Annotated in this window: 48 protein-coding genes and 1 tRNA gene; 33 read left to right on the top strand and 16 right to left on the bottom strand. The window is 70.9% G+C overall.

The window, feature by feature from the left end:
• Window positions 1–4 precede the first annotated feature (4 nt).
• Complete coding sequence (locus tag ACWD12_RS31395; protein WP_358348413.1) at window positions 5–442, bottom strand: nuclear transport factor 2 family protein; 438 nt, start codon at window positions 440–442, stop codon at window positions 5–7.
• A gap of 478 nt (window positions 443–920) precedes the next feature.
• Between ACWD12_RS31395 and ACWD12_RS31390 the strand changes: the two genes are divergently transcribed.
• Complete coding sequence (locus tag ACWD12_RS31390; protein WP_450102381.1) at window positions 921–2,372, top strand: amidase; 1,452 nt, start codon at window positions 921–923, stop codon at window positions 2,370–2,372.
• 80 nt (window positions 2,373–2,452) lie between these two features.
• Here the strand turns inward: ACWD12_RS31390 and ACWD12_RS31385 are convergent, their stop codons facing one another.
• Window positions 2,453–3,685 carry an NAD(P)/FAD-dependent oxidoreductase gene (locus ACWD12_RS31385; protein WP_450102380.1) on the bottom strand — a complete coding sequence of 411 codons (1,233 nt, stop codon included), beginning with the start codon at window positions 3,683–3,685 and terminating at the stop codon, window positions 2,453–2,455.
• A gap of 213 nt (window positions 3,686–3,898) precedes the next feature.
• Here ACWD12_RS31385 and ACWD12_RS31380 point away from each other — a divergent pair, with 213 nt between their 5' ends.
• On the top strand, window positions 3,899–4,084 hold the full coding sequence (locus ACWD12_RS31380) for a DUF397 domain-containing protein (RefSeq protein ID WP_450102379.1): 186 nt from the start codon (window positions 3,899–3,901) through the stop codon (window positions 4,082–4,084).
• Here the strand turns inward: ACWD12_RS31380 and ACWD12_RS31375 are convergent.
• On the bottom strand, window positions 4,065–4,829 hold the full coding sequence (locus ACWD12_RS31375) for a class I SAM-dependent methyltransferase (protein WP_450102378.1): 765 nt from the start codon (window positions 4,827–4,829) through the stop codon (window positions 4,065–4,067). The two genes, ACWD12_RS31380 and ACWD12_RS31375, sit on opposite strands and share 20 nt — an antisense overlap.
• Window positions 4,830–4,841: 12 nt before the next feature.
• Window positions 4,842–5,654 carry an LLM class flavin-dependent oxidoreductase gene (locus ACWD12_RS31370; RefSeq protein WP_450102377.1) on the bottom strand — a complete coding sequence of 271 codons (813 nt, stop codon included), beginning with the start codon at window positions 5,652–5,654 and terminating at the stop codon, window positions 4,842–4,844.
• 197 nt (window positions 5,655–5,851) lie between these two features.
• Here ACWD12_RS31370 and ACWD12_RS31365 point away from each other — a divergent pair, with 197 nt between their 5' ends.
• Complete coding sequence (locus ACWD12_RS31365; protein ID WP_358348385.1) at window positions 5,852–6,775, top strand: LysR family transcriptional regulator; 924 nt, start codon at window positions 5,852–5,854, stop codon at window positions 6,773–6,775.
• 39 nt (window positions 6,776–6,814) lie between these two features.
• On the opposite strand, the gene ACWD12_RS31360 is transcribed toward ACWD12_RS31365, so the two are convergent.
• The 4 genes from ACWD12_RS31360 to ACWD12_RS31345 form a co-directional block, all read right to left on the bottom strand.
• Window positions 6,815–6,988 carry a DUF6506 family protein gene (locus ACWD12_RS31360; protein WP_450102468.1) on the bottom strand — a complete coding sequence of 58 codons (174 nt, stop codon included), beginning with the start codon at window positions 6,986–6,988 and terminating at the stop codon, window positions 6,815–6,817.
• Window positions 6,989–7,493: 505 nt separating this feature from the next.
• The gene (locus ACWD12_RS31355; protein ID WP_450102376.1) at window positions 7,494–8,312 is read right to left on the bottom strand and encodes a crotonase/enoyl-CoA hydratase family protein; all 819 of its coding nucleotides are present in this window, start codon (window positions 8,310–8,312) and stop codon (window positions 7,494–7,496) included.
• 38 nt (window positions 8,313–8,350) lie between these two features.
• A complete protein-coding gene (locus ACWD12_RS31350) occupies window positions 8,351–9,550 on the bottom strand; it encodes an acyl-CoA dehydrogenase family protein (RefSeq protein ID WP_450102375.1) in 1,200 nt (399 codons plus the stop codon).
• Between the two features lie 19 nt (window positions 9,551–9,569).
• The gene (locus ACWD12_RS31345; protein ID WP_450102374.1) at window positions 9,570–10,100 is read right to left on the bottom strand and encodes a MarR family winged helix-turn-helix transcriptional regulator; all 531 of its coding nucleotides are present in this window, start codon (window positions 10,098–10,100) and stop codon (window positions 9,570–9,572) included.
• A 221-nt stretch (window positions 10,101–10,321) separates the two neighbouring features.
• Between ACWD12_RS31345 and ACWD12_RS31340 the strand changes: the two genes are divergently transcribed.
• From ACWD12_RS31340 to ACWD12_RS31330, 3 genes are all read left to right on the top strand, one after another.
• Window positions 10,322–11,827: an aldehyde dehydrogenase family protein gene (locus ACWD12_RS31340; RefSeq protein ID WP_450102373.1), complete on the top strand. Its 1,506-nt coding sequence runs from the start codon at window positions 10,322–10,324 to the stop codon at window positions 11,825–11,827.
• Window positions 11,828–11,941: 114 nt separating this feature from the next.
• Window positions 11,942–12,964 (top strand): phosphotransferase family protein, encoded by a 1,023-nt coding sequence (locus ACWD12_RS31335; protein WP_450102372.1) that lies wholly within the window; start codon window positions 11,942–11,944, stop codon window positions 12,962–12,964.
• Window positions 12,965–13,145: 181 nt separating this feature from the next.
• Window positions 13,146–14,483 carry a pyridoxal phosphate-dependent aminotransferase gene (locus ACWD12_RS31330; RefSeq protein ID WP_450102371.1) on the top strand — a complete coding sequence of 446 codons (1,338 nt, stop codon included), beginning with the start codon at window positions 13,146–13,148 and terminating at the stop codon, window positions 14,481–14,483.
• Here the strand turns inward: ACWD12_RS31330 and ACWD12_RS31325 are convergent.
• Both ACWD12_RS31325 and ACWD12_RS31320 read right to left on the bottom strand, forming a co-directional pair.
• A complete protein-coding gene (locus tag ACWD12_RS31325; RefSeq protein WP_450102370.1) occupies window positions 14,461–16,866 on the bottom strand; it encodes a DUF3488 and transglutaminase-like domain-containing protein in 2,406 nt (801 codons plus the stop codon). The genes ACWD12_RS31330 and ACWD12_RS31325 overlap by 23 nt on opposite strands.
• Window positions 16,863–18,134, bottom strand: a complete 1,272-nt coding sequence (locus ACWD12_RS31320; protein ID WP_450102369.1) for a DUF58 domain-containing protein — start codon at window positions 18,132–18,134, stop codon at window positions 16,863–16,865. Before ACWD12_RS31320 ends, ACWD12_RS31325 begins: the two co-directional genes overlap by 4 nt.
• 400 nt (window positions 18,135–18,534) lie before the next feature.
• Between ACWD12_RS31320 and ACWD12_RS31315 the strand changes: the two genes are divergently transcribed.
• The 13 genes from ACWD12_RS31315 (at window position 18,535) to ACWD12_RS31255 (ending at window position 32,109) form a co-directional block, all read left to right on the top strand.
• Entirely contained in the window at window positions 18,535–20,070 is a 1,536-nt protein-coding gene (locus tag ACWD12_RS31315) for a helix-turn-helix domain-containing protein (RefSeq protein WP_450102368.1), read from the top strand.
• Between the two features lie 452 nt (window positions 20,071–20,522).
• Window positions 20,523–21,401: a hypothetical protein gene (locus tag ACWD12_RS31310; RefSeq protein WP_450102367.1), complete on the top strand. Its 879-nt coding sequence runs from the start codon at window positions 20,523–20,525 to the stop codon at window positions 21,399–21,401.
• A 166-nt stretch (window positions 21,402–21,567) separates the two neighbouring features.
• Window positions 21,568–21,795, top strand: a complete 228-nt coding sequence (locus ACWD12_RS31305) for a hypothetical protein (protein WP_358348357.1) — start codon at window positions 21,568–21,570, stop codon at window positions 21,793–21,795.
• A gap of 122 nt (window positions 21,796–21,917) precedes the next feature.
• Complete coding sequence (locus ACWD12_RS31300) at window positions 21,918–22,541, top strand: DUF6668 family protein (protein ID WP_450102366.1); 624 nt, start codon at window positions 21,918–21,920, stop codon at window positions 22,539–22,541.
• The gene (locus ACWD12_RS31295; protein ID WP_450102365.1) at window positions 22,538–22,807 is read left to right on the top strand and encodes a hypothetical protein; all 270 of its coding nucleotides are present in this window, start codon (window positions 22,538–22,540) and stop codon (window positions 22,805–22,807) included. The genes ACWD12_RS31300 and ACWD12_RS31295 overlap by 4 nt, the downstream gene beginning before the upstream one ends.
• Before the next feature lie 9 nt (window positions 22,808–22,816).
• The gene (locus ACWD12_RS31290; RefSeq protein WP_450102364.1) at window positions 22,817–23,653 is read left to right on the top strand and encodes a hypothetical protein; all 837 of its coding nucleotides are present in this window, start codon (window positions 22,817–22,819) and stop codon (window positions 23,651–23,653) included.
• Window positions 23,654–23,734: 81 nt separating this feature from the next.
• The gene (locus ACWD12_RS31285) at window positions 23,735–25,234 is read left to right on the top strand and encodes an SCO6880 family protein (protein ID WP_358348346.1); all 1,500 of its coding nucleotides are present in this window, start codon (window positions 23,735–23,737) and stop codon (window positions 25,232–25,234) included.
• Window positions 25,231–26,832: an ATP/GTP-binding protein gene (locus tag ACWD12_RS31280; protein WP_450102363.1), complete on the top strand. Its 1,602-nt coding sequence runs from the start codon at window positions 25,231–25,233 to the stop codon at window positions 26,830–26,832. The genes ACWD12_RS31285 and ACWD12_RS31280 overlap by 4 nt, the downstream gene beginning before the upstream one ends.
• Window positions 26,829–28,070 carry a hypothetical protein gene (locus ACWD12_RS31275; RefSeq protein ID WP_450102362.1) on the top strand — a complete coding sequence of 414 codons (1,242 nt, stop codon included), beginning with the start codon at window positions 26,829–26,831 and terminating at the stop codon, window positions 28,068–28,070. The genes ACWD12_RS31280 and ACWD12_RS31275 overlap by 4 nt, the downstream gene beginning before the upstream one ends.
• A gap of 42 nt (window positions 28,071–28,112) precedes the next feature.
• Complete coding sequence (locus ACWD12_RS31270; RefSeq protein ID WP_450102361.1) at window positions 28,113–29,915, top strand: type IV secretory system conjugative DNA transfer family protein; 1,803 nt, start codon at window positions 28,113–28,115, stop codon at window positions 29,913–29,915.
• Entirely contained in the window at window positions 29,912–30,463 is a 552-nt protein-coding gene (locus ACWD12_RS31265) for a DUF4913 domain-containing protein (RefSeq protein WP_450102360.1), read from the top strand. The genes ACWD12_RS31270 and ACWD12_RS31265 overlap by 4 nt, the downstream gene beginning before the upstream one ends.
• Window positions 30,460–31,257 carry a hypothetical protein gene (locus tag ACWD12_RS31260; RefSeq protein WP_450102359.1) on the top strand — a complete coding sequence of 266 codons (798 nt, stop codon included), beginning with the start codon at window positions 30,460–30,462 and terminating at the stop codon, window positions 31,255–31,257. The genes ACWD12_RS31265 and ACWD12_RS31260 overlap by 4 nt, the downstream gene beginning before the upstream one ends.
• A 6-nt stretch (window positions 31,258–31,263) precedes the next feature.
• Window positions 31,264–32,109, top strand: coding sequence for a hypothetical protein (locus ACWD12_RS31255; protein ID WP_450102358.1), 846 nt, complete (start codon window positions 31,264–31,266; stop codon window positions 32,107–32,109).
• Window positions 32,110–32,197: 88 nt separating this feature from the next.
• On the opposite strand, the gene ACWD12_RS31250 is transcribed toward ACWD12_RS31255, so the two are convergent.
• The 3 genes from ACWD12_RS31250 to ACWD12_RS31240 form a co-directional block, all read right to left on the bottom strand.
• Window positions 32,198–32,569, bottom strand: a complete 372-nt coding sequence (locus tag ACWD12_RS31250) for a hypothetical protein (RefSeq protein ID WP_358348328.1) — start codon at window positions 32,567–32,569, stop codon at window positions 32,198–32,200.
• Between the two features lie 722 nt (window positions 32,570–33,291).
• Complete coding sequence (locus ACWD12_RS31245) at window positions 33,292–34,440, bottom strand: CHAP domain-containing protein (protein ID WP_450102357.1); 1,149 nt, start codon at window positions 34,438–34,440, stop codon at window positions 33,292–33,294.
• Between the two features lie 110 nt (window positions 34,441–34,550).
• A complete protein-coding gene (locus ACWD12_RS31240) occupies window positions 34,551–35,564 on the bottom strand; it encodes an AraC family transcriptional regulator (RefSeq protein ID WP_358348322.1) in 1,014 nt (337 codons plus the stop codon).
• Window positions 35,565–36,079: 515 nt separating this feature from the next.
• Here ACWD12_RS31240 and ACWD12_RS31235 point away from each other — a divergent pair.
• The 12 genes from ACWD12_RS31235 to ACWD12_RS31180 all read left to right on the top strand — a co-directional run bounded on the left by ACWD12_RS31235 (window position 36,080) and on the right by ACWD12_RS31180 (window position 53,790).
• Window positions 36,080–38,737, top strand: a complete 2,658-nt coding sequence (locus tag ACWD12_RS31235) for a fibronectin type III domain-containing protein (RefSeq protein WP_450102356.1) — start codon at window positions 36,080–36,082, stop codon at window positions 38,735–38,737.
• Window positions 38,738–38,864: 127 nt separating this feature from the next.
• Complete coding sequence (locus ACWD12_RS31230; protein WP_450102355.1) at window positions 38,865–40,043, top strand: thiolase C-terminal domain-containing protein; 1,179 nt, start codon at window positions 38,865–38,867, stop codon at window positions 40,041–40,043.
• Window positions 40,040–40,471 (top strand): Zn-ribbon domain-containing OB-fold protein, encoded by a 432-nt coding sequence (locus tag ACWD12_RS31225; protein ID WP_358348314.1) that lies wholly within the window; start codon window positions 40,040–40,042, stop codon window positions 40,469–40,471. Before ACWD12_RS31230 ends, ACWD12_RS31225 begins: the two co-directional genes overlap by 4 nt.
• Before the next feature lie 118 nt (window positions 40,472–40,589).
• Window positions 40,590–41,765, top strand: a complete 1,176-nt coding sequence (locus ACWD12_RS31220; RefSeq protein WP_450102354.1) for an amidohydrolase family protein — start codon at window positions 40,590–40,592, stop codon at window positions 41,763–41,765.
• Window positions 41,765–42,979 (top strand): amidohydrolase family protein, encoded by a 1,215-nt coding sequence (locus tag ACWD12_RS31215; RefSeq protein ID WP_450102353.1) that lies wholly within the window; start codon window positions 41,765–41,767, stop codon window positions 42,977–42,979. Before ACWD12_RS31220 ends, ACWD12_RS31215 begins: the two co-directional genes overlap by 1 nt.
• A gap of 2 nt (window positions 42,980–42,981) precedes the next feature.
• Window positions 42,982–44,364: a phenylacetate--CoA ligase family protein gene (locus ACWD12_RS31210; protein WP_450102352.1), complete on the top strand. Its 1,383-nt coding sequence runs from the start codon at window positions 42,982–42,984 to the stop codon at window positions 44,362–44,364.
• Complete coding sequence (locus ACWD12_RS31205) at window positions 44,354–45,460, top strand: amidohydrolase family protein (RefSeq protein WP_450102351.1); 1,107 nt, start codon at window positions 44,354–44,356, stop codon at window positions 45,458–45,460. The genes ACWD12_RS31210 and ACWD12_RS31205 overlap by 11 nt, the downstream gene beginning before the upstream one ends.
• Complete coding sequence (locus tag ACWD12_RS31200) at window positions 45,457–46,017, top strand: DUF7700 domain-containing protein (protein WP_358348303.1); 561 nt, start codon at window positions 45,457–45,459, stop codon at window positions 46,015–46,017. The genes ACWD12_RS31205 and ACWD12_RS31200 overlap by 4 nt, the downstream gene beginning before the upstream one ends.
• Complete coding sequence (locus ACWD12_RS31195; protein WP_450102350.1) at window positions 46,014–48,524, top strand: acetate--CoA ligase family protein; 2,511 nt, start codon at window positions 46,014–46,016, stop codon at window positions 48,522–48,524. The genes ACWD12_RS31200 and ACWD12_RS31195 overlap by 4 nt, the downstream gene beginning before the upstream one ends.
• Before the next feature lie 52 nt (window positions 48,525–48,576).
• On the top strand, window positions 48,577–49,671 hold the full coding sequence (locus tag ACWD12_RS31190) for an alcohol dehydrogenase catalytic domain-containing protein (protein ID WP_450102349.1): 1,095 nt from the start codon (window positions 48,577–48,579) through the stop codon (window positions 49,669–49,671).
• 328 nt (window positions 49,672–49,999) lie between these two features.
• Entirely contained in the window at window positions 50,000–51,733 is a 1,734-nt protein-coding gene (locus tag ACWD12_RS31185; RefSeq protein WP_450102348.1) for an ABC transporter ATP-binding protein, read from the top strand.
• 242 nt (window positions 51,734–51,975) lie between these two features.
• Window positions 51,976–53,790, top strand: coding sequence for an ABC transporter ATP-binding protein (locus ACWD12_RS31180; protein WP_450102467.1), 1,815 nt, complete (start codon window positions 51,976–51,978; stop codon window positions 53,788–53,790).
• Window positions 53,791–53,995: 205 nt separating this feature from the next.
• Here ACWD12_RS31180 and ACWD12_RS31175 read toward each other — a convergent pair whose 3' ends face one another.
• On the bottom strand, window positions 53,996–54,121 hold the full coding sequence (locus ACWD12_RS31175) for a hypothetical protein (RefSeq protein WP_450102347.1): 126 nt from the start codon (window positions 54,119–54,121) through the stop codon (window positions 53,996–53,998).
• Window positions 54,122–54,649: 528 nt separating this feature from the next.
• Here ACWD12_RS31175 and ACWD12_RS31170 point away from each other — a divergent pair.
• Window positions 54,650–54,723, top strand: a tRNA-Pro gene (locus ACWD12_RS31170).
• Window positions 54,724–54,811: 88 nt separating this feature from the next.
• Here ACWD12_RS31170 and ACWD12_RS31165 read toward each other — a convergent pair.
• Window positions 54,812–56,170, bottom strand: a complete 1,359-nt coding sequence (locus ACWD12_RS31165; RefSeq protein WP_450102346.1) for a tyrosine-type recombinase/integrase — start codon at window positions 56,168–56,170, stop codon at window positions 54,812–54,814.
• A 163-nt stretch (window positions 56,171–56,333) separates the two neighbouring features.
• Window positions 56,334–56,609, bottom strand: coding sequence for a helix-turn-helix domain-containing protein (locus ACWD12_RS31160; RefSeq protein WP_450102345.1), 276 nt, complete (start codon window positions 56,607–56,609; stop codon window positions 56,334–56,336).
• A gap of 638 nt (window positions 56,610–57,247) precedes the next feature.
• On the opposite strand from ACWD12_RS31160, the gene ACWD12_RS31155 reads away from it, so the two are divergent.
• Window positions 57,248–57,586 carry a hypothetical protein gene (locus ACWD12_RS31155; protein WP_450102344.1) on the top strand — a complete coding sequence of 113 codons (339 nt, stop codon included), beginning with the start codon at window positions 57,248–57,250 and terminating at the stop codon, window positions 57,584–57,586.
• Window positions 57,587–57,671: the final 85 nt, after the last annotated feature.

The raw sequence follows: 57,671 nt of genomic DNA, 5'->3' as shown, positions 1-57,671 counted from the left end.
AGAACTACTGAGGCGCTTCCTGATCCACCTTCACGTCCGCATCCCCGCCGTCAGGAACCAGCACCGCGTGCGCCGCGATGATCTTCCAATCCCCTGACTCGCCACGGACCCAGGTCCGCGTATAACGCAGGCGGGCGACCATCGGCTGACCGCCGAACACACCTTCCAACACTCCGAGGAACCAGGTGACCCCCAGGTCCGATGTGGCCAGGACCCGCAGTTCCTCCTCATCGACGCGGCTCAACACCTGGTGACCGGATTTGTGTGCATCCAAGTCATCCTGTTTGGTGTAAATATTCCCATCCGGCCCGGTGAACCAGGCCGCGTCGTCGATCAACTCAGTCAGTTCTTGGACATTCGATGCCAGCTGGGCGGCTTGCAGCCGCCGCTCGGCGTTGCGCAGGCTTTCCGACAAATCAGGGCTCAAGTCATGGTTCGACATGGTCCAACTATGCCTACGAATGGGCTCGACGACCTTGTGTTCGCTCAGGGCCAATTCTGAGCCAACCATGCGCATAGGCGACCTGCCTCGCCGAAAACGCCGCCACCGGGCGCGACCTGCGGTCTTACGCGGCTGACTTGTACGCGTTGAGCAAGCCTACGAGGAGCCGGCGACGGTGAATCCGGTCGCTGCACTTGCTGCGGACTGAGGCGATCCAGCGTTCCGCGAAGGTTTTCGTCCGCGGCGCCTGCGGCGCGGTGACACCGAGCAGGTGCACCCGGCGGGTGGCAGTTCGTGCCGGCGAAGACCGTGGCGAACGTGAGGCGCGGCCGCTGGTGGTAGCGGTGGTGGTGGGTGTGCTCGGGGCCCGAACCTGGACTGGTACTGCGCCGTGATCCTGTCGGGCGACTGTTAGCGGGCGTTCGTTGCGGAAATTGCGGTTTTATGGCTCCTGAGGTGGTCAGTTAGCGTCCGATTCATGGATTGGAACTTTCGGTCCGCCGGGGAGATGGCGGCGGCATTGCGCGTTGGTGAGGTGTCCTCGGTGGAGTTGACCGAGGCGGCGATCGCTGGGATCGAGCGGGATGAGGGAGTGGTCAACGCGATCTGTGTGCCCGACTTCGATCGGGCCCGGGTGGCTGCGCGACTTGCCGACGAGGCGTTCGAGCGGGGCGAGGATCGGCCGCTTCTGGGGATTCCGGTGACCGTCAAGGAGTCCTACAACATGGCCGGGCTGCCCACGACCTGGGGCATGCCGCAGTACCGGGACTTCGTACCGGCCGAGGACGCGGTGCAGGTGTCGCGGCTCAAGGCCGCCGGCGCGGTGGTGCTCGGCAAGACCAATGTGCCGTTGGGGCTACAAGACATCCAGAGCTTCAACGACATCTACGGCACCACCAACAACCCGTGGGACCACGCTCGTACCGCGGGCGGGTCCTCCGGTGGATCGGCGGCGGCCCTGGCGTGCGGCTTCGGCGCATTGTCCATCGGCTCCGACCTCGCCGGTTCGCTGCGCACCCCCGCGCACTTCTGCGGTATCCACGCGCACAAGCCGACACTCGGACTGGCCGCGAACCGCGGCATGGTTCCGCCGTCGGACCCGGCGCTGCCGGTCGACCTCGATCTCGCCGTCGTCGGTCCGATGGCGCGCACCGCCAGCGACCTCACGCTCCTGCTCGACGTCATGGCAGGACCGGACCCGATGACGTCCGGGGTGGCGTACCGCGTGACGTTGCCGCCCGCGCGCCACGAACGGCTGAGCGATTTCCGGGTGTTGGTCCTCGACGAGCATCCGCTCATTCCGACCGGGGCCGCCGTGCGGGCCGGCGTGAACCGGGTGGCCGACGCGCTGGCCGACGGTGGCGCCCACGTCGAACGGTACAGTCCGCTGCTTCCCGACCTCGCCGAATCCGGCACGCTCTACACGCAGTTGCTGTTCTCGGGCTCCGTCGCACGTTTCCCCGTCGAAGCGTACGAGCAGCTCCGGACCCGCGCCGCCGGACTGAGCGCGGACGACCGGAGCCTCGACGCGGCGCGGCTGCGCGGGATGGTACTGACTCACCGCGACTGGATCGCGGTGAACACCCGTCGCGAACTCCACCGTCACGGCTGGCGGGAGCTGTTCGCCGAGTTCGACGCCGTTGTTTGTCCGATCACACCTACTCCCGCGTTCCCGCACGACCACAACCCCGATCTGCTGGAACGCCGGCTCGACATCGACGACGTCGAGTACCCGTACTTCGACCAGCTCGTCTGGGCCGGTCTGCCCACCATGTCGGGCCTGCCCGCCACCGCGATACCCGCGGGTCGGTCCCCCGAGGGTCTGCCGGTGGGAGTACAACTCATAGGACCGATGTACGAGGACCGCACCACACTGAGGTTGGCCGAACTGCTCGAACCGCGGATCGGCGGCTTCCAGCCACCGATGTAGCGCGTCGTGCGGGGTACCCGTCGAGGACGAAGGGCGGGGCCCCGTTGCGCAAGCGCACCAGGCGTCATGGCCTCGTACGTCTAGCCGTACACGCGTTCGTGCGGAGGCACTCCCGTGTCGTCGTAGAGGCGCTCGACAGCCTGCCGGGAGAAGATCTCGTGGTGCTCGACGCCGCCGGCGAACAGGCCGAACAGCTTCGTCGTCCACTCCGGGCTTCGGCGGATTGCACCGAACACCGCGCGGAGGCGCGGGGAGAGTTCGCCGAACGCGCTGAGCTTGGTGGTGAACTCGTAGTTGCTCGCGCTCGTTTCGTCGCGGAGCTTGTGGTACTCGGCGAGCGCGCTGTCCATCGGGCGTTCTCCGGACAGGGCTTGGTGCAGGCGCTCCACCAGGATCTCGCTGTGCATGAAGGCGTCGGTGATGCCGAACCCCGGGTACGGGTCCTTGTGGTAGCCGGCGTCGCCGACGAGGGCCCAGCCCGGCCCCCAGGGGTGGCGGTAGTAGTTGTCCGCGTGCGGCATCGCCACGAAGTCGCCCTCGCGCTTGCCCTGGTCCCGCAGTTGCGCGCCGAGTTCCGGATGGATCTCGTCGAACGTCGCCTGGAAGTTCGCCTCGACATCCTGGCGGAACTCCTTGAAGCGGCTCTTGCCGCAGATGACCGCGAGCACGGTGAGCCCGTCGTTCGTGGGCCAACCCCCGCACCAGATCTCGTTGAAGCCGACCCGGTGTTCCAGCGCCCAGTCCAAACCGCTGTGGTAGGCGTAGTAGTTGACCCCGGTAGCGGGCACCACCTTGTACGGCTCGGCCCGGGTCCGCTTCGCGACGATCGAACGGCAGCCGTCCGCCCCGATGACGATGTGGGCGCGGAACTCCCGTTCCGGACCACCGCGCTCGCGGCCGCGTACGCCGACCACACGTCCTTCGGAGAAGACCAGGTCGGAGACGCCGAACCCTTCGACGACCTCGGCACCGGCGCGTCGTGCGGCGTTCACCAGGATCTCGTCGAGCACCGCGCGACGCGGGGCGTACCCGGTGTCGATTCCGTCGACGGGATCCGCGAACCCGCTCAACTCGATGTCGCGGTAGGCGAAGTTGGCCCGGCGGATGGCGGGTGCGTTCGTGGCCGCCAACTCGCCCAGGAGCCCCCAGTCGCGGAGACGGGTGAGTCCGGATTGGTGGATGTAGTGGGTCGAGACGGTGTCGCTGGGGAACGACGCGCGGTCGAGCACGAGGACTCGGTGGCCCCGCCGGGCGAGGAGCATGGCGGTCGGCGACCCCGCGCAGCGGGCACCGACGACGATGACGTCGTACATGCGGCATCCTTCGCGTTTCGGTTGGCGCGAAAGCAACTGAAGGTCTGGCCCCGGGTAGAGCCAATCCCACCGCACTCACGAACGTTTTCCCACGTCCGTTCCTGTGTCTCGGCTGTGCCTAGAGCGCCTCCAGGCCCCGTGCGCGGCAGCATTGAGCCCGGCCGACACGTTGACGTTGCTGCGCGAAGCGGCTCGGGATGTTCTGGAGTGTTGATGGCGGCAGATAGGCGACGACGGTGGACGCGGAGCAGCCACTCTGACACCGGCGCGGCGACGTGCGTCGAGGCTGCGGAGGCTGCTGGGCGGGTGCTGGTAAGGGACTCCAAGCGCGTGTCGGGGCCGCAGCTTGCCCTCGGGCCCGATGCGTGGCGGCAGTTCCTTAGGCTCGGCGGGCGGTGACCAGCCAGGCCCTGGAGTCGAACCACACTCCGCTGCCGGTGTCGTGGGCGGCGAGGGTCGCGTCGAGGTGGTCGAGTGCCCGGTCGGTGGAGGCGGTGTCTTGGCCGGCCAGTAGCTCTTGTGCGACCAGTAGTTGGAGTACTGCGGCACGTGCCTCCGCGGCGTCCTTGCCGTAGTACACGGGCTCCCGTACATCGACGACGTCCACCGCGGTGAATCCCGCCGCGGTCAAGGTACCGGCGACCGACTCCGGATCGGCGAGGGTGAAGGCCGTGTCGGCCGACGGTGAGGGCGTGTGACTGCCGGAGAGCGCCGTACGGATTGCCGTGCTCCACTCCTGGTGCTCGCGGGCCTGCCAGACCAGCTGGACGAACGTCGCACCCGGGCGCAGGGCTTGCGCGATGTTGGCGAAGGCCGCGACGGGGTCGGCGAAGAACATCGTGCCGAACCGGCTGATGGCGACGGTGAATTGCTCGGCGGGGAAGGCATGGGTCTGAGCGTCAGCCTGGAGGAAGTCGACGTTGCCGAGCCCTTCGGCGACCGCCAGTCGGCGGGCCTGCTCCAGCATCGGGGCCGAGACGTCGATGCCGAGTGCAGACCCCCGTACCGCGGCCCGGGCCGCCGCTCGCGTGGTCTGTCCGGCGCCGCAGCCGATGTCGAGGACGTGGTCGTCCGGGCGGATGTCCGCGGCCGCCCACAGCCGTTCCTGGTAGCGAACGAGTTCCGCGTCGTAGTCGAAGGTCATCGCCCTATCCCCTCACGCCGCAGGGCCGTCGCGCAGCACGCCGCGCACGGTGTCGATCCGCACACCGGGGTCGAACTCCGCCAGCCACCACGTCGCTCCGGCCTTCGCGTACGGCTCGGGGTCGACGCCGGGCGCCAATCCGACGGCGATGTCGTACGAGGACATGTCACCGGCCCACAAGTCCGCCAGCGTGCCGACGACTTCCGCGAGTTGGTCCGGCTGCTCCAGGTTCGCCGGGAAGAACCCGTCGAGCCGGGCCGCCCGGCGGATCGGCTTGGCGTTGCCCGGGAACCCGGCCGCCCACACAGGTACGCCCGGACGCTGGACCGGCCGAGGGAGGAACGTGACGTCGTCGACCGTGTAGTGCTCGCCGCGGTGCCGCACCGGCTCGCCGGACCACGCGGCGCGCAGGACCTCCAACGACTCGTCGAGCATCCGCCCGCGCCGCCGGTCGTCCAACTCCTCACCAGTCTTAGACAGTTCACTACCAAACCGGTCACCGCCCAGACCGACCCCCAGAGTGAGGCGCCCACCGCTCAGGTGGTCCAGCGTCGCCGTCTCCCGCGCCACCTTGGCCGGCCGCCGCCGGGCGAGCGTCGTCACCATGGGCCCGAGGCGCAGCCGTTCCGTCGCGGTGGCGACAGCCGCCAGCGTGATCCACGGGTCGGCGACAAGTCGCACCGGCTCCCGCCAGCGCAGGTGGTCCCAGACGAAGCAGCCGTGCCAGCCCGCTTCCTCCGCCTCCGCGGCGAGGCGGGCGACCACCAGCGGGTCGGCGAGGTCGTCGAAGAGCGGTAGCCACAGTGCGGATCGCAGCCGGCTCACGGGCGTTCCCCTTCCACGGCCGGTCGTACGCAGGGCCTGGTACAGGACCCGACTTCCACGCTCCCGAGCCCTTGCTCACCGTGCAGTTGACGTGAGGTCATGACCGGAACGTTAGAGCCCTAATGCCCATCACGAAAAACGATGATTTCCGATCGGCTCAATCGCTTCTTCCAATGGACACCACTATGTTGAAGCTCGTGACCGACGTGGACCTGCGCCACCTGGCGGCAATGGTCGCCATAGCCGAAGAAGGCTCGTTCGGCCGGGCCGCCGCCCGTCTGGGCTACACGCAGTCGACGGTGAGCCAGCAGATCGCCGCGCTGGAGCGGGTGGTCGGCGGGCTGGTGTTCGACCGGCCGGGCGGCCCCAAGCCGGTACGCCTCACCCCGCTCGGCCGCGTGGTCCTCGACCACGGGCGCGAACTCCTCGCCAAGGCAGTCGCGTTCGGCGAGGCCGTGGACCGGTTCAACGCCGGACGCGGCCGGATCGACATCGGCACGTTCCAGAGCGTGTCCAACGTGATCCTGCCGTCGCTCGTACGCCGACTGCGCGACGAACACCCAGGCTGCGACATCCGGCTCTCCGAAGAGGAGCCGGACCAGCCGCAGATCGGCGACCTCGACCTGCTGTTCTACGACGGCCGCATCGACCCCCGCATCAGCGGCGGCCTCGAACACCTGAAGCTGCTCGACGACCCGTACCTGCTCGTGGCCGCCCCGGGCGCCTTCCCGGAAGGCCCGGTCTCGCTGGAGCGACTGGACGGCGCGCCCATGCTGGCCTGGCCGCTCAACTGCGACCAACCCCGCGTGGAACAGGCGATCGCCCGCAGCGGCGCCCGTCCGCAGATGGTGTTCCGTACCGCGGTCAACGACACGCTCCTGTCGATGGTGCGGGTCGGCATGGGGTCGGCGATCCTGCCATGGCTGGTCATCCTCGGCGGCGACGTGCTCTCCGACACCCGGCTCCGCGTCCACGAGTTGCGCCCGCGCATCCCACCCCGAGAGATCTACCTGCACTGGCGCGCCGGACGCACCCACTCGCCACTCGCCTGCCGCGCCCTGGAAATCGCCGTCGAGGTCGCCTCCGAGGTCGCTTCTGAAGTCGCGTACGAGGTCGCCTAGGCAGAAGCGCACCTGAGCCCGTTCGAACTGTCCGTCACGTCAGTCGAACTGAGCTTTGTACGCGGCAGCCTGGGGGACGGAGTCGATGGCGAAGTTGACCGTGCCGACGGGGATCCGTCCGGCCACGATCGCGACGATTCGGGCGGCATCGGCCACACCGAATGCACCGCAGAGCTCGATGAGTTGGACGCCTTCGCCGAGGACGCGCTCCAGGTACCACGTGGAGTGGTCCCAGCCCTCGCGCGAGTGCCGGGGCAGTTACCCGCCGCCGAGAGTGCTGACCAGCAGTGTGCGCTCGCTCGTGGGCAACGCGGCGTGCACGTCGAATGCCGGGCGTAACGGTGTAGCGGGTGGGGCGTCGCTGAGCCGGCTCACCGTCCACTGGACGCACCCAGGACGAAGCCGGGGATCAGATGACGACGGATGAGAACAAGTAGCTTGCGGGCTATGCACCAGGGCGGGACGCAGTATTGGCCGAGCGCCGGGTCCCAGGCGTTCAACTCGGCGCTGGTCAGCCTCATGCTGGCGCTGATCGCGTTCTTGATGCTCCAGTCACTTTGAACCGGCGCCGCGTTGTTCGAGGAGTTGGCGACGGGCCGTCCACGGAGGGGATTCGCGTGGACGGCCCGTGCTTGGTTCAACAAGTGGGGTGGGTGGGCGTGTTCCCCGGGGAGGGGCCGAATGCCCCCAGTGCGGGGCTGCCCGGGGCGGCCGGGTTTCAGCGGCCCTTGAACTCGGGGGTCTTCTTCTCGGCGAAGGCGCGGGGGCCGATGCGGGAGTCCTCGGAGAGGAAGACGCGCATGCCGATCTCGGACTCGATCTTGAAGGCCTCGTCCTCGGGGAGTTCGTCGGTTTCGCGGAGGACGCGGAGGACCGCTTGCACGGCCAACGGACCGTTGGCGGCGATGGTGTTGGCGATCTCCTTGGCCTTCTCGAGGGCGGTGCCGTCGGGGACCAGGTGGGAGATCAGGCCGAGTTCCTTCGCCTCCGGGGCGTAGAAGTGGCGGCCGGTCAGGAGGATGTCGGCGGCTGCGGTGTACGGGATCTGGCGGCGGAGGCGTACCGCCGAACCGCCCAGCGGGAACAGGCCCCACTTGACCTCGGAGACGCCGAAGCGGGCGGACTCGCCGGCGACGCGGATGTCGGTGGACTGGAGGATCTCGGTGCCGCCCGCGATGGCCGGGCCCTCGACGGCGGCGATCAGCGGCTTCTTGAGGGTGAAGCCCTTCAGGATCCACTTCATCACCGACATGTCGAGCGCGAGCTTCGTACCGTCTCCGTCGCCCTTGAACGCGTCTCCGGGAGCGCTCTTGCTCATGTTCTTGAGGTCGGCCCCGGCGCAGAACGCCCCGCCCGCGCCCGTCAGGATCGCGACGCGGATGTCCGGGTCCTCGTTGACCAGTTCCCACGTGTCTTCGAGGATCGCCATCATCTCGCTCGTCAGCGCGTTGCGCGCGTGCGGCCGGTTGAGGGTGATGACGAGGATGTGGCCGTCGCGCTCTACGAGGACCGGGGGAGTGGACTGTTCGTCGGTCATGGTGCGGAACTCCATGCGGTAGAGAGGCGGAGAGGGGGTCAGCGGGGCGGGCGGGGCATGCCGAGGCCGAACATGGCGATCATGTCGCGCTGGATCTCGTTGGTGCCGCCGCCGAAGGTGAGCATCAGGCAGATGCGGTACATGCGTTCGACGCGCGAGCGGATCTGGCCGCCGAGGTCGTCCTCCGCCGCGGCGCCGGTGAGGTAAGCCTCCTCGCCGAGGATGTCCATGAGCATCCGGTACGCCTCGACGTACAGCTCCGTCCCGAACACCTTCGTCGTCGACGCCTGCGCCGGACCGAACCTCGCCCCGTGGTCGGCCCCCCACGCCGCCTTCCAGTTGAGCAGCTTCAGGTACTCGGTCCGCGCGTGCAGCCGCCCGAGGTTGAGCCGCACCACGTCGCGGTCGATCAGCCGCGTCCCGTCCGGCAGCACCACCTGGCGCGCCCAGCGGTGCGTCTGGTTCACGAGCAGTTGCAGGCCGTACGCCGAACACAGCGCGACCCGCTCGTGGTTGAGCTGTCCGGTGATCAGCTTCCAGCCGTCGCCAGGCTCGCCGACCAGTGCGGAGTGCGGCACGCGGACGTTGTCGTACATCGTCGCGGTGGTCGTCTGACCGGTGAGCGTCGGCACCGGGCTCCACGAGAAGCCGGGGGTGTCCGTCGGCACGCAGAACACCGACAGGCCCTTGTGGCGCGGCTGTTCGGGGTCGGTACGGACCGCCAGCCAGATGTAGTCGGCCACGCTGGCGAGCGAAGTCCACATCTTCTGCCCGTTGATGACCCACTCGTCGCCCTCGCGTACCGCGCTGGTACGCAGCGCCGCGAGGTCCGTCCCGGCACCCGGCTCGCTGTAGCCGATCGCGAAGTGCAGCTCACCGGCGAGGATTTTGGGCAGGAAGAAGGACTTCTGCTCGTCCGACCCGAACTCCATGATGGCCGGGCCCACACTGTTGAGGGTGAGCAGCGGGATCGACGCCCCGGCGCCCATCGCCTCGTCGTGGAAGATGAGTTGCTCGATGTTGGTGAGCGCCTGGCCGCCGTACTCCTTCGGCCACCCGATGCCGAGCCAGCCGTCCTGGCCCATCTGCCGGATCACCTTGCAGTAGGCGCTGTCCCGGTCCATGGCCTCGCCCTCGGACGCGGCCTCGGCGCGCAACTCGGGCGTCATGATCCCGGCGAAGTAAGCGCGCAGTTCGCGACGGAGCTGCTCCTGCTCCGGGGTGTAGGCGATGTGCATACGACCTCCGACCTCCGATTCACCTGTCGCCGCGTGTGTCGCGCAGCTGTTGGTACGAGTCCCGGAACCGCGTCAGCAGCGCTCCCAGTTGCTCGCGGTCGCCCGGGTCCCAGTCGGCCCAGACGACGGCGATGTCGCGCAACCACACCTGCCGGATCAACTCGCGGGTTTCGAGTCCCTCGTCGGTCAGGTGCAGCAGTACGGCCCGGCCGTCGCGCGGATCGCCCTCGCGGCGTACCAGGCCCTGTTCCTCCAGCGGCCGGATCTGCCGACTCGCGGTGGACTGCTCGACCCCCAGCCGGTCCGCGATCTCCTTCACCCCGAGGGGCCCGTGCCGGTACAGCACGAACAGGATCGAGATCGCCGAGCGCGGCAGCGGCCGCCCGGCCGAGCCCTCCATCCGGGCGCGGTACGCCGGCGTCCGGTCGACGTCGGTGACCAGCGTGATGAACGCACTGACCATCGCCTCCGCGGAGTCCTCCGGAAAGTTCTCCGGCGCACTCTCCGGGAAGCGGCCTGGCAGTGCCTCGAACGGCCGATCGGCGGGCATGCGCCGGATGCTTGCATGTATGCATCCAACAGACAAGGGTCACCGCGCCGAGGAGACCGGCCGAGGCGAGCAGTAAATCAGTCGACTGTTTGAATAATGCCCCTCGTGGCCTTGAACGCGCGGTCCGGGCGCGCTAGAACCGTGGGCACGGCAGAGCACGGCAGGACACGGCAGGACACGAACCCGAGCACGACGGAACACGGACGGCGAGGTACCGCTCGATGGCGACGACCGGGACGACGACGGCGACGACGCACGGCACGGCGGAGCCGCCGCGCGAGTTCGGCAATCTGATCGACGGCAAGATCCTCCCGGCCGCGGGAGGGGGTCGTCTGGACTCGGTCGCCCCGTCCACCGGCCGGGTCTGGGCGCGAGTCCCGCGCTCGACCGGAGAGGACGCCGAGGCGGCCGTCGCGGCCGCGCGGCGGGCGTACCCCGCCTGGTCCGCGCTGCCGCCGGTGCGCCGCGCGATGTACCTGCGCGAGGTCTCCCGCGTCGTCGCCGAGAACTCCGCCGAACTGGCCGAGATCGAGGCGCGCGACAACGGCCGCATCATCCGCGACGTGCGCGGCGGCGACCTGCCGGGTGTGGCGTACATGTGGAACGCGTTCGCCGGCGAGTGCGACGCGGCCGTACGCGGCATGAGCACGCAGATCGGCCCGACCACCGTGGGGCTCACCCGCCGCGAGCCGTACGGCGTCGTCCTCGGCATCATCCCGTGGAACGCCCCGCTCCCGACCCTCACCGCCAAGGCCGGCGCGGCCCTGGCCGCCGGGAACACCGCGATCGTCAAGCCTGCCGAGCAGGCGTCGGCATCCTCGCTGCGGCTGGCCGAGCTGATCGCCGACGTGCTGCCGCCGGGCGTCCTCAACATCGTCTCCGGCCTAGGCGAAGAGGTCGGCGACCCGCTCGTGCGGCACGCGGGGGTCGACCGCATCAGCCTGACCGGGTCGACCGAGACCGGCCAGGTCATCACGCGTGCGTCCGCCGACAACCTCAAGCCTCTCGCGCTCGAACTCGGCGGCAAGTCACCCAACATCGTGTTCGCGGACGCGGACCTCGACGCCGCGGCGGTCGGCGTCACCACCACGGCGGTCTACACCGGCAACGCGGGCCAGGTCTGCTACGCGGGCACCCGCGTCCTCGTCCAGGCGAGCATCCTCGACGACTTCCTCGACAGGATGCGCGCGGCCGTCGCCGACGTCGTGCTCGGTGACTCGCTCGACCCGGCCACCACGATGGGGCCGATCGTGTCCGCAGAGCAGTACGCCCGCGTCACCGGATACCTCGACCTCGCCCTGGCCGAGGGCGCGGCCCCGGTCTTCGGCGGACGCCACGGCGCGGCCCTGTTCGACGACGGATCCCCGTTCGCCGATGGCTTCTTCGTCCAGCCGACGCTGTTCCGCGCGACGGACAACAGCCTGCGTATCTGCCGCGAGGAGATCTTCGGCCCGGTCGCCGTCGTCATCCCCTTCGAGGACGAGGCGGAGGCCGTCAGGATCGCCAACGACACCCCTTACGGCCTCGCCGCGGGCGTCTGGACGCAGGACCTCGCCCGTGCCCACCGCCTGACCGCCGCCCTGCACGCGGGCTTCATCTGGGTCAACACCTACCGCCGCCTGGGCGGGGGTCTCCCGTTCGCGGGCATGGGCGACAGCGGCTACGGCCACGACTCGGTGCTGGAGAACACGCGCGAGAAGTCCGTGATGATCGAACTGCTGGGCTGATCGAACTGCTGGGCTGATCGAACTGCTGGGCTGATCGAACTATTGGGCTGATCGAGCCGCGGGGCGGGTGGACTGCGCTTCGTCGTCCACGGTCCAGGAACGTAGATTCGGGGGATGAAGGAACAGCCCTCGGACCTGCACGACGCCTGCCTGCGCGAGACCCTGGCGCTGTGGGGGATCGAACCCGCGGCAATGGCGTACGCCGCCGTCGGCTTCGGCGACCACCATTGGTCCGTCGAAGGCGCCGACGGGCGGCGGTGGTTCGCCACGGTCGCCGACCTCACCGCGAAGGCGCACTGCGGTCCGGATCCCGGCACGGCGTTCGACGGCCTGCGGCGCGCGATGGACACCGCCGCTGTACTCGCCGATCAGCACGGCGGGGCACTGGAGTTCGTCGTCGCGCCGCTGCGTGTGCCCGGCTCTGAAGACACCGTCGCGCGCATGGGGCGCCGCTACGCGCTCAGCGTCTTCCCGCACATAGCGGCGACGTCCGGCCATTTCGGCGACGAACTCGACGCGGAGCAGCGTGGCTCGGTCATCGACCTTTTAGCGCGCCTGCACCGCGTCGAGGGGCCGGGAGACGTGCCCGTTGCCGACGTCCGGCTGCCCCATCGCCGGGAGTTGGAGGCCGCGCTTGCCGATGCGAGTGCCGAGGGAGCGCGTTGGGGAGGCGGCCCCTACGCCGAATCCGCCCGCGCACTGCTTGCCGAGTACGCCGGAGTAATGCGCCGCCGCCTCGCCGAACTCGACGCGGCCGCGGAACGGGTGGATCGGGACAACCGGCGGCCGGGTGCAGGGCTTGTCGTCACGCACGGGGAACCGCATCCGGGCAATCTGCTGCGCGACGACGCCGACCGGCTGCTCCTGGTGGACTGGGACACCGTCGGCCTCGCCGCCCCCGAGCGCGACCTGTGGCACGTCGTGCGCGATTCCGGTGACTCGGAGCGGTACGCGGAGGCGTCCGGGCGCGCGCCCGACGCCGAGGCACTGGCCTTCTACCGCATGCGTTGGTCCCTCGTCGACACCATGGAGTTCGTGGAGCTCTTCCGCGGCCCCCACCCGCGCACCCGCGACACCGACGACGCGTGGCGGCATCTGGGGGCCACGCTCGCGGACCTGGCCGAATCCGGCGGGTGAAGGGGGTTTTGGCCGGAGAACCCGGGGACGATGCCGCGCCTTAGCGGCGAGTCGGTGGACGGCTGATGGTGGATGGCCATCGCAAAAAGGATATTCGTTGCCATGTCGTCGGTGTATCCCAATAGGCGGGTACCGCGCCGTCGGACGTGCGGGCTGCCGTGAAAACTGCTCTGGAGGCCCTGTGCTGCCGTCTGCGACTCTCGCCACCAACGAGCAACTCGAAGCCCTTCGCGCTCGGGGAGATCGCGTCGTACCGATGGCGCTCGGCGAAGTGGGGCTTCCCGTGCATCCGTTGCTGCGTGAGGCACTTGCCGACGCCGCCGGAAGCAACGCGTACGGGCCGATCGCCGGACTCCCCGCACTTCGCGCCGCGGCGGCCGGGTACTGGAGCCGCCGCGGGATGCCGACGGCGCCCGGCCAGGTGCTCGTCGGGCCCGGCAGCAAGGCGCTCCTGTTCGCGCTCCGCCTGGCGATCGGCGGCGATGTCGTGCTGCCCAGGCCGAGTTGGGTGTCCTATGCCGCCCAGGCGTCCATCCTGGGCGGTCGGTCGTGGCCCGTGGCCATCCGCCCGGGCGAGGGCGGCGTCCCGGATCCGGCCGCGCTCGCCCGTACCGTGGCCCTCGCCCGGGCGGCCGGACACGAGGTGCGGCAGATCCTGGTCACCCTGCCGGACAATCCGACCGGCACCTACGCCTCGGCGGAGACGATTCGCGAACTGTGCCAAGTAGCCCGGGAACAGGACCTGGTCATCGTCTCGGACGAGATCTACCGAGACCTCGTCCACGTGCCCGGCGCCCACCTGCCCAGCCCCGCGGAGTACGCGCCCGAACGAACCATCGTCACGACCGGCCTGAGCAAGAGCCATGCGCTGGGCGGCTGGCGCCTCGGCGTCGCGCGATTCCCCGACTCCTGTACCGGTCGGAGGCTCCGTGACCGGATCATCGGGATCGGCAGCGAGATCTGGTCGGCGCCGGTCCATCCGGTACAGCAAGCCGCCGTGCTCGCGTTCGACGAACCCCGCGAACTGGTGGCACACGTACAGCAATGCAACGTCCTGCACGCGAGCGTCGCGAACGCGGTCGCCGATATTTGCGCCGGTCACGGTGTCCTGCCGCACCGCCCCGCGGCGGCGTTCTACGTCTATGCCGACTTCGGAACCCACCGCCGGCGGCTCGAACGAGACGCGGGGATCACGTCGGGCGAGGCCCTGGCGCACACGCTGACGGCCGGGCACGGTTGCGGGGTCCTGCCCGGGGCCGTCTTCGGCGACCGTGCATCCGCACTGCGGGTGCGCCTCGCCACGTCACTCCTGTACGGCGTCGACGACGAGCAGCGGCAGGCCGCACTGGAATCCGAAAAGCCGACCGAACTGGCGTGGATCTCAGCGGCGTTGGAGCAGTGGGACGCCGCTCTCGCCGCCACGACCGCGACGCGGCGCCCGCCGGACCCCAAGGCCCTGCAAAGCGGAGCGAGCGCCGAGTCGGCGGCCGGCGGCGTCAAGGGCGCCGGGGGCCGCTGACCACCGGTGTCCCAGCCCCGGCCAGCCCTGCGCCGGGGTCCGCGGACCCCGGCTTCCCGGTCCCCGTGTCCCGGCGGTGCGACCTGGCATCCGCCGGAGGCCGCCTCCGGCGGCGCGGCACGATGGTCGTCGCGACGGCGTGCGCCTTGGCCCGTCGGCGCATCGCGCGGTCTCGCCGCCGCTCCTCGCGAACCTCCGACTCGACCTCGCGGCAGCATCGCCACGCCAGGGTCGCGGCCGAGGCCTGTGCCATCGGGGCCGGGTCGGCTGCGAAGGCGAGTTCGTTGCTGATGCGCGCCAGGACTCCCGCGGCTTCGCCGGCCCGGTCGCCGACCCGGGCCCGCGCATACTCGGCCACTTCGGTGGCGGTCAATGCGCCGGTTGCCGGCATGCCGAGTTCGAGGAGGCGTACCTGCAACTGCTCCCAGGCACCGAGAATTCGCCGTTCCGGCGGGCCGCGCATGCGCCGCCGCCGCACCACCGTCGGGCGTAGCGCGAGCCCGAGGGCGACGAGGACCGCGAGCACCACAACGGCGCCGACGACCAACGCCCACAAGGGAATTCCGTCTCGCGAGCTTCCGGAGCCGTCCGCCTGGTCCTGCTTCTGCTTCTCGGCTTCGGACGGGTCCTGGCCTTGGGCAGGTGCGGGAGCCGGCGCCGGAGCGGGCTCGACGACCGGCTCCGGGGGCGGCGGAGGCACCACGGCGGCCGGTCCGGGTTCGGGCGTGGGAAAGAACGAGATCCAACCCACGTCGGCGAAGTGCACCTCTGCCCACGCCAGCGCGTCCCCCGCCCGCACCTGCAACCGGCCCTCGGTCGGCATGGGCGACCGGAAGCCCACCACCACCCGGCTGGGCAGGTTCAGTGTCCTGGCCAAGACCGCGAAGGCCGCCGCGAACTGCTCCGAGGTCCCCCGCCTGCTGCTCCCCAGGAAGAACTCGAGGTGACGGTAGCCGTGCCCCGGCACTGCGTCCTCGTCGAACACGCAGCGGGCACGCAGCCATTCGGCAAGCCGAACGGCCTGCTCGTAGGGGAAGCTCGTCCCCGCCGTCGCCTCCTGCGCGAGCGCGCGCAGCGCGTCGACGGTTTCGATCGGCGCGCCGGTCGCGTCGTGATGGGGCAGCACCGTCCCCTCGGGGTCGTCGGCCGGAACGGCGTACTGCGTGCGCTCCGGTGAATGCACGGCCACCTTGGAGACGACCGAGTAGGTGCTGCCCGGGGGGAGCCGGCGGTCGCCGGCCAGAACGCCGCCTTCCGGATCCACGGCTATGCGCATCCCCGCCGGGCTGGACACGTCCACGCTCTCGGGCCGATCGGCGGACGGCAGCCAGGGGCCGGGCAGTTGGTCGACGACGATGTGCTGGCTCAGAGACCGTGCGGCCGTCTCGGCGTCCGGCCCAGGCGGGACACGCCCACCGGACGCGACCAGGCTGTGCACGGGACGCCAGCGGATGCCGTCGTACTCGTCGAAGACCGTCAGCCGCCACAACTGGTCGGCGGGTGCGTCCGGCGCCGAAACGGTGAACATCGGGCGCTCCGGGTCGCGCAGCCACGATGACAGCCGTTCCAGGGGGTTGACGCCCTGCACCGTCAGCGGCTCGGCCTGGCGCGCGTGCGGACGCAGGTCCACCGCCCGGCGCGAACCCCCCGGCATTGCCGGTGTGATCAGGCCCGCGATCAGTGCCAGTACGCCAACCAGTACGCCTCCCGTCACCAGCCGCTCGGTGCGCACGGCCGAGTCCGGCGTACGAATGAGCGCCATGGCCCCGGCGATCACGATCGCCGGCATCGCAAGCGGCAGCCCGCCCTGGGGCGCGCCGACCGCGAGCAGCGGCACCACGGCAAGCGCCACCGCGGCGGGCAGGGCGGGAACCAGAACACCGCGCCCCCGCAAGGCGAGTTCCGCGCCGCTCCAGGCAACCAGCCACACAATCGCGTAGACGAGCACCAGCAGTCGGCTGTCGGCAGGTGCGGGCAGGACCATCCCCAGTAGCGTTTGCGGCGCGTCTGACAGAGATGTACCCAACTCGCGGGCCAAGGCCGGGGTGGGCACGAATCCCCCGGGGGCGCGGTCGCCGAACAGGGTGGCGCAGCCGGCCACCAGGGCGCACAACATCGTCAAGGCGGCGGCGGAAGCCAGGGGGAAACGCAAGCGCGCGGAAACCAGGTACGTCAGCGCCACCGGCAGCAGCGCCGCGACCGTCACAGTGCCGGCGATCGCGGACCAGCCGAACACAGGTCGGAACGCGGCGCCCGCGCACAGGGCCAGCAAGGAGACCGGGACGAGCGACAATTGCGCCTGCCGTGTCGGGCCGCCGGGAGGACGTCGCGTGCCGGGCCGGGTCGGAGCGCGGCCGACGCCGGGAGCGGAGGCAGCGGTCACCCGACGGACATCCGTTTCCAGACAAGGGGCAGTTCGTCGAGCGTGTCCAGGGTGAATACCCCGACTCCTCCGCGTGGGGCGGGAGTTCCCGGCGCCGGTGCGGCGGGTGCGGTGCGCCCGGTCTGCCCGGCGAGGGGTGAACCGGCCTGGATCACCAAGACGCGATCGAAGTTGCCGTGAACGGCGGACACCATCCGTGCGGGCGCCGCGCCGGCGAGCACCGAGGTGACCACGACCAACGATCCGCCGCCTCGGGAACCGGCGAGAGCGGAGATGGCCCGGCCCAGCCCCCCGCCGCCTCCCGGGCTCACCTCGGCCAGAGCGTCCAACACGCCGCCCGCGTCGGTGGAATCGCCCTTGACCAACACCTCGGCCCCCGCGTGGAGCCGTACCGGAAACGCCGTCAAAGCCGCGGAGCCCGCGACCGACGCACTGACGTCGACCGCGAGTTCGAAGCTCTCCTCGCTGTACGTGCCCTGTGGGGTCGTGTAGTTCATCGGATCGGTGTCGAGAAGCACTGTTGTGTGCGGACGGCTCACGTCGGCCATCTGGCGCACCATCAGCACTCCGGTGCGGGCACTGGAGCGCCAGTGCACCAGCCTGCGGTCGTCGCCCGCGACATACGCGCGAAGCGCGTGGAACGCCGAAGTGGCGCCGTTCACCGCGTTGGACGTCGTCCCGTCGAGGTGCGGGTCGCGCCCCGAGGCGGGGACCGGAAGCCGCACCATGCGGGGGCGCACCACCAACTCGGCCATGGCCCCGAACCGGTGTGCACGCTGAAACAGGCCGAAGGGGTCCCGCACGACCAACTCCAGGGGACCGACGGAGATGATGCCCCGGCGCGGCGTGGGGATTTCGTAGTCGGCGACGATCCGCGTCCCGGCCTTCGCGACCGGCACCCGGACCACCACACGCTGGTCGTCCGTGCCGTCCGACAACTGCAGGCCGCGGCGCGCCCGCTTGCCGGTGCGCACCACTTGGACGGTGGCAACCGCCTTGCCACCCCGCTCGGTTCGCGGCGGCACCAAAGTGCGGGAGGCGGTCACCCCGGGGGAGGGCAGCACCCACGCCAACGCCGCGCCCGCCGCCAGCAGGCAGCCGAGTCCGAGGAGCAACGAGTCGCGGTAGCCCGTGGCCCAACCGGCCGGTCCGAACACCAATCCGGCGCCGATCACGCCGAGTCCGGTCCGGGTGAGCGACAGCCGCCCCGGGCCGCCACCCGGGGCGGCCTCGCCGACGACCCGGGGACCTGGTACTGCCTGGCGCATCAGCCGCTCCTCGAACGGGCCGTCGACCCGCCTGCGACGAGTGCCGCGGCGGCCCGCGTCCGGCGGTGATCTCCCACCTCGAACCCTAGACGCGGGGTGGTCCGGCGCGACATACACAAAACGACTGTCCAATTCGCGCGGGTCTTGCTTGGCCGTGCAACGTGTTACCCGGTGGAAACGGGTTGTTCCTAGCGTTAAGCCGGTGGTGTGCGGACCGCCGGGCACACTGTCCGCATATCGCTGGCAGACTCCGACGTAGCTGGAGGCAATTGCCGTGTTGGGCACCGATTCCCTCCCGACCCCGCGTGGGCGGTCGTCTGCCCGCGTCGCGGGCGCGGCCTTACCCCAGACGGCTTCGGAGGCGGGACAGGCTGCTGCTTTCGACCCGCTCGGCGCCGCGATGAGCGCCACCACCCACCGTGCGTCGCTCGGTGCCTTGATGAACCACATGACCGAGGCGACCGGTTGTGTGTTCGCGCTGGTGGAGATGCGGGGTGCGTTTCGCGCCGCTCGCCCGTTCGTGCTCGCCGGGGAGTTCGACGGACCGGAAGCGGTCTTCGCCCGCGGCGACGTCAGGGACGTGCGTTTGGCGGAGCGCCGTTCCGCGACATTCGTGCTCGACGGCCGCGCCCACCACGTCGTCGGCGTGGGGACGGGGCCCACGGCGACGATGCTGGTGGCCAGCCGCCCCGTCCCCCTGCCGGCGGACCTGCCGACCGTCGCGGCGCGTACGGCGTGGCTGGCCGGTGTCCAACTCCGCGCCCACCGAACGGAGATCGCCGAGTCCAGACTCGCCGACACCCGCACCCGCCTGCGCGAGGCGGCGTTCCGGCTGCTCTGCGCCGGACACGCCTCGGCCGCACAGCAGGTGGTCGGGAGCCTGCGTCGCGAACTCCCGGATCCGGTCCGGGTATGTGTCCTCGAAGGAATCCCCCAGCAGCTGCGGGAACGCCACCGGGGCAGGCCCGAGATCCTCGACGAGGGCATTTGGGCGTTCCGCGCCACCGTGCGACGGGACGCGGTCGTGCTGCTGGCTCCCGCCGCGGACAAGGGGGCACTTTCCGACCTGGTCTCTCGGCTTGCCGCGTCCACCGGCTGCCTCGTCGGCATGAGCGAGGTCGTGCCCCTTCGGGCGACCGGCACGGGATACGAGCAGGCGCTGCATGCCCTGTACGCCGCCCGCGACCAGGCGGCAGGCCACCTCCAGTTCGAGTCGCGCAGCCAGATCGCCCAACTGCTGGGCCCCGCGGCGGACTCCTGGGCGCACACTCTGCTGGAGCCCCTGCTCACGTACGAGCCGCCACGACGAACCGCCGCGGACACCACCGAACTGCTGCGCACAGCAAGGGTGTGGCTGCGGCTGGCCCAACACGCCCCGCGCAATCTCGGCGTGCACCGCAACACCGTGCGCGAACGCCTGCGCCTGGTGGCGGAGCTGCTGGGTGCGGACCTCAACCGCGTGGCCGATCAGGCGATCGTCTCGCTCGCCTTGCGCGTGCACGAAAGCGGCAACGGCGAAGCACCGGCCCGGCGCGCCGGTACGCACACGCCGCTGGAGTCGCTCCTGGACTCGCCGCAGGCGCTGCAGTGGGCGCTCAGCCAGTTGCGCCCCTTCCTCGGCAGTCACTCGGACGTCGGCATGGACACCGTGCGCGCGTGGCTCGCCCACGACGCGTGTGTGGTGCCCACGGCCGCGGAACTCGGGCTGTCGGTGTCCGCGGCGCGGAAGAGACTGCTGCGGGTCAGTCGCGACCTGGGCCGCTCTTTGCTGGAACTCCCGGGTACGCGCCACGATTTGTGGTTCGCGTTGCTCATTCACGACCGTGCCGAGGCCCGCATCAACGGCACTCCGGACGCCATGCCTCCGGTGCCGGGCCTGACCGGACGGTCCGCGGCCGCGGCCCCCGACGACTTGGCGGGTTCGCGATCCGGATAGACACGAACACCTTCCGGACTGTGCGCTGAAGCCTGCCGGGGCCGCCGCCGAGAACCCGGTCCGATGCCGGGCACGGCTCCGACGCCGCGAGGTATGGAGACAGGTTGACAGCGACGGCACGCGACTGGAACGCGGAAAATCCCTACGCCGGTGAGGAGTTGCCCTCCTCACCGGAATGGCTTCCGCATGCGTCGGATCTGGTGGCGCTGGGGAAGGCCGCGGCGGCCGCGGGGAAGTCGCCCCCGCGCCGGCGCTCCGGAGTCATGCCCGAGCCCGCCGCAAGCGCACCGCAACCTGCGGAACCTGTCCAGCCCGCCTGGACACCTCGCCCCGAAACACCTCGCCCCGAGACGTCTCGCCCAGAAACGCCCCGCCCAGAAACGGAGCCTGGCCGGGCCGCGCCGATTCGCGCGACGCCGACGTCCCCATGGGGCCAGCCGTCAGGGCCGCACGTGGGGGACGGAACCACGCACTCCGGACCGCTCGTTCGCCCCGTCGCGCCCGGAACGGCCCGGACCGAGACGGCGGCATCCGCGCGGACCCTCGCACCGGACCGCGAAGACGGGGAACCCGTCTGGGAGTACGTCCCTCTCGGCATCGAGGACCCCGAAGCCGCGCACACGGAGGCGGACCCGCGCCACGGCGTCGGCCCCGGCGGAGGCCATGGCGGCCCACCCCGTCCCGCGGACCCGTACGCCCCGACGACCGACCCCGAGGGGGATCCGCCCCCCGACCTGCGCGACGACCCCGACGTACCACCGGGCCTTCCGCCCACCGCAGGCGGCGCCGGCCTGCCGGGGCAGAACTGGTTCGAGGACGACGCGGGGCGACCGCCATGGCTGCTCATCGGCGTGGGCGGCGGTCTTGTCGTCCTGCTCTTCGCCATCCTCGCGGCGTTCGTCTTCCTGGGAGGAGACGACACCGGAGGGGAGGAGGCCGCACCTCCGCAGGACCCGAAGCAGGAGACGCCCTCTTCGCCCCCGCCGCCTACCGGACCGGTGGGCGCCCGGCCGGTGCCGCCGGAGAAACTCCCGGACCTGGCACCGCAGTCCGTGGCGGTGGGAGTTTTCGAGGACCAGCTCCAGGTCAGCTGGAGCCCACCCCGGGACGCCGCTTCGGTCAGCGGCTACTTCGTCATCGTCCAGACGTCGGACGGCCGGGTCGAGGAGCAGAGACTGGTCGAGCGGGACGCGGACCTCACGGTGGTGTTCGACGACGCGTCGTTGTGCGCGGTGGTCACCACGATTGTCGGCACCCCCGCCGGACTCCAGTTGGCCCGCGGGGAGTTGGTGTGTCCGCGTCCCACCCCCACGCCGACCGCACCGGTCTGACGAGGCCGGTGGTGCCGGTGTCCGAAACGCGTCATCCATGCGGTTGGCGGTCGCCGGATAGTTCACCGGATCTTGCCTGCCTAGCCTGAGGTCACGGCGGACCGGCCGTCGCGAACGATCACGCCACCGGTCGAAGGGAACGGTGCGCAAGAGGAGATGAGGCGGTGTGGACGACGGCAGCACGGATTACATGGCGCCCTTGCTCACGCTCGTCAACTACGTCGCCTGGATCGTTCTGTGCCTTTGCTTCGTGGGACTTCTGATATGCGCGGCCCGGCTCGCGATGAGCTACCGCAGCGGCGACCCCGGAAACGAGGTCGTCGGCCTGCTCTGGGTGATGGCGGCCTGCGTGCTCGTCGGGAGCGCCGGGGGCATCGTGTCGGCGCTCCGGTGACGCCGTCGGGTCACGGGCGCGCGGAACGGGGGTCGGCCACGGACACCACGACGGCACACGGCGGCCGGACGACGGCGCGCGGACGGGTCCCGGCGCGTCACCGGGGCGACAGGGCGGCGGCCATGCAGACGGAACCGAACGAGACGAATCCATGGGTGCCCGAGGCGCCGCGCGTGGAGCGGCGGGCCGCCGTGGACACCCGGCCGTCGTATCTGCGCCTGGGACCCTCGCAGCCGGGCCGGGGCCGTGTCCCCCCACCCGTTTCGGGCGGCCTGCCGCTGTGGACCCCTCGGCACGGTCCGGTCGGGGGATGGTGGTGGGTGGCCTGCCACGGCGGGGCGGGCACCACGACGCTGGCACTCGCGGCCGGCGGTTCGGACGCGGAGCGCCGCGGCTGGCCGAACGCCGAACGCCCGCCGCGCGTACCGGCCGTGCTCGTGGCCCGTACCCACGCCCGTGGTCTGACCGCGGCCCAGGAGGCCGCCCAGCAGTGGGCCTCCGGCGCGGTCCCCGGCGTGGAACTGCTCGGTCTGGTCGCGATCGCGGACGCGCCGGGCAAGTTGCCGAAGGTCCTCCGGGACGCGCTCCGGTTCGTCGCCGGAGGCGTACCGCGAGTTTGGCAGGTGCCGTGGGTCGAGGAGTGGCGGACGGGCACGAGCCCGCCGCGGGGGCCCGCCGTCACGGCCACGGTGAGGTTGGCGGCCGATCTCGGCCGACTGGTTGCCAGGCAAAGGGAGTACCCATGATCTCCATGTACCTCCGCGATATCCCCAACCCGAAGCCGAAGGCGCCCACCAAGGGCATCAGCGACGACTTCACGACCCTGCTGAGCTGGGGCTCGTGGATCGTCATGGCGATCTGCGGCATAGCCATCCTCGCGTGCGCGGGCCGCATGGCGATGGCGCACAAAAGCGGTGCCGACGGAGGGCAGCACCTGATGGGGCTGGTCTGGATCGTGGTCGCCGCGATCCTGGTCGGCAGCGGCGCGGCGGCCATCAACGCGATCGCCTGACGGCCGGCGGTGGCGTTGTTCGGCCGCGGTCGGGACCGTCGGCAGGCCGGCGGCGGGGAAAGCCCGTTCACCGAGCGGGGGTTCGTGCTGGCGGCGGGGGTGGTGTTCCTGATCGTCCTTGCCGCGGGCTTCGTGATGCTGAGCGGCCCTCCGACACCTCCCTCCGAGGGGGAATCGGCGTCGGCCATGCCCACGAGCGTACGCCTGGGCTCTGGGCAGGCGACGGTGTCGACCCCGCCCTCGACCGCCCCCGTGGCCCGCGACGGGAGCTGTCCGGCTCTGCCGGCGGACGACGTCGAGTCCCCGATCGCCCAGCCCCGCGACACCGAGTGGCGGATCACGCTCGACGTGCCGCTGCCCTACTCGCCCACGGCAGGTCCCGCCGTGGTCACCGACAGCACCGCCCGGTGCTACGCGCGGACGCCCACCGGGGCGGTGTTCGCGGCGGTGCACGCGAGTTGGCGCTACCGGTGGGACGAGGACTGGGGCGAAGTGGCCCAGCACCTGCTGGCCCCCGGTCCGGGACGGGACGCGTTCATCCGGCAGCGGACCGAGCACACCGGGCCAAACGCGAGCGCCGCGGTCCCGGGTGACCCCGAGGACCGGGAGTTCGCCGCCGGGTTCCGCGTCCTGGACTACACGCCGGACCGGGTGCGGGTGGACGTCGTCAACCGTGCCCTCGCCGGAAGCCTGGGCACGCACACCATCTGGACGCTGGTCTGGATCGACGGCGACTGGAAGCTCGAACTCCCGCCGGACGCCGCCCCCCCGCCCCCGACACCCGTCCGCGAGGAGGACGCGTTCGTGGCGTGGGACCTGGACTCCGGCAGCCAGACGGTCGGCTGAGCCCGGGCCCCGCAGACAACCACGGACAGACCACGGCGGAAGGACCACCGGTGTACACCGAGAACCGAGGAGCGGCGGCGCATGGAGCAGATCGTCCGAACGCGGCCGCGTACGTACGGCAATTGGCGCAAACCCACGTCACCGGGGATCCTCGGGCTCGGCCTGATCCCGACGGTCGTGCTGCTCGCGGGCCTGATCGCGATCATCTTCGCCCTCCTGGTGTCGCTGTACGCCGCGGTGTTCCTGGCCGTCATGCTGTGCGTCGTCCTGGTCCCGCTGATGATCCGGGACCGGCACGGCCGCAACGGCATGCAGTGGATCGCGGCAAGGGCGGCATGGGGCATGGCTAAGGCCCAGGGCAAGCACCTGTACCGTGCCGGGCCGGTCGGCCGGACCCCGCCCGGGACCTGCCAGTTGCCGGGGATCGGGGCGGCCACCCGGATGTACGAGGCGGTCGACGCGTACCAGCGCCCCTTCGGCCTGCTGCACATCCGCTCCGTCGACGACTACACGATCGTCCTGCAATGCGACGCGGACGGCGCGGCACTCGTCGACGACGAACAGATCGACACGTGGGTGGCCTATTGGGGCCAGTGGCTCAGCACCCTCGGGAACGAGCCCGGCCTGGTGGCCGCGTCGGTCACCGTGGAAACCGCGCCCGACACCGGCGAGCGCCTGCGCAACGAGATCGGCGGCAACCTCACCGCCGATTCCCCCGAGCTGTCCAAGCGGGTGCTCGCCAAGGTCCTGGACGCCTATCCGGTGGGCGCCGCACGCATATCCACGCGGATTTCGCTCACGTTCGAGGCACGCGGCCGAGGCGGCGGCAAGTCGCGCGACGCCGCGGAGATGGCCACCGAGATCGGCGCCCGCCTGCCCGCGTTGACCGCGGGGCTGTCGATGACCGGGGCCGGCGCGGCGTTCCCCATGTCGGGCGCGCAGATCGCGGCCGCCGTGCGCGTCGCCTACGACCCCTCGGTGGCCGTGCTGATCGACCGGGCACGCATCGAGAACGAGGCCGGGCTGCGGTGGAGCGACGCCGGTCCCTTCGCGACGCAGGAGTCCTGGGACCACTACCGGCACGACGGGGCGTTCTCCATCACCTGGGCGATGTCCGACGCGCCGCGCGGAGAGGTCTTCGCCAGCGTTCTGCAGCGCCTGCTGTCGCCGCACGACGACATCCTGCGCAAGCGCGTCACCATCATCTACCGGCCGCACGACGCCGGCACGGCGGCGCGCATCGTGGAACGCGACATCAAGGACGCCCGGTTCAAGGCCCAGCAGGGGACCAAGGTGTCCGCCCGCGACACGGTGGCACTGAGCGCCGCCGAGCAGAGCGCCATGGAGGAGGCCACCGGCGCCGGGCTGATGCGCTTCGGGATGCTCGTGACCGCGACCGTGGACCAGCATGCGAAACTGCCGCTCGCCGCCGCCGCCGTGGACAACCTCTCGGCGTCGGCCCGGCTGGTGCTGAGGCGGGCGTACGGCGCGCAGGCGTCGTCGTTCGCCGCGGCCCTGCCGCTGGGCTTCGTGCTCCCACGGCACCTGCGCATCCCGCAGACGCTTCGGGAGACGATGTGACCCGCCCGCCCGCGCACGGTCCGGGCGAAGGTGCCGCGGGGCTCTGGGAAGGGGGCCCGCCGGGCGGTGCCCCGGCCTTCGGCAACCCGGCGATCGCCCGGCAACGCCGGGGCCTGGCACGGCTGTTCCTCGGCCCGATTCCGCAGGAGCAGCTCGAAGGGAAACCGGTCGTCCGCAAACCCGGCCTGCGCGGCTGGCCGGGCTGGGGCGGAGGATCGGTCGGGTACGTCGAAGCGCCCCCGGAGTGGCGCGGCACGTCCGTCCAAGTCTGCGGGCTCTGGCCGTTCGCCGCGGGTTCCGGCACACCCACGATCGGAGTGCCGCTGGGCCGCGCCCTGGTCGGCGGCGCGACGCTGTGCTGCGACCCGGTCAGCTGGTTCCAGCGCGCCAAACTGATCCTGAACCCCAGCGAGTTCGTGCTGGGCAAACCGGGCCTCGGCAAGTCGACCATCGTGCGCCGCCAGGCTCTCGGGCTGGCCGGCTACGGCGTGCACCCCGTCGTCTTCGGGGACCTGAAGCCCGACTACGTCGACCTCATCCGGGCGCTCGGCGGCCAGGTCATCACACTCGGCGGCGGCCGCGGCTTCCTCAACGTGCTCGACCCGGGGGAGGTGACCACCGAGGCCGCCCGCCTGCCGCTCGCCCAGCGCCAGGCCCTCCTTGCGGACGCGCACAGCCGCCGACTCAACACCGTCGCCTCGCTCATCACGGTGCTGCGCCGGAGGCCGCCGACGGACCGCGAGGAGACGATCCTCAACGCGGCGCTGGCTATTCTCGACGAACGCTTCCACGGCGTACCGGTGTTGTCCGATCTGCTGGCGGTGGTCCAACAGGCCCCCGAGGACCTGCGCAACGTCGCGCTGGACCGCGGCGACCTGGACCGCTACCGGCAGATCACCGAGCACTTGGAATCGTCCCTGATAGGTCTGCTGGGACGCGGCAGGCTCGGCGAGACGTTCTCGCGGCACACCTCCGAGCCGATGCAGCGCGACCGGCCGGTCTGCTTCGACGTCAGCAGCATCGACGACGCCGAGGGGCAGTTGCAGGCGGCGGCCCTGCTCGCCTGCTGGAGCTACGGCTTCGGCACCATCGCCGCCGCGCAGGCGCTCGCCGACGCCGGACTGGAGCCGCAGCGGCGCTACTTCGTCATCCTCGACGAACTGTGGCGGGTGCTGCGTGCCGGCCGAGGCCTCGTCGACCGCGTCGACGCCCTCACACGTCTCAACCGGCAGCGGGGCGTCGGCATGGCCATGATCACGCACACCATGTCGGACCTCCTGGCCCTCGCCGAGGAAGAAGACCGCATGAAGGCCCGGGGCTTCGTCGAGCGCGCCGGGATGGTGATCTGCGGAGGCCTGCCCGCGGCGGAGATGCCCATGCTCACCAAGGTCGTCGCGATGACCGACGCCGAGCAGGACATGATCGAGGACTGGTCCACACCGCCGAGCTGGGACTCCGAGCGCGGTGAGGAGGCGCCACCCCCCGGCCTCGGCAACTTCATGATCAAAGTCGGCGGGCGCCCCGGCGTCCCGGTCCATGTCGAGCTCACCGAAGACGAGTTGGACGTCAACGACACCAACCGAAGGTGGGCCACGTGAGCAAGTGCGACCCCATCGAGACGAAGGTCACCGCGCCCCCGTTCCAGCCGTTCATCGAGGGCGTCTATCACAACGTGCCGTGGACCGGCATGGAGATCGCGCCCGTCGACGGCAAGAAGAACGTCGAGCTCATCTTTCTCAAGGCGTGCACCGGTCACAACACCTACTGGGAGAAGGAGGGCGGCAAGTCGCTGGACCAGGACCACGGGATCTCGGCATGGTCCTGGGTCTACTGCCGACTGCCCAGAAACGGCACCGAGGAGAAGCCCGGCTGGTTCGACACCTGGGACAAGGTCAAGCACCAGGCCGAGATCGGGAACCCGCACAACTTCCTGAGCTCGCCCATCAACTGGATCCGCTACGAACTGAACAACCTCGCCACCAACGCGATGCACTGGTGGCTGGAGGTCGACGACCCGTTCACGGGCGACTACGGCAAAGGCGGGGACAACGACTCCAAGGGCGTCTACGACTTCCTCGTCGCCAACACGCTGTCCATATCGCTGGTGGTCGCGGTCATCTCGCTGCTCGTCGTGGCGGCCCGGATGGCCCTGCAACGCAACGCCCAGCCGGCCGCGGACGCCGCCCGCTCGCTGTTCACCCTCGTCGTGGTGGCCGCGGCCGGACTCACGATCCTGAAACTGCTGCTGCTCGCCGGCGACCGGTTCAGCAGAGCGATCCTGATCAACGGTTTGGGCACGTCCAAAGCCGGTGGCAAAGCCCACTGCGACGCGGTCGAGCAACGCATCAAGATCCTGCCGCAGAACTTCGACAAGCTGAACTTCTTCCTGTTCCTGCTCTGCGTCCTGTTCCTGGTCATCGGTTCGCTGGTGCTCTACATCTACATGCTGGGCCGGATCCTCGTCGTGACGATGCTCGCCGGCCTGCTGCCGCTCGCGGCGGCCGGAACCGCGACCGAGTCGGGCCGCTCGTGGTTCGGCAGGCAACTGACGTACCTGTTCGCCTTCGTCATGGTGAAACCCACCTGCACGGTCGTGCTGGTGGTGTCGCTGCGCATGTCGAAGCTGCCCGCCGAGAACCCCAGCGCCGCCCAGCAACTCGGCGCCACCATGATGCTCTTCCTCGGCACCGTGATGCTCCCGGCCATGACCAGACTGGCCTTCCCCTTCACCTCCCCGGCGGCCCGCGGCGAGAAGGGCGCGCAGGCGGCGGTCGTCGGCACCGCGGCCGTGGGGGCGAAGGCGGTCAAGGGCGGTATGAGCATCTTCCGGCGATAGCGGCGCGGTGGTCGCGACGAACACAGGAGGAGGACGGGACAGATGAGCGCCACGACACGGCATCGCGGACCGAGCGCCTACGCCGAAGCCATCATGGTCCTGGTGATCCTCGGCACACTGCTGCTGGCCTGCTGCCTGGTCACGGCGGCCGCGGCGATCGGTGCCGAGCGCTCGGACCGCCCCGGCCCCTCGGCATTCCCGCCCACCGCCGTCGTCCTGCTCATGTTCGGCGAGTACGAGTGGCCGGGGCTCGCGGCGTCCCTGGCGCTCGCGGGCATGTGCTGTGCGCTCCTCCTGGTCGGCGTCGTGTTCATGCTCGCCTACCGCCAGGCGCTGCGCGGACGCGTACGCATCGACCGCGCGTGCCGCTATCTCGCCACGCCCCGGGAACTCCGGGCCATGAGCACGGCGGGCGTCACCGCCACGGCCCGCAAGCTGAAGATCGTGCCGGGGGCGCCGCCCGGCATCTACATCGGCCGGGCGGTGCGCGGCGGTTCGGACCTGTGGGGTTCGTGGGAGGACATGCACGTCGACATCTGGGGTCCGCGTACCGGCAAGACCGCCACGCGCGCCATCCCCAACATCGTCGCGGCCCCGGGGGCCGTCGTGGTGACGTCCAACAAGCGCGACGTGGTGGACCACACGCGCGGTGTACGCGAACGCGTGGGCAAGGTCTGGATCTTCGACCCGCAGAACCAGGCGGGCGGAACCCCCGTTTTCTGGTGGGACCCGCTCTCGTACGTCGGCAACAGCATCGTCAAGGCAGTCAAGCTCGCCGGACGCTTCAGCATGGTCGTCCGCCAGGCGCACGCCCGCAGTGACGCGTACTTCGAGCCCGCCGCCCAGGATCTGTTCGCGAACCTCATGCTCGCGGCCTCCGTCGACGGACAGCCCATCACGATCGTGTACGAGTGGCTGACCCGGCCGAGCGACGACACCCCCGCGCGCATCCTGCGCGAGGCGGGCCACCGACTCCCCGCCAAGTCGGTCATGTCGGTGATCACCGCGCCCGACCGCCAGCGCGCCGGCGTCTACGGAACGGCCATTCAGATGGCGGCATTTCTCATCGCCGACAACATCAACGAGTGGATCACCCCGGGAAGCGACCCGGGCAGGCCGAGCCTGGACCTGCGGGAGTTCCTGCTCGGCACCGACACGCTCTACCTGCTGTCGGAGGAAACCAACAAGGTCGCGGCGCCGCTAGTGCTTGCGCTGACCGCGGCGCTCGCCGAGGAGTCGGAGAACGTCGCCCGCGATTCTCCCGGGGGACGCATGCCTGTACCCGTGCTGTTCGTCCTGGACGAGGCGGCCAACGTCTGCCCGTGGAAGCAACTCGCGGACAAGTACACCCACTTCGGCTCTCGCGGCGTGATCGTCATGCTGATCCTGCAATCCTGGGCGCAGGGGGTTGCGGTGTGGGGTGACACGGGCATGGCCAAGCTGTGGGGATCGGCGAATGTCCGCGTGTACGGGGGAGGGGTTTCCGACGTGAAATTCCTCGACGACCTCTCCAAATCCAGCGGCCTGTTCGAGCCCAGGACCGGAACGATGACCCTCAAGTGGGGCGACCACCGCGGATTCGGCATCGGATCGCGGCCGGAGCCCGTCCTCGACGCGGCGGACCTGCTGTCCATGCCTCGGGGGAGGGCCTTCGTCCAGATGAGCGGGTCGCGCCCCACGCTGGTCCGCACCGTTCCGTGGTGGGAGGGACCGTATGCGGACGCCATCCGCGACTCGCTCGCCCGCTACGAACCCAGGGAGCCCCTCGCCGCGGCGGGTGCCGCGGTCGCGAACGTGTCCGGCGCGCCGCCCGCGGGTGTGAGCCTGGCCAAGGGACTGTCGTGAGCTCGCCCTACGCGGACGACCCGGACCCCTGGGGACAGGGCCTGTACGCGCGCCCGCGCGATCCGACCCGAGCCGCACGCGCGGGCCCGCACGTGCCCGGCCCGCCACCGCCCCCCGCCAGCGCCCGGCCGGAGCGGCGGGACGACGTCGAAGGGCCGCGCCATTTCCGCAGCGTCGAGGAGTTCGTGAACGCCTACCTCGCCGCGATCGTGGCCCGCCGCCTGGGGCAGGGCACCTCGTTGTGGTGCCCGGAATGGTGGCGGCACACCGAGGCTGTCGTGCGATTCACCGCGCTGTGGCGGGCGTTCGAATCGCTCGCCCTCGAACCGGAGGAGGGCATCTCGACCTGGTGGATCCATCACGCCGACCCGCACCTGCGCGCTCTCATGGACCCCGACTTCGGTCCCTTCGCGCTTTGCGATCCGTACGACGGCCACGCGTCCCGGCCGCTCGACGTGCTACCGGTACGGGGCGCCCCGCGCGGTGTCTGGGCCAATCCGCTCTTCCGTGTCGCCTTGGCGCCGGACGGGGGTGAGACCACGTCATGAGCGACGGTGAAGGCGTCGTCGACGGACTGATCGACGGAACCCTGGGCAATGCCGTCGCCGGCACCCATGGGCTCATGGACATCGGGGGAGCTGCGGGCGGCGCGGCCAAGGGCGCGCTCACCACGGTCACCGAGATCGCGATGATCCCGCCCAAGGCGTTCGCGAACATGCTCGGACTCAAACCGGGGCCGACGGTGGCGGCCGTGCTCGCGGGTGCCGGACTCGCCTGGAAGCAGGGCGCGTTCCAGGGCGCGATCGCGCAGTGGAATGCCGTGGTGGCGGCGGGCGCCGGAACCGGTGCCGCCGGTGCCGCGACGTCGAGCGGCGTGGTCGCGGCGTCGGCCGGTGCCGCGGTGCCCGCGGCACCGGTGATCGCCGTGGCGGGAGTGGCGGTGGCGAGCGTTGCCGCGTTCGCCGCACTCCGCAAGTACGGGCCGCTGATCGGGGCCAAGGGCCGGGCGAAGTTCGGTTCGGCCAGGGAGGGTTCGACACCGGCGCCGACGGGAGAGCGGGGCGCCGAGCGCCGTCGTCGGCGGCGCAGGGGGCCACAGGGCCAAGGGCCGGGGGACGCACGGCCGTTCGGAGCCCGTGGGCCGAAGGCCGCGCGCAAGGCACGGCGTGCCGCTCGGTCGAAGCGGTTCGCGACGGCGGCGGCACCCGCGTCGACCGGCCGACCGACGCTGATCCGGCGTGCGGCACCGGGACACAGGGCGGGGCTGATCGGGCGCCTTGGCACCGGCCGAGGCCGAAGCCGGGGCAAGGGCCTCGGCAAGTCGCTCGGGCTGCGGCGGTGACCTGCGGTGTCGGACGGAGAGGGCGTCGTCGACGGCCTGTTCGACATGTCGGCCAAAGTCGCCTTCGACGGCGTGCAGGGCGCGGCGGACCTGGTCACCGACGTCACAGGCGCCGTGACCGACCTGGCCGCGACGCTCACCGAGGTCGGACTCGCCGCGGTCAAGGGGGTGTGGAACGCGCCGAAGGCCGTGGGGCTCAAGCCCGTACCCACCATCCTGGCCGCCGGGGCGGGCGCCGTTGCCGCGGGCTCGGCGGGCGCGGGAGCGACGGCCACCGGGGTGGGGATCGGCCTGCCGAATGCGGGGCCGGCCCTGGTCGGTTTCGGTGTGGCCGCGGCCGGCGGGGTCGCCGTGTACGCGGCGGCCCGCAAGTACCGAGCCGTGCACAAGGAACTCAAGCTGGTCGCAGCCGACCCTGAACTCCGGAAACTACGCGCGGGAGTCAGCTCCTTGCGCCGGACGGCCGTGCGCGCCCGCTTCCGGCAGACCGCGGCGGACTTCAACGACCGCCTCGCCCGCCGGCAGCAGCGCAAGCTGATGCGCCGCGCCCACCGACTCGGCGAGCCTGCGACGGTGCGGTCCCCCGCGAACATCTCACGCAAGAGTCGCGCGCTGCTGTCCACCGACCGGCGCGCGCGTAAGGCGACACGGAGGATGCACGCACGTCGGGCCAAGGCGAATGCGCACGCGAGGTCCGCCCGTTCCACACGTCGGGCCCGCACCGCCGTCCTGCGCGACACGGCCGCCCGGCGGCACATCGTGCGTCGACGGGACCCGGCGACGTTGCCCGGCGGTCGGCGGGTTCAGCGCATGCTCGGATTCGGGTTGGGGCGGTCGAAGGGGCTGCCTTGATGCGGCAGTCCGGTGGAGTACGGCGGCGGCCGCGGCGGGGTACCACAGCGCGTGCGGGCACCGCCTTTCGTGATCGGTGGGCGCATGGTCACAGTGCGGCCAGTCGGCCGACGGCGGCTTCAAGAGCGGACGCGGGGCCCGTGGCCTCGCGCACCGTGACCACCAGCGCCCCGAGTTCGCGAGCGGATGGTGACGCCCCTGCCTTCAGCCAGCAGAAGTGTGCGTTGTCCGCAAGGAGTTCGCGGCGCAGGCGGGCGGCTTCGGGAGCGGTCGGGTGGGCGAGGGCAAGTTCCGCATAGAGACGGCCGGCGCGGACGTGGTAGCCCGCGACGAAGGTGACGTACGCGAGGACTTCCTGGGCGGCGACGGTCGTCGGGGCGGCCGGTCCGTGCGCCGCGGCCAGGCGTTCGACGAGTTCGCGTGCCGCCTGTCGCGCGAGGATCGGGTGGCCCTCGCGCAAAGCCCCGGATATTTCGGCGAGTGCGGCTTGGGCCTGCGGGTCCGGGCGCGCGGAGATCTCCGGTGGACGCGGACCCTCGGTCGGCTTCGGCTTCGGCTTCGGCGCCGGTGTCGGCGGTGCCGGTGCCGGTGTCGGTGCCGGTGTCGGCGGTGCCGCCGGCTGCTGCTCGGGCTCGACCCGGGGCCGGGGTTGCCGCGTCGGCGGCGCAGGCGGGGACTGGGGGTGGACGAGGAGTGGCCCCTGCTCAGGCAGTGGCCGGGGTCGCAACCCGGGTCCCGCGGCGGGGCGGGGTTGCGCCGGTCCCGGCCGTGGCTCCGCGGGGGCGGGTGGAGAACTGCGCCGGATCATCCCGACCCTGCGTCCACGGCGTTTGGGCGCGCCCGGGCTACGCGCGGGACCCGCCGCCACCGCCCGGCCCTCGGCAGTGATGATCAACGGCCATACCGTGCCGTCTGCTTCGTGCGCCTCCGCGCGCACCGGGCGGCCGATAAGGGCGGCGGTTCCGGACACCGCCAAGACGGCCGCCGTACGCGGATCCGTGCCCGGGGGGACCTCCACGTTCTCTCCGTCGACGCGCACGTGCCCGGTGGAGCGTAGTTCGATGGACACCACCGGCCATGCGGGGATGTCCGACAGGTCGGGTTCATCGGTCATGCGGTCGGCGGTCCTTTCGCGCGTGGTGTCGGGTGACGCGGGGCCGTGAAGGGCGTCGGCGGGGCAGGTCAACTGACCATGGGGCTCACGTACTCGATGATGTCCGAGGCCGTGGCAGGGTAGTTCCGGGTCCAGCGCACCGCGTCGCTGTCGTTGCCCGAAATGTAGGTGAACGACTTGGCGTCGGCCGCCACGGTGATCACGAGCCCGACATGCCCCCAGTAGTCGCCCGGTCTCGTGAAGAGGACCGCATCCCCGGGTTTCACCCGGTTCAGGTCCTGCTTCTTGATGATCGAGCCCTTGTGGGTCGCGCCCCACCGGTTGTGGAACTCGATCACTCCGGCGGTACGGAACTTCACGCCCGCTTGTGTCCACACCCAGCTCGCGAACATGGCGCACCAGTAGGCGCACCAGCCCGGCCTGGTCGTGTACCTGGGGACGCAGTTCTCGCGCGACGTCGTCGGAGGGTTCTTGTCGTCCTCCTCGACCTGGCCGACCTGGGACTTGGCGATCTCGACGATTTTCGCGCGCACCGGCCCGGCGGGCAGTTGCCCGGGGCCGGCGCCCTTGTCGCCGCCGGGGTTCTTGATCCCGGACTTTCGGGTGGCGAACTCGGAGAGGTGGGTCTCGGCCTTCGACCCGTCCTTGCCGGTCGGCATGCCCTTCGCGTCGAACTTCATCGCGCCGGCATCGCCCTTCTTGGCCTTGTCCCAGATGTCCGGACCCATGAAGTAGCCGACGACGACGAGGTTCAGGACCTCCGCGTCCGTCAGGTTCTTGGGGACGGGGTCGCCGTCCTCGGCCATGAGGCTGCGCACGCGTGCGTCGATGTCGCACATGCGGTAGCCCGTCGCGAGCACGGAGTCGGCGCCGTTGAGAATCTCCAGCTTGCCGTTGCCGTCGCCGTCACGTCCCTGGCCGGCGTCCCAGCCCTTCTGGGTGAAGCCGCCGAGGCCGAGGTTGTCGCCCTTCCGGATCTTCGGGTCCCAGGCCGAGAAGTAGTCGATCACGGCCGCGACGTCCTCGATGCCGACGCCCTCGCAGCGCGCGCCCGCTTTGACGAGGTATTGCACGTACGGCTGCGCACCGGGTGGCAGACGGCTCGCGTCGAACTCCGGGTCCTGTTCGGCGTTGATCGCCTCCTGCACCGCGGCGACCCGGGCAAGCACGCTGCCGGTGCACGCGGTCGTGGCGAGCAGCGCGAACGCCGTTGCCACGGCCGCGAGTCGGCGTCGCGTCGTCGACCGGAGCCGTACGCGCCGCCGAACCGCTCGCGGCCCCGTCACCAGCCGGAGCACCCACGACGACATCGTGGACATACGGGCGCTCACCCCTGCGTCGGAGGCTCGCTGCGCGCAGTCTGCGAGGGCAGCATCCCGAACTCGGCGCGATAGGTGCCGCTGAAGCGCCCGAGATGGGTGAACCCCCACCGCAACGCCGCGTCGGTGACGGTCTCCTTTGTCGTGCCCTCCGCGATCCTCTTGAGGTCCTGGTGAACGCCGTCGAGCCGCAGTTGGCGCACGTACTCGATCGGGCTCATGCCGACGTGCGTGCGGAAGGCTGCCTGGAGCCGCCGGACGCTGACGCCCGCGATGTCGGCGATGTCGGCGACGACCAGTGGCTCACGGGCGTGCGCCCGGCAGAACTCCATCGCCCGTCGGACGGGCGCGGGAACCGGGGGGACGTCGTTGTCCGTCCCGGTTCCCGCGCGCTCCGGGGCCGAACCCGCCAGGGAGTCGGGCGCGAGTCGCGGCCGGTCGTACTGCTGGAGGTTGAGGAGGGTTTGCGCCAGCAGCAGGCCGAAACGCGCGTTCGTCGACGCCGAGGCCGACAGCACACCCGAGTCGCGCGCCGCGACGAACGCCGAGGCCAGCGACTCCCATACGTGCGAGCGCTTCGCGACGGGGCTCAGCGGCACGGCGAAGCGCAGGGGTGCGGACATCGTGCGTCCGCCTTGGTCGCGCCAGGCCCGTTCGACCAGGCGGCGCGCCAACCGGACCACCACGATCCGGCGGCCGGCGGGCCAACGTGCCCGCACTTGCTGTCCGGGGCAGAGCACGTACGGACCGATCTCGGCCGGGCCGCCGTCGACGCGCACGGCCAGCCCGCCGCCGTCCGAGAAGGTGATGTGGTACGCGTTGTCCGGCATCGCGCCGACCTCGGCCTGCACCGGCACACCGAGCGCCATGACCGCCACGGACACGTCGCCGGACCGGGTGACGACCAGCTCGCCGCGGAACGGATCGGCGGAGAGCGTGCGGAGCCGGTAGGGGGCGACGTGGTCGGCGAGCCCCTGCTGCAGTCCGGAAATCGTGGTGCCGGAGTACACGCGGTTGCTCATCGGATTAGGTGAATGCCAACCGGAATTCTGGGGGCGGCGTGCGCGCGCATTGTCGAACCGCGGTTCAGGGGCGTCGGGCGGAGAAAATCGGAACCGGATTCCCGGGCGTCCCCTGGGGAGGTGGTCGGGGCCGGCGGTCACGGCTTTCAGGTCACTGCTCGCTGCATTGTGCATATCGCGCTCTCCAAGTCGGAACCTGGTTGGGCGATCCCGTGACATATGGGATACGGGAGTTAATCCCGCCAGGTAGGCCGGTCCAGGCGGGGATCGATGCGGCACGGTCGACAGTTGGCAGCACCGGACTGTACCCACGGCTCCGGTGGCGCGGGAGGGTGATATTCGCACGCCGAATTCCGCCGTGCGGTATCGCCATGCACGGTCATGCGTCCGCCCGGCGCGACGTCGCCTGGATATCCGAAATGCGCGTCGCAGTATGTATATTGACGACCCGCCGGTTGTTTCCTAGCCTCCCGAACAGCCGCGCCGTGTGGATCGCGAAATGCCGGGGGCAGGACATGACGAAGAGCCCGATCGAATTCCTGGCCTCCCGGCTTCGGCGGTCGAGACCGGCCCGCGGGCCGGGGGACGCGCCCGCACGGGCCGTCGGATGGTCGTCCGCGATCGTGGTGCTGGCGCTGGTCTCCACCGCCGTGGTGGTGGGCGTCGGTTCGGCCGACTCGAACTCCCGTACCGCCGAGGCGGATGCCTGGCTGGCGACGTCGAAGCGCAACACGATCGTGCACGTCAACGGAACCACCGGTCAGGTGGACGGCCGGATCCCCCTGGGCGCCCCCACCAAGGGGCCCTTGCAGGTGGTGCAGGAGGGCGACAACGTCCTCGTCCTGGACCAGAGCACGGGTGTGCTCACCCGAGTCGACCCGGCGCAGTTGACGGTGGCACGCACCACGACGGTCGAGGGCGGGGCGGGGCAGTACCTCGCTTCCGCGGGTGACGATGTGTGGGTGGTCGACCAGGTGAAGGGCTCGGTGCAGCCGGTCGATCCGCTTACTCTCGCCAATGAGGCCCCCCCGATCGACCTCGGGACCCGTCCCCTTGGTGCGGCCCGGGCGGACGAGGACGGCGTGTTGTGGGTGCTGCTTCCGCAGAACGGCGAGGCGGTGCCGATCGTCGACAACGCCCCGGGTGAACGCGTCAAGGTCGGCGAGCCGGGATCGGTGCTGAAGCTGACCGTCGCGGCCGGCCGCGTCGCGGTGGTGGACAGCCGGGCCGGCACGCTCGTCGTGCTCTCCGCCGACGGCGAGGGCATGACGCTGAGGCTGCCGAGCGGCCTCACCCGTGCCGACCCCGCCAAGGTGCTCGTACCCGCTTCGCAGGTGGGAGCCCTTGTTCCGATACTCGCCACGGACACGGGGGCAATGGTCATCGCCCACGTGGAGAGCGGCGTGGTGCAGGCGGTCGACTTGGACATCGCCAAGACCGCCAAGTACGGCGAACCCCAGGCGCACAACTCCCGCGTCTACATCCCCGACCACGCCACCGGCGAACTTGTCGTCTACGACACGTCGACCGCGAAGTTCGAAGAGCAGATCCGGGTCACGGGCGCGCCCGGGGAACTCAACCTGCATTCGAAGGGGGACCGCGTCTGGGTCAACGACCAGGAGAACTACACCGCGGCGGTCATCGACGAGGAGGGAGTGTGCCATCTCATCGACAAGGACAAGACCCAGGTCCCGACACCTTCTCCGACGGTGACCCCGAGCATCACGCCGTCACCCAGCGGCCCGCCCTCCGAGGGAACGGACACCACGACTCCCGGACCGGTGGACACCGACACGGTCGATCCCGATCCCGATCCGCCGTCGGACCCGCCGTCGGACCCGCCGTCGGACCCGTCCGGAGACCCGCCGTCGGATCCGGAACCGAGCGCGTCGCCCCCCTCCGACACGGGCGAACCCTCCGACCCCCCGGCGCCGACGGTCACCGTGACGGTCACCGCGCCGCCGGCGGATCCGCCGACGACGGCTCCGCCGGAGAGTACGGCGCCGCCGACGACGCAGGCACCGGAACCGAGCGACGGCCCGAGCGCGACCGACACGGAGAAGCCGTCCGGCGATCCCAGTGACGATCCCAGTGACGATCCGTCGGACGACCCGAGCGACGACCCGAGCGACGATCCTTCGGACGACCCCAGCGACGATCCGTCGGACGACCCCAGCGACGACCCGAGCGACGATCCGTCGGACGACCCGAGCGAGACGCCCACGTCCGCGACGCCGACCAAGACGCCGACCAAGACCTCGGCCAAGCCCGGCTCGACGAAACCGAGCACCACGTCCGCCAAGCCGACGGACCCGCCGGACGACGAGCAGAATCCTCCCGGCAAGCCCAAGGCCGAGACCGGCACCAACAAGATCACCGTGGAGTTCGCCAAGGCCCCCAGGTCGAATCCGGACCACTACGAACTCGAAGGCGCGCCCGCGGGATCCACCGTGGTCCCCGACGAGGCCCCGGCGAAGGGCCCGTACCGTTTCGAGGTGCGCAACCTCAAGTGCGACAAGGACGACGAGTACAGCTTCAAGGTGGTCGCCGTGTACGGGAGCAAGCGCGTGCCGTCGGCCGCGTCGCCCGCGGTGCGGCCGTGCATCACGCCCACCACGCCCAAGAACGTCAAGCAGGTCCGCGACAACCACCAGGTGAAGCTGTCCTGGACCGCCTCGCCGGGGGCCACGAAGTACCAGGTGACCTGGAAGGGCGAGGGCAGCGCGCCGGACGGCAGCGAGGAGGTCATCGGCACGACCGTCACCGTGAAGAAGCTCAAGAACGGTGCCGAGTACGCGTTCACGATCAGCGCCGTCAACCCGTCCGGCAAGAGCCCCGCGGCCAAGGTCACCGTCGACATGACGCCGCCCAAGAAGACCCTCAACGTGCACCACAATCGCAACAACGGAGTAGACGTCGGGATCCGCAACGACCCGACCTCCGACAGCGGCGGCCGCGCCGGGGCCATCCCGGACGGCTACAAGGGCAACATCACCGTGCACTGCCAGACGAAGGGCTCGACCGAGCGCCGCGCCGACGGCACCGGCGGTTCCAGCGCGATCTGGGACAAGGTGACGTTCAAGGGCACCAACGGCTGGGTCAGCGACGTCTACATCGCGACGTCGAACTCCGGGACCAACAAGTTCTCCTCCGAGCTTTGGGAATGCGAATAGGCGCCGGTGGAACGGCGCTGCCCCGCGGTGCCGCCCCGCGGCATCGCGGGGCGCCCCGGCACCTCCGCATAATTCACCCAGTCGTTTGACTTGATTGTGGCGGTGGCCTGCGGTTGGCTGCCGAACCATGACGCGCCACGGCAGCGGGCTGCGCGACCGTACGGCGATAGCCGGGGTCGGGTGGACCGAGTACTCCAGGAACTCCGGCGTCAGCACGCTGACGCTGGCACTGCGCGCGGTCACCGCGGCCCTGGACGACGCAGGGCTCCGCCTCTCCGACGTCGACGGGGTCGCCTGCCACCGCGTGGGGGACTCCGTGCAGGCGGTGCTGGTCGCCCAGGCGCTCGGGGTCGAGGATCTGCGCTACCACCTCGACATGTTCGGTGGCGGCGGTACGTCGCACCAGGTCGTCGCGCACGCCGCGATGGCCGTCGCGTCCGGCATGGCCGAGACGGTGGTCTGCTGGCGCGCGGTGAACGCGCGCTCGGAGTTCCGCATGGGCGGTACCGGCCGCCCGGCCCCCGACGCGCTGGAGTTCCAGTACCAGTTGCCCTACGGGTACGCCACGCCGCCGCAGCAGTACGCGATGCTCGCCCGCGCCTGGATGCACGCGCGCGGTGCGACGTCCGAGGACCTCGGGCGGGTCGCGGTCACCCAGCGCGAGCACGCCCTACTGAGCCCGCGCGCGATGATGCGCCGCTCGCTCACGATGGACGACTACCTGGCGGCCCGCTTCATTGCCGAGCCGCTGCGGCTCAACGACTGCTGCCTGGAGACGGACGCCGCGGTGGCGGTCGTGGTCACGAGCGCGGAGCGGGCCCGTGCGCTCGCGAAGCCGCCGGTGCTGATCGCGGGCGCCGCGACCGGCGGCGGACACACGCTCTTCTCCAACGGCCGGGCCGACCCGACCGTCAGCGCGGCGGCCGACCTGGCGCCGCGGCTCTACGCGGCGGCCGGGATCGGCCCCGACGACATCGACATCGCCGAGCTGTACGACGCGTTCACGTTCCTGGTGCCCCTTCAGCTGGAGGACTACGGCCTCGTCCCGAGCGGCGAGACCGGCGGCTTCTACGCCGACGGCCACGCCGGCCTCAAGGGGCGCCTGCCGGTCAACACCCACGGCGGACACCTGTCCGAGGGGTACGTGCACGGGCTCAACCACGTCGCGGAGGCCGCCAGTCAGCTGCGCGGCGAGGCCGGCGACCGGCAAGTCCCGGGCGCGACCGTGGCCCTGACGACCGGTCAGCCAGGCTACGTGGGTGGTACCAGCTCGGCGCTCATTCTGCGGCGAGAGGAGTCCGCGTGACAGAGTCCTCCGGACCACAACACCCGGCGGTCGACCGGGACTCGGCGGCGTGGTGGGCCGCCTTGGCCCGGCACGAGCTGGTGTTCCAGCGCTGCGGCCAGTGCGCGACGTGGCGGTGGCCGGCGCGCGCGATGTGCAACGGCTGCGGCTCGTTCGGCTGGGGCTGGTTCCCGGCCTCCGGGCGCGGCGTGATCACCAGCTGGATCGTCAACCACCACAGCTTCCTGCCCGGCGTGCCCGCGCCGTACGTCGTGCTCAGCGTACGCATGGACGAGCAGGCCGACTTGGTCCTGCCGGGAGCCTACGACGGACCACCCGACGACCCCGCGCTGGAGATCGGCGCGCCGGTCCGCGTGGGGTTCTCCGACCTGCTGGGGGAGCCTCCCGCGGCACTCCTGCGCTGGAGCATTATTCAGTCAACCGCTTGATTAATTTGCGGGCGCTGGGCAGGATGCGGGCGTACCTCGCGGCACACCCCACCGGCCCAGGCCGCACCCTCCCGGCCCCAGCCCCAGGCCACACCCCCACCACAAGGCAGGTCTCGCGATGCGCAACGGATACAAGGTCTTCGACGCGGACGCCCACGTGATCTATCCGCGGGACCTGTGGACGCGGTTCCTCGACAAGAAGCACGGCCAACGGTTCGGACGGCGGCAGCCGTTCCCGGAGTTCGACTCGTACAACCCGGTGACCGTCGACGGGCGCTGGACGCAGCACGACACGATCGTCTACGGCCGCTTCCAGGAAGCGATCAACTGGACGACGGAGGACATGCGCCGGATCTACGGCGACGACCTGCTGGCCAACGGCTTCACGGGCGACCGGGTCGCGGCCGCCCTCGCCCGCGACGGCATCGACGTCGCCGTCGTCTACGGCCCCGAATACGACATGTGGTTCGACGGCGTCGACCCCGAACTCCAGGCGGCGATGGCCCGCGCGTACAACCGCTGGGGTGAGGAGATGCGGGAGTCCTCCGGCAACCGCGTGCACGTCTCCGGGCCGGTGCCGCTCGTCGACATCGGCCGCGCGGTCGAGGAAGTCGCCTACGCGCACGAGCACTTGGGGACGCGCTGTTTCTGGGCGCGGCCGAACCTGTTCGACGGGCGTACGCTCGGTGACCGCTACTACGACCCCCTGTGGGAGCTGCTCCAGGACCTCGGAGTCGCCTTCGGCACCCACGAGTTCATGGGTCTAAGGGGCCAGTCGTTCGGGCACGACCGCTACAAGACGTTCACCGAATGGCACACCGTCGTGCACCCCTTCGAGACCATGGGCGTCATCACGTCGATGATCGCGCACGGCGTGTTCGAGCGCTTCCCGCGGCTGCGCGTCGCGTACCTGGAAGCCGGGTGCGGATGGCTGCCGAGCTGGCTGCACCGCATCGACGAGCAGCTGGAGATGGCCGGCGAACGGGAGTTCCCGGAGCTGACCATGAGCGCCACCGATTACTTCCGGCGCAACGGGTGGATCTCGACCGAGTGCGAGGACCCGTTCGTCGCGGACGTCGTGCGGTGGATGGGCGACGACCGGATCCTCTTCGAGAGCGACTTCCCGCACCCGGACTCCAAGTTCCCGCACACGACGACCGAGTTCCTGGGCCAGGGGCCCGAGATCCTCTCGGACGACAGCAAGCGCAAGATCCTCTGGGACAACCCCGTCGAGTTCTACCGGTTCCCGGACAGCTACCTGCCCACCGCGTTCACCGAGGCGAGTGACCACTGATGGCCCAGTCGACGACCCCGCGCAACACCGCGCAGACCACGGCTCAGACCACGGTGCCGACCGCCGCGCAGACCGCGGCACCGATCGCCGCGCCGACCAAGGCACGCATCATCTCCGCCGACTGCCACGTCAACGAGCCTCCACACGTCTTCGACCGCGTGCCGGCCGAATTCCGCGACCGCACCCCGCGCCTGATGCGCGGTGAGGACGGCGGCGACGGCTGGAGCTTCGACGGGAAGCCGCCCAAGCGGACCTACGGCGTCGAGGCCATGGCGGGCCGCGCCAAGGCCGAACACGTCGCCTCCGGGCTGCGGTTCGAGGACATCCTGCCCGGCAACTACGACGGCGCCGCACACGTCGCAGACATGGAGCTGGACGGTGTGGACGTCTCGGTGGTCTACCCGGCCAACGCGATCTTCACCTACCAGGCGGCGGACCGCGCCCTTGCGCAGGCCTGCATGCTGGCGTACAACGACTGGATCCTCGACGAGTTCCAGGCCGCCGATCCGTCCCGCATCGTCGGCCTGCCGATGCTGCCGGTGGACGACGGCATGCGGGCGGCGACCGCCGAACTGGAGCGCGTGCTCGCGGCCGGCGCCAAGGCCGCGTTCCTGCCCGGGAATCCGGTACGGCCCTACCACGACCCCTACTACGAGGAGTTGTGGACCGCGGCCGAGCGCAACGGGCTGCCGCTGACGTACCACCGCACCTTCGGCGGCAAGCCGCAGGAGACGGACTGGGACAACGTCGCGAACAACAACTTCAGTGCGGCCGGGACGGTGCACCGCTTCTTCTCGTCGACGCGGCAACTCACGTACATGACGCTGGCGGGGGTCTTCGAACGGCACCCGGGACTGCGGATGGTCGTGGGCGAAGTGAACTTCGGCTGGCTGCCGTTCTGGGCGCAGACCATGGACGAGCAGTTCGAGAACCAGCACTCGATGGGCACCTTGCAGGTGAACAACCCGCCCAGCAAGGTCCTGGGGGAGCAGGTGTTCGTCACGGTGCTCGACGACCGCGTCGGCTTCGACCTGGTGAAGTCGGGCCGGTACCCGTACCTGGCGGCGGCCGCGATGTTCTCCACGGACTACCCGCACAGCGTGTGCCTGTGGCCCAACACCCGCAAGATCGCCGACGAACTGACCCGCGGCCTCGACGAGACCGACGCCGAGCGCATCCTGTCCGGGAACGCGGCCCGAGTGTACGGAGTCTGACGGTGTCTCAGGGGATCCGGCGGCCGCACCAGGCGGTCGACTTCGAGGAGGCGGCGCGGCGGTACCCGCCGCCGCCCGAGTACTTCGAAGGCGCGTACCTCGCTTCCGCCGAGGAGATCGAGCGCGTGCAGCTCGCCCGGCTGCGGCACCGCGCGGACCAGGCCTACCGGATCCCGTTCCACCGCAGGCGCTGGGACGCCGCCGGGTTCGCGCCGGGCGACCTGCGGACGCTGGACGACCTGTGGCGGGCGCCGGCGTACACCGTCGACGACATCCGGCGCAGCATCGAGGCGGCGCCGCCGTACGGCGACTACCAGGGCGTCGTACCCGGCGACGCGGCGCGCGAGCCCATGCGGCTTTACATGTCGGGCGGGACCACAGGGGCGTCCCGGCCGACCTTCTACACCGCATGGGACCGCGCCGTCGGCGGCATCCTGGAGGCCCGCCAGCTCTACATGCAGGGCGTGCGCCCCGGCGACGTGGTGGTGAACTCGTGGTCGTACGGCACCCACAACGGGGCCTTCTCGTTCGACGAGGCCGCGTACCAGTGGCTCAACTGCGTGGTCATCACCGCATCGACCGGCAATGTGACGTCGAGCCGCAAGCAGGTTGAACTCGCCCTGGAATACGGCGCGACGGCCATCCTGACGACCGGGGACTACGTGCTGCGGCTCGCCGAGGTCGTGCGGGAGATGGGGCTCGACCCGCGGAAGGACCTTGCGCTCAAGGCGATTCCCAACATCGGCGACACGGCGCTGCTGGAAGAGACGTTCGGGCTACCGTGCTTCGCGACGTACGGCTTCCACGAGGTGCAGACGGTAGCCGTCGAATGCGAGGCACGGGACGGACTGCACGTGTTCGAGGACGCATTCGTCGTGCACGTCGTCGACCCGGAGACGGGGGAGCGGCTGCCGGACGGCGACACGGGCGCGCTGGTGGTCACCGAGCTGTACAAGACCGGCAGCGCGCAGTTCCGCTACAACATCATGGACCTGTCGTACCTGATGCCACGTCACCAGTGCGCGTGCGGATCGTGGTTGCGCAAGATCGGCCCCTTCGCGGGACGCGGCGACAACATGGTGAAGCTGCGCGGCGTCAACCTGTGGCCTGAGGTGGTCGGCGAGGTCGCCACGGCCGTGCCGGGCGTGGCCCCCGACTACTTCGTGCGCGCGGTACGCGAGGGCAACCGGGACGAGATGGTCGTGCACGTGGTGGCCGAGGGGGACCCGGCAGGGTACGCGGATCTTGCCGGTAGCGTCGAACACGCCCTGCGCGAGCGCTTCGGCGTCCGCATCCGCGCCGAGATCGCGGCTCCCGGCGCACTGGACGGGTGGACCGGGGTCGATGTCTCGCCCAAGCTCAAGAGGTTCCGTGATGAGCGCTGACCGGCAGCCCGCGACCGACGCCCAGCCCGCGACCGACGCCCAACCCGCGAGCGGCACACAGCCCGCGACCGGCGCACAACCCGCAGGCGCACAGCGCGCAGTCGACCCGAGGCCCGTGGTCGTCGACTACCTGTGCAACGCCTTCTTCCCCGACCGTCAGGCGCTGTGGGACGACGCGATCGCGTCGACGGGCATCAACGTGCGCGTACGGCGCGGCCCCGACGAGGCGTTCTGCGACGCGGACACGATGGTCGCCCGGATGGACGCGCACGGGGTCGGGACCGTCCTGCTGCCGACCGGGGACCTGTCCGCACACGCGGCGGTGGACCCGCGCGACTACGACCACTACGCGATGCGCTGGACCGAGTACGCGGAGCTGACCAAGCGTCACCCCGGGCGCTTCGCCGCGCTGTTGGTGGTCGACCCGACGCGCGGCATGGCCGGGGTCGCCGACGCGCGGGCGCGGATCGCCGACGACCCGACGGTGGCCGGGCTGTACCTGCACGCGCACAGTTGGGACCGGCGCTTCGACCACGCCGACTACTACCCCTGGTACGCGATGTGCGCCGACCTGGACATCCCCGTGGCGATGCAGGCCGGCACCTCCGGCGGGCTGATGGCGAGCGAGTGCGGCCACCCCATCGGGATCGACCGGCCCGCGCTGTACTTCCCCGGCGTGCGGTTCGTGCTGTCGCACACCGGCTGGCCGTGGGTCGACGAGGCGGTGTCGATGGCCATGAAGTTCCCCAACGTGTACCTGGGGACGGGTGCGTACCCGCCGCGCCACTGGCACGCGTCGGTGCACCAGTTCCTCGCCGGGCCCGGGCGGCGCAAGGTCATGTTCGGCACCAACTTCCCGACGGTCGCGCACGGCAAGGCACTTGCCCAGATCGCGGAACTCGACCTGCGCGCGGAGACGCGGGTACGGCTGCTGGGCGGCACGGCGCTCGAAGTGTTCACCCGGCTCGGCAGGTCGGGGCCTCTCGCGACGGGCACGCCGGAGACACGGGGCACGCCGGAGACACAGGAAACGCCGGAGACATGGGACACGCGGGACACGCCGGAGACACCGGATACGCCGGGAGGCACATCGTGAGCGCTGCGTTCGAGACCGGCCCGACCGTCGGTGCGGTGTACGGCATTCCGCCGCAGCCGCCGATCGCCGAGAACACGCGCGTGCTCGACGCGGGTGCGGTGCGCATCGGCGTCGAGTACCGCGACGTCCGGCCGGACGATTTGCGAGCCGCGTACGCGGGCAACGCCGACCAACTGGCCGAGTTGGCGGAGAAGTCGCCGGCCGGGGGCTTCTCCGACGAAGGCGTGTCCGTGCACGTCTTCGACGCGGAGGACGGCCACGAGTACCTGCGCTTCGACCTGTTCGACGGCGAGCCGCACTACCACTACAACCACCGGACCGGACCGGACGGCGAAGTGGTCAACAACGTCGTGCCGTTCGACGTGACGGCGGGCGGCGACATGCTGGAGTGGGCGTTCGAGCGGCTGCGTACGCGCCTGCCGGAGATGCTGACCAAGGCGGGCGGCGGCGAGTTGGCGGCGAAGGTCGACGCGGCGTTGCTGGAACCGGTCCTGACGGAGGCTCAGGCCATGGCGCTGGCGGCCCGGGCGGCGTACCGGCGGGTGGCAGGGGCGTGAGCGGAGCTGCAGGGAGAGCCGGAGCAGGAGTCGGCGTCGGAGTCGGCGGGCGTGGGCCGGGGAATGCTCTGAGAGGCGCGGGCGCGGAGGACTCGCGCCTCCTGGTCCCCGAGCACGAGGTCAAGCGGTTGCTCGCGGAGCTGGGCGTACGGGTGCCGCGCGGGACGGCGATTCCGTACGCCGACGGCCCCGACGCGGTCGCGAAGGCCGCGGAGCAGTTGGGCGCCACGCTGGTCCTCAAGGCCTACGGGCCGGGGCTGGTGCACAAGACCGACGTGGGCGCGGTGCGCCTGGGCCTCGACGCCGCGTCGGTCGCGGCGGAAGCACGCACGATGGCGGTGCGGCTGGCCGGGCACGGTGTGGTGCCGGACGGCTGGCTGGTCGAGGATCAGCAGGCCGCCGGCGTCGAGGTGATCGTCGGCCGGGTGCGAGGCCCCTTTGGAGACGCCATGCTGCTCGGGCTGGGGGGAACGCTGGCGGAGACGCTGGACCAGGCGGTGGTGCGGCTCGCCCGGTCGGGCGCGGTGCCCGCCGGATGGTTCCCGGGCGAATCGCTCGGTGCGGAGATGATCGCCGCCATGCCGGGACTCGACGCGCTGCGCGCGGCCCGGGGCGCCGAGCCGGTGGACCTGGACGCGCTGGCGTTTCTGGTCGACGCGTTGGACGGGCTGCCGGTCGCGGTCGCCGCGGCGTACCCGGGCTTCGAGCCCGACGAGTTCGAGTGCAACCCGGTGATCGCGACGGCCGAGGGGGCCGTCGCGGTCGACGCCCGGCTGATCCTGCGGCGTCGGTCGGAAGAGGTTGGCGCTCGCGACGTGTTCGCTGGACTCGATGATTCCGGCAAACACGGCAAACCAGGCAAATCAGGTGAAGCTTGCAAATCCGGTGAAGCCGGTGAACATCTCGAATCCGGTGACGGCTTCCTGCGGCCCGACTCCGACGCGCCGGGCCGTACCGACTTCGCGCGGTTGTTCGCGCCGCGCACGGTCGCGGTCGCGGGCGCGTCCACCGGCAAGACCACGTTCGGCAACCGCTTCCTCGCCGCGTATCGCGCGTTCGGCTGGACCGACGGGCTGTACGCCGTGCACCCCTCGGCCGAGTCGATCGACGGTGTCCCGGCCGTCGCCTCGGTCGCGGACATCCCCGGTGGCGCCGACTACCTTCTCGTCGCCGTTCCGGCGGCCGCGACCCCCGCATTGGTGGCGGCCGCGGCCGGGCACGCACGGTTCGTGCACGTCGTAAGCGGCGGCTTCCGGGAGTCGGGCGCCGCCGACCTGGAGGACGAGCTGCTGGTGGCCGCGCGGCGCGCGGGCGTACGCCTCCTCGGCCCCAACTGCCTTGGCGTGTACGCCCCCTCCGGCCGCCAGACGTTCCAGCTCGGAGTATCGGCGGAGCCCGGCGGCGTGGGCGTCGTGTCGCAGAGCGGAGGCTTGGCCGGCGACATCGTCGCCGCGGGCACGCGCCGCGGCCTGCGGTTCTCGGGCCTGGTGACGATCGGCAACGCGATCGACGTCGGTGCCGCCGAACTGGTCGAACACTTCGTCGACGACCCGGCGACCGAGGTGATCGGCATGTACCTCGAGGGCACCGGGGGCGGTGAGCGGTTGGCGCGCGCCGTCCTGCGTGCGGGCGCGCACCGTAAGCCGGTCGTCGTCCTGGCGGGCGGCCTCAGTCGGCAGGGCGCACGGGCCGTTGCCTCGCACACCGGCGCACTCGCCGGTGAGGAGCGCATGTGGCAGGCGCTGAGCGCCGCTTCGGGGCTCAGCGTGGTGCACACGCTGGAGGACTTCCTTGCGGTGCTCGCGATGCTGCAGCGGTATCCGCGGGCGGAGGCATGGTCGGCGTCGGAGCGGCGCTCGGATTCGCGCTCGGATCCGGGCTCGGAAGCGGGTTGGGAAGCGGGTTCGGGCTCGGGCTCGCAATTGGGTTCGGGATCGAAATCGTGTTCGGGGCCGGGATCGGAACCCGGCCCCGGCCCGGGCTCACGATCGCGCACGGGCGTGCTGGTCATCGGCCCTGGCGGCGGTGCGTCCGTCCTCGCGACCGACGCCTGCGACCGGGCGGGGCTTGCCGTACACCCGCTCCCCGCCGACATCGTGGCCGCCTTGCGCGAGCGCGGCTACGGCGCCGGGACGTCGCTGGTCAACCCGGTCGAGATCCCGCTCGGCCCGGCGACCGGACCCGACTCGTTCGCCCGCGTCCTCGACCCGGTGCTCGCGGCCACGGAGTTCGCCGACGTGCTCTTGCACGTGAACGTGCAGTCCTACTACGGGTACGCGGACACCGGAGTCGCGCCGCTGCTCGCCCTCGTCGAGAGCCTGGCCGGCCTGGCCCGGCACGGCGTACGCCTGAGCCTGGTGCCGCGGAACCTGGACTGCGCGCCGAGTTTGGACGCCGAGGAGGTGCTCGCCGCGTGCGCGCGGTCGGGCGTACCGGCGTTCCGCGACCTGGACCAGGCCGCGGTGGCGATTGCCGCGGCGCAGCGCCTGCGCGAGCCGCGGGCATGAAGCTGTTCGGACCGAACCACCCGAACCACCCGTCACACGCGAGGAGTTGCGCATGCGCGCCGCCGTCCTGACCGAGTTCCACGCGCCGCTCGCCGTCCGCGACGACGTCGAGATCGACGAGCCGGGGCCTGGCGAGGTGCTGGTACGGGTCGCCGCGTCCGGCATCTGCGGCTCGGACCTCAAGGCCATCGACGGCAAGAGCCCGGTGGCGCGGCGGCTGCCGGCGATCCTCGGGCACGAGAGCGCGGGGGTCGTGGAACGGGTGGGCGCCGGGGTCACGATGGCGTCGCCGGGCGACCGGGTGATCATCGCGATGACCGGCAACTGCGGGCGGTGCGAGCCGTGCCGGCGCGGGGCGTACGGCGGCTGCCGCAGCCCGATCCGGCTCAGCCGGCTCGGGCAGATGCGGGACGGGACGACACGGCTGCGGGTGGACGGGCAGGACGCGTACCCGTTTATCGGCATCGGGTCGTTCGCGGAGTACGCGGTGGTCAACGAGGAGGTGCTGATCCGGGTGCCGGACGCGCTGCCGCTGGCGCAGGCGTGCCTGCTGGCCTGCGGGGTGATCACGGGTGTCGGCGCGGTGCTCAACACCGCGCAGGTGCAGCCCGGGTCGAGCGTGCTGGTGGTGGGCGCGGGCGGGGTGGGCCTCAACGTGCTCCAGGGCGCTGTGCTGGCGGGGGCGGCGCGTATCGTGGTCGCCGACGTAAACCCGGACAAACTCCCCCTGGCGGAGGCCTTCGGCGCGACCGACACGCTGCTGTCCGGCGAGGACCTTCCCGACCAGGTGGGCAAGATCGTGGACGGCGGCGTCGACTACGCCTTCGACGCGACCGGGGTGCCGGGCGTACTGGCCAAGGCCTTCGCGGCCACTCGGGACGGCGGTACGACGGTGATGGTCGGCAGCCCGCCCAACGAGCCGATCAGCCTCATGCCGCAGCAGCTCTTCTTCAACCGCACCCTCAAGGGCTGCGCGGGCGGCGGCGGGCTCCCGGCCCGCGACCTGCCGCGGTTGATCGACCTGGCGGCGTCCGGACGGCTCGACCTCGCGCGGCTGATCAGCGCCACCGTGCCGCTCGACGGCATCAACGGCGCGATCGACGAGGTACGGGCCGGGCGGCTCGCGCGGGCGGTGGTCACCTTCTAGATCCGGGGTGCCGCGCCGATCGGTGCGGGGAGCGGCCGAGGCGGCATGTCGGCAGGCGGCAGGCGGCAGGCTGGAGGCGGCACTCCGGCGGCGGCACGGGCTGAGCCGACACGGCTGGAGATGGCACGGCCGCGGTTTGGCAAAAGGTCGGTCGGGTTTCCCGCCCGGGCGGAAAACGACGGGACTTCGTCGGCTGCATGGTGATTACATGTAAGCCGCCCGCGTGAGGGCGCGCGTCAGCGTGCCGCTTTTCCCCGCGGGGCCGCGGATAGCCTGGACCGTCCAGGCCGGGTGACCGCCGAGATCCGCTGTGTGTGAGAGAGACCGCGTGCTGATCAAACTCGTCAGGGCCCATCTGAAGCCCTACACCGGGGCCATAGGACTGCTGGTCCTGCTCCAGCTCATCCAGACCTCGGCGACCCTGTATCTGCCGACCCTCAACGCCGACATCATCGACAAAGGTGTGGTCCCCGGGGACAACGGCTACATCTGGCGGACCGGCGGCGTCATGCTCGGCGTATCGGTGCTGCAGATCATCTGCTCGATCGGCGCGGTGTACTTCGGCGCGCGGACCGCGATGGCCCTCGGCCGCGACGTACGAGCCGCCGTGTTCGACCGCGTGCAGTCCTTCTCGGCGCGCGAGGTGGGGCAGTTCGGTGCGGCGTCCCTGATCACGCGTACGACGAACGACATCCAGCAGGTCCAGATGCTGGTCCTCATGACGTTCACGCTCATGGTCTCCGCGCCCATCATGTGCGTGGGCGGCATCATCCTGGCGCTCAACCAGGACGTGCCGATGTCGCTGCTGCTGGTCGCCATCGTGCCGGCCCTCGGCATCATCGTCGGCGTCATCGTGAGCCGGCTGCGCCCGCTGTTCCGCAAGATGCAGGGCGACCTCGACACCGTCAACCGCGTCCTGCGCGAGCAGATCACCGGCCTGCGGGTGATCCGCGCGTTCGTCAAGGACGACCACGAGCGGCGGCGGTTCGAGGCGGCCAACGAGGAACTGACCGACGTGTCCTGGCGCGTCGGCCGCATCATGGCCCTCATGTTCCCGCTGGTCATGACCGTGGTGAACCTGTCGTCCGTGGCCGTGATGTGGTTCGGCGCACACCGGATCGACAGCGGCGACATGCAGATCGGCGCGCTCACCGCGTTCCTCAGCTACCTGATGCAGATCCTCATGTCGGTGATGATGGCCACCTTCATGTTCATGATGGTGCCGCGCGCCGAGGTGTGCGCCGAGCGCATCCAGGAAGTCCTCGAGACCGACACCACCGTGGTCCCGCCGGTGGCGCCGGTGCGCTCCGTCGAACGGCACGGGTACGTCGAACTCCGCGACGTCGGGTTCCGCTACCCGGGCGCGGAGGCGGCGGTGCTGCGCGGCATCGGGTTCTCGGCGCGGCCGGGGGAGACCACCGCGGTCATCGGCTCGACGGGCAGCGGCAAGACGACGCTGCTCAGCCTGCTGCCGCGGCTTATGGACGCCACCGAGGGCGCGGTCCTCGTCGACGGCGTGGACGTGCGTACCCTCGACCCCGTGCTGCTGGCGCGGATCGTGGCGCTGGTGCCGCAGAAGCCGTACCTCTTCTCCGGCACGATCGCCGGCAACCTGCGCTACGGCAACCCCGACGCGACCGACGACGACCTGTGGCACGCGCTCGACGTGGCGCAGGCGCGGTCCTTCGTCGAGGAGATGCCCGAGAGGCTGGACGCGCCGATCTCGCAGGGCGGCACCAACGTGTCGGGCGGCCAGCGGCAGCGTCTCGCGATCGCGCGGGCCCTCGTACGCAAGCCCGAGGTCTACCTCTTCGACGACTCCTTCTCGGCGCTCGACTACGCGACGGACGCACGGCTGCGCGCGGCGCTCGGCCGGGAGATCGCGCACGCCACCGTGATCATCGTGGCGCAGCGGGTCAACACCATCCGCGACGCGGACCGGATCATCGTGCTCGACGAGGGCGAGGTCGTGGGGGACGGGACGCACACCGAACTGATGGCGTCGAACGCGACGTACCGCGAGATCGTGCTGTCGCAGCTCACCGAGGAGGAGGCGGCGTGACGACGTCGGAACACAACGGCGCGGCGCCCGCCCCCGGAAGCGCGGCGGCGGAGGCGGAGGCCGCGGGGGCCACGCCGGAAGCCGCAGAGACGGTGGACACCGCGAAAGCCGTGGAGTCCCCGGACACCACGGATACCGCGGACACCACGGATACCGCGGACACCCCGGACACCGCGGATATCGCGGCGCAGAACGGCGGGGCCACGGACGCGGACGGCGCGCCGCGTCGGGGCCCGCAGCCCATGGCCGGCCCCGGCCGCTTCATGGGCGGGCAGCCGGCCGAGAAGTCGCTCAACTTCAAGGCGTCCGGGCTGCGGCTGCTGAAGCTGCTGGAGCCGGAGAAGCGCTGGGCGTACGCCGTCGTCGTCCTCGCCGTGCTCGCCGTCGGGCTCTCCGTGGTCAGCCCGAAGATCCTGGGCGAGGCGACCGACAAGATCTTCACCGGCGCGTTCGGACCGAACGGCGTCGACTTCGGCGCGGTCGGGGTCATCCTCGGCTGGGCGGCCCTGGTCTCGCTGGGGTCGGGCGTGTTCAGCATCATCCAGTCGCGTATCGCGAACCGGGTGCTGCAGCGCGCGATCAAGCGGCTGCGTACCCAGGTGGAGGAGAAGTTGGCGCGGCTGCCGCTCGCGTACTTCGACCGCCAGCCGCGCGGCGAGGTGCTGAGCCGGGTCACCAACGACATCGACAACCTGGGCCAGACACTGCAGCAGACCATGAGCCAGCTGCTCTTCTCGCTGCTCACCATCGCCGGTGTGCTCGGGATGATGTTCTGGATCTCCTGGCTGCTCGCGCTCGTCGCGCTGGTCACCGTGCCGGTCTCGATCATCGTGGCCGCCCGCATCGGCAAGAAGGCCCAGCCGCAGTTCATCCAGCAGTGGAAGACCACCGGCAAGCTGAACGCGCACATCGAGGAGATGTACACCGGTCACGCGCTGGTCAAGGTCTTCGGTCGGCAGGACGAGTCGGCGGAGATCTTCCGGGCGGAGAACGAGAAGCTCTACAACGCCTCGTACCGCGCCCAGTTCGTCTCCGGGCTCATGCAGCCCGCGATGATGTTCATCGGCAACCTCAACTACGTCCTGGTCGCCGTCATCGGCGGCCTCCGCGTCTCATCCGGCGCGCTCTCGATCGGCGACGTGCAGGCCTTCGTCCAGTACAGCCGCCAGTTCAGCCAGCCGCTCACACAGGCCGCCAGCATGGCCAACCTCATCCAGTCCGGCGTGGCCTCCGCCGAGCGCGTCTTCGAACTCCTCGACGCGCCCGAGCAGACCCCCGACCCCGCCGAGCCCGCCCGCCCCGCCGAACTGCGCGGCCGGGTGGCCTTCGAGAAGGTCTCCTTCTCGTACAGCCCCGCCAAACCCCTCATCACCGACCTGTCGCTGGCCGTCGCCCCCGGGCAGACCGTCGCGATCGTCGGCCCGACCGGCGCCGGCAAGACCACCCTGGTCAACCTCCTGATGCGCTTCTACGAGGTCACCGCGGGCCGCATCACCCTCGACGGGGTGGACACCGCCACCATGTCCCGCGACGAACTGCGTTCGTCGGTGGGCATGGTCCTCCAGGACACCTGGCTGTTCGGCGGCACCATCGCGGACAACATCGCGTACGGCACCTCGGGCGCCACCCGCGAGCAGATCTGCGACGCCGCCAAGGCCGCCCACGCAGACCGCTTCATCCGCACCCTCCCCGAGGGCTACGACACCGTCGTCGACGACGAGGGCACGGGCATCAGCGCGGGTGAGAAGCAGCTGATCACCATCGCCCGCGCCTTCCTCTCGCAGCCCACCATCCTTGTCCTGGACGAGGCCACGAGCTCGGTCGACACCCGCACCGAAGTCCTCATCCAGCGCGCCATGGCCCACCTCCGGCACGGCCGTACCGCATTCGTCATCGCCCACCGCCTGTCCACCATCCGCGACGCGGACACGATCCTCGTCATGGAGTCCGGCCGCATCGTCGAGCAGGGCAACCACGACACCCTCCTGTCGGCGCGCGGCGCCTATGCCCGCCTCTACGAATCCCAGTTCGCGGAGGCCCCCGCCGAGGTCGACTGACGGGCCGGACACGACTCGGTCCCGGCACATGAGCCACGTGCCGGGACCGAGCCGTCGTCCGCCTCCTGCGCCTGGCCAGGGCACCTGGCCTGGCTACCTGGCGCGGTAACCTGCCGTGCTCACCGGGCGTGCTCACCAGGCGTCCTCACCATGTGCGCTCACCTGGCCGACCCGCCGCAACGGGCCGACCGACCCCGGCTGAGCACTACTTGTCGAGCGGCTGCCGCAACGGCAGGTCGGCGACGTCCAGGGTCGCCTTGTCGCCCGCACCGCGCGGGGCGTTCGGGGCAGCGACGGCGGACCGCTTGGCGGCCACCTGCGCAGCGCCCACCGCACTGCGCGTGTCGGTAAGGATCTGCTCCGACAGCACAACCGGGCCACCAAAGACGTCGACCTACGCCCCAGGCCTTCCAGGCGCCCCCAACAACCCACCCACACAAGCGAACTCGCGTCCCGACCCTGCGGTTAGCCGACGCCCCCGACCCCGCCGACACCCCCCGCGCGCTCACCCCGCGACACCGCCGCGTCCCTCGGCCAGGTCAGTGCGGTGTCCGCCCACAGCCGGAACCCGACCGCGACCCCGCCCAGGCGCGGATCGGCTAGAGGTCCCCGCATCCGCCCCCATCGGCCGCCCGGCTCACCAACCACCCCAGCACGTACGATTTCCCGCCGCGAACAGTCCGCAACGCGACCACCGCGACCACCGCCCCGGGGGCTCCCACTTCGCACCACCCCACCGACTGGGGCGCTACGCACCAACCAAAAGCCGGCGCCAACCGACCCGTGCCACCCCCGCCTATCCAGTGGCGAACCCACCCCCAAAGTGCGGTATGGTTTCCGTGCTCGGCCAGCCGAGCACCGGGACGTGGCGCAGCTTGGTAGCGCACTTGACTGGGGGTCAAGGGGTCGCAGGTTCAAATCCTGTCGTCCCGACGGTGTTTGTGCAGGTCAGGGGCATGATCGCGATTTGCGATCATGCCCCTGACGGCGTTTTGGGAGGGGCATTCCTCCCACTACCGTGTCAAGCCGCGTCGGACCCGGTCGAACGGAGATGACCCCTTGACGCCGGGCCAAGCGCGCGGCGGCTGCCGGCCTCCGCCCGGTGTTCCTTCTTCCGGGCGGCCTTGTCCTTCTTCTTGCCCTTTGCCTTGCCGTCCTTACTCGTCTTCTTCGCCTCGGCCGACGTGGTGGTCCGGATCGAGGGGGTGTCGGGGTGGGCTTGTTCCCAGGTGCGGTGCCAGCGCTTCTCCATGTTCTTCACGATCCGCCGCACCAGGCGGTCGGACACGTGCCCGTACACGTCCTGCAGCTTGTCGGGGACGTGGTGTCCGAGCCGCCGCGCGCGGGCGACGTCCACGATGCCGTCGTCGATCATCCAGGTGTTGTGCGAGTGCCGCAGCCCGTGGAACGTCAGCCCCGGCTTGACCGGCCCCCAGCCGCGGCGCGGGTCGCCGTTGACGGCGGGACGCCAGTACCGCCGGGAGAACGTCGACCGGCGCCACCAGCCCCCGTCGGGGCTGGTGAACACCACGCCGTCCACGGTGTGTTCTGTCCCGTCCGGGCTGGTGGCGGTCAACCCGTTGCCGGTGTGCTGGCGTTCGGCGTCCAGCAGCGCGACCAGGAACGGCGGAATGGCGATCTCCCGCGCCGACTCCGCGGTCTTCGGCGGGCCGAGGTAGCACCGTCCGTTGATCTCGTGCAGCGACCCGGCCTCACCGTCCAGCGTGATCACACCACGGGCGAGGTCGACAAACGGCCAGCGCAGCCCGGTGGTCTCGCCCCACCGCATCCCGGTGAACGCGGCGGTGAGCACCATGACGTACGCGTTCGACCCGGCCAACTCCCGCACCCGCTCCGCCACCGCGAGCACCTCACGCGGCTCCGCCCACACCGGCGCGGGCCTCTTGACCCGCGCCCGTCGCCCGCGCCGCCTGCTGCTGGCGGGGTTGGTGGTGATGAGTCCTTCGTCGACCGCGTCGGCGAGGATCATCGACAGCAGCTTGGTGATGTGGCTGACCGTCGTGGGCGAGTACGTCGCGCCCAGGCTGTTCCTCCAGATCCGCACGGCGGAGCGGGTGATCGCGGCGAGTTCGGTCTCGCCCCAGCGGGGCAGCAGGTGGTTGCGCAGCATGCTCTCGTACATGCTGCGGGTCTCCTCGCCGACGTCCAGGGTCTCGCGCCACGTCTCGACCCAGTCCCGGACCGGGGTGTGCCCGAGCGCGGGGTCGGTGAAGGTGCCCTGGCGCTGCTCGGCGTTGATCTCATCGGCGCGGTCGTCCGCGACCGGCTTGCTGGGGTACCCGTTCTCCGAACCCAGCGTGCCGTCGTCCTTCAAATAGCGCACTCGCCAGGTGGCGCCGTGTTTCTCGGACCAGGCCATGCGAAAGATCCCTCCCAGGGATTCGGGGTCGCCCCGCAACCACGGCAATGCCGCCGCGGCCCAGGACCGGTCGCCATCGATGGACGCTCCACTCCACCCGCACCATCAAGTCCGCACGGCAGCACGGGGAAAGGCTGTAGGACGGGGTGGAGCGGCTGCCCGCCTACCGGGCCCGCTGCGCTCGCCGCCCGTGCCGCGGCTCGGTCCGGCCGGCGGCGACGATGTCGGCCAGGTCCTGCTCGGAGAACCGCAGATGCCGCCCCACGAAGGTGCAGGGGATGACCCGCGCCGACACTTTGGCCCGCAGCCACGACTCACGCACCTGCAACCGCGCCGCAGCCTGCGCGGGCGTCAGCAGCAGCACGGCGTCGGCCTGGGAACCGGGGGAGTCGGCAGCGGGGGAGGGGAGTTCACTGATGTCGGCGTTGTCACGCACCATGGCCTCCGCGAGGGTGAGGCGGCCCGTCAGGGCCGAACGACACGGTCACCCTTTACGGAGGATTTCCGAGCCGGAAACGACACAGACGCCGGAGCTTTGAGGGACTTCGTCACCCCTCGGCCTCGCAGCCTCCCCGTCGGACCCCGTACGGCGCGACGCCAGCGTCGGCCCGAGGGCCGGGCTTGCCCCTCACGGGCAGGGCAGTTGCTCTGGGGCAGGCGACGCCCCCGCGCGTGCATCAAATAGCAGGCCCGAGCAACAGCTCTCGCCAAGAACAGCCAAACATCCAGCACCCAACGGCCGGAAACACCGCACCTCAAAGCTGTGGGTGCCGAAAATTCGATCCGTGCACCTTACGCGGCATGTCGGTATTCGTGGATGGTGCCGCCGAGTCGGTCGTGCAGCCCCCCAGCGCGCCCCTGTCCAGACGCCGACCGCGCCGGACGAGGTGAGTGAATGCCGCGGATCGCCGGTGGGCTACCTGCTCTCCACCAGCCTTCCGTGTACGCCCACCCACACCCCGCCGCCCGGCGAGGTGACCACCTCGGAAGAAGTCCTCGCGGCGCTGGTAGCCAACAGCGCCGTGCGGCTGCGGCGGGCGGAGACCGGGGAGGTGTACCCGGTACGCGTACGCGTTCGTGCTGCCCACCGGTCCGACATCCGGCGCGGACAACGCCCCGGCCGGCTGGTACTCCGCCGACGTGCTCGTGCTGGTGGGCGCCCGCCGCCCGTGGTCGGCGCCGGAGGAACCGGACGCGGTGGAGACCGACGCGTACCGCGCGGCCCGCGACGCCGTCCTGGGAATGTGGCCGATCCCCGAGGAGTGGACCCCGGCCGCGCTGCCGTTGGATGTGGCGAAGATGTTCCGCAGGTGGACCGACGAGGATACGCCGCGGCTTGCCCGGACGGCGGTCGCGCGCGCCGTCACCGTCGGCGGCGACCGCGACCTGGACCCCTACGGCGATCACGCCGACTGACAGTGAGGATTGGTGGTGGCACCGCTCGGGGGTCTGACTCTCCGACTGACTGACGTTTCGGCTGTCCTTCTGGCGAATCGTCGGC

The sequence above is a fragment of the Streptodolium elevatio genome, assembly GCF_053592165.1.
This window is presented reverse-complemented; position numbering and strand designations above follow the sequence as displayed.

Excerpts from the sequence above, each read along its gene's own strand:
- ACWD12_RS31165 (WP_450102346.1), bottom strand. The coding sequence starts at position 56,170 with ATGGCCTGGTCCGAGAAACACGGCGCCACCTGGCGAGTGCGCTATTTG.
- ACWD12_RS31235 (WP_450102356.1), top strand. The coding sequence starts at position 36,080 with ATGACGAAGAGCCCGATCGAATTCCTGGCCTCCCGGCTTCGGCGGTCG.
- ACWD12_RS31335 (WP_450102372.1), top strand. The coding sequence starts at position 11,942 with ATGAAGGAACAGCCCTCGGACCTGCACGACGCCTGCCTGCGCGAGACC.
- ACWD12_RS31215 (WP_450102353.1), top strand. The coding sequence starts at position 41,765 with ATGGCCCAGTCGACGACCCCGCGCAACACCGCGCAGACCACGGCTCAG.
- ACWD12_RS31375 (WP_450102378.1), bottom strand. The coding sequence starts at position 4,829 with ATGACCTTCGACTACGACGCGGAACTCGTTCGCTACCAGGAACGGCTG.
- ACWD12_RS31350 (WP_450102375.1), bottom strand. The coding sequence starts at position 9,550 with ATGCACATCGCCTACACCCCGGAGCAGGAGCAGCTCCGTCGCGAACTG.
- ACWD12_RS31270 (WP_450102361.1), top strand. The coding sequence starts at position 28,113 with ATGAGCGCCACGACACGGCATCGCGGACCGAGCGCCTACGCCGAAGCC.
- ACWD12_RS31205 (WP_450102351.1), top strand. The coding sequence starts at position 44,354 with ATGAGCGCTGACCGGCAGCCCGCGACCGACGCCCAGCCCGCGACCGAC.
- ACWD12_RS31395 (WP_358348413.1), bottom strand. The coding sequence starts at position 442 with ATGTCGAACCATGACTTGAGCCCTGATTTGTCGGAAAGCCTGCGCAAC.
- ACWD12_RS31180 (WP_450102467.1), top strand. The coding sequence starts at position 51,976 with ATGGCCGGCCCCGGCCGCTTCATGGGCGGGCAGCCGGCCGAGAAGTCG.
- ACWD12_RS31340 (WP_450102373.1), top strand. The coding sequence starts at position 10,322 with ATGGCGACGACCGGGACGACGACGGCGACGACGCACGGCACGGCGGAG.
- ACWD12_RS31240 (WP_358348322.1), bottom strand. The coding sequence starts at position 35,564 with ATGAGCAACCGCGTGTACTCCGGCACCACGATTTCCGGACTGCAGCAG.
- ACWD12_RS31220 (WP_450102354.1), top strand. The coding sequence starts at position 40,590 with ATGCGCAACGGATACAAGGTCTTCGACGCGGACGCCCACGTGATCTAT.
- ACWD12_RS31315 (WP_450102368.1), top strand. The coding sequence starts at position 18,535 with ATGAGCGCCACCACCCACCGTGCGTCGCTCGGTGCCTTGATGAACCAC.
- ACWD12_RS31345 (WP_450102374.1), bottom strand. The coding sequence starts at position 10,100 with ATGCCCGCCGATCGGCCGTTCGAGGCACTGCCAGGCCGCTTCCCGGAG.
- ACWD12_RS31380 (WP_450102379.1), top strand. The coding sequence starts at position 3,899 with ATGGCGGCAGATAGGCGACGACGGTGGACGCGGAGCAGCCACTCTGAC.
- ACWD12_RS31190 (WP_450102349.1), top strand. The coding sequence starts at position 48,577 with ATGCGCGCCGCCGTCCTGACCGAGTTCCACGCGCCGCTCGCCGTCCGC.
- ACWD12_RS31390 (WP_450102381.1), top strand. The coding sequence starts at position 921 with ATGGATTGGAACTTTCGGTCCGCCGGGGAGATGGCGGCGGCATTGCGC.
- ACWD12_RS31300 (WP_450102366.1), top strand. The coding sequence starts at position 21,918 with ATGCAGACGGAACCGAACGAGACGAATCCATGGGTGCCCGAGGCGCCG.
- ACWD12_RS31320 (WP_450102369.1), bottom strand. The coding sequence starts at position 18,134 with ATGCGCCAGGCAGTACCAGGTCCCCGGGTCGTCGGCGAGGCCGCCCCG.
- ACWD12_RS31230 (WP_450102355.1), top strand. The coding sequence starts at position 38,865 with ATGACGCGCCACGGCAGCGGGCTGCGCGACCGTACGGCGATAGCCGGG.
- ACWD12_RS31385 (WP_450102380.1), bottom strand. The coding sequence starts at position 3,685 with ATGTACGACGTCATCGTCGTCGGTGCCCGCTGCGCGGGGTCGCCGACC.
- ACWD12_RS31355 (WP_450102376.1), bottom strand. The coding sequence starts at position 8,312 with ATGACCGACGAACAGTCCACTCCCCCGGTCCTCGTAGAGCGCGACGGC.
- ACWD12_RS31160 (WP_450102345.1), bottom strand. The coding sequence starts at position 56,609 with ATGGTGCGTGACAACGCCGACATCAGTGAACTCCCCTCCCCCGCTGCC.
- ACWD12_RS31285 (WP_358348346.1), top strand. The coding sequence starts at position 23,735 with ATGGAGCAGATCGTCCGAACGCGGCCGCGTACGTACGGCAATTGGCGC.
- ACWD12_RS31260 (WP_450102359.1), top strand. The coding sequence starts at position 30,460 with ATGAGCGACGGTGAAGGCGTCGTCGACGGACTGATCGACGGAACCCTG.
- ACWD12_RS31295 (WP_450102365.1), top strand. The coding sequence starts at position 22,538 with ATGATCTCCATGTACCTCCGCGATATCCCCAACCCGAAGCCGAAGGCG.